Annotated in this window: 49 protein-coding genes, 1 tRNA gene and 3 rRNA genes (2 of these 53 only partly in view); 30 read left to right on the top strand and 23 right to left on the bottom strand. The window is 50.7% G+C overall.

Annotation, left to right across the window (positions count from 1 at the left end):
- The 7 genes from dxs to truA all read left to right on the top strand — a co-directional run.
- A protein-coding gene (gene dxs / locus HRI97_RS08390) for a 1-deoxy-D-xylulose-5-phosphate synthase (RefSeq protein WP_253725027.1) crosses the window boundary here: on the top strand, nucleotides 1–1,705 show its 3' portion. 239 nt of this gene lie to the left of the window's left edge; the window shows 1,705 of its 1,944 coding nt (coding positions 240–1,944); its start codon lies off the left edge, out of view; the stop codon is at nucleotides 1,703–1,705.
- A 13-nt stretch (nucleotides 1,706–1,718) separates the two neighbouring features.
- A complete protein-coding gene (gene folP / locus HRI97_RS08385; RefSeq protein ID WP_253725026.1) occupies nucleotides 1,719–2,534 on the top strand; it encodes a dihydropteroate synthase in 816 nt (271 codons plus the stop codon).
- Nucleotides 2,535–2,972: 438 nt separating this feature from the next.
- Nucleotides 2,973–3,788 carry a diadenylate cyclase CdaA gene (cdaA, locus tag HRI97_RS08380; RefSeq protein WP_180486629.1) on the top strand — a complete coding sequence of 272 codons (816 nt, stop codon included), beginning with the start codon at nucleotides 2,973–2,975 and terminating at the stop codon, nucleotides 3,786–3,788.
- Complete coding sequence (locus HRI97_RS08375) at nucleotides 3,766–4,743, top strand: CdaR family protein (protein ID WP_253725025.1); 978 nt, start codon at nucleotides 3,766–3,768, stop codon at nucleotides 4,741–4,743. The genes cdaA and HRI97_RS08375 overlap by 23 nt, the downstream gene beginning before the upstream one ends.
- Entirely contained in the window at nucleotides 4,740–5,114 is a 375-nt protein-coding gene (acpS, locus tag HRI97_RS08370; RefSeq protein ID WP_180486627.1) for a holo-ACP synthase, read from the top strand. The genes HRI97_RS08375 and acpS overlap by 4 nt, the downstream gene beginning before the upstream one ends.
- A gap of 32 nt (nucleotides 5,115–5,146) precedes the next feature.
- Complete coding sequence (locus tag HRI97_RS08365) at nucleotides 5,147–6,031, top strand: DUF2225 domain-containing protein (RefSeq protein ID WP_253725024.1); 885 nt, start codon at nucleotides 5,147–5,149, stop codon at nucleotides 6,029–6,031.
- A gap of 8 nt (nucleotides 6,032–6,039) precedes the next feature.
- Entirely contained in the window at nucleotides 6,040–6,831 is a 792-nt protein-coding gene (truA, locus tag HRI97_RS08360; protein WP_253725023.1) for a tRNA pseudouridine(38-40) synthase TruA, read from the top strand.
- A 148-nt stretch (nucleotides 6,832–6,979) separates the two neighbouring features.
- Here the strand turns inward: truA and priA are convergent, their stop codons facing one another.
- Nucleotides 6,980–8,974: a replication restart helicase PriA gene (gene priA, locus HRI97_RS08355; protein ID WP_253725022.1), complete on the bottom strand. Its 1,995-nt coding sequence runs from the start codon at nucleotides 8,972–8,974 to the stop codon at nucleotides 6,980–6,982.
- Nucleotides 8,971–9,861, bottom strand: a complete 891-nt coding sequence (locus HRI97_RS08350; RefSeq protein ID WP_253725021.1) for a uracil-DNA glycosylase — start codon at nucleotides 9,859–9,861, stop codon at nucleotides 8,971–8,973. The genes priA and HRI97_RS08350 overlap by 4 nt, the downstream gene beginning before the upstream one ends.
- Before the next feature lie 63 nt (nucleotides 9,862–9,924).
- Here HRI97_RS08350 and HRI97_RS08345 point away from each other — a divergent pair, with 63 nt between their 5' ends.
- Nucleotides 9,925–11,595 (top strand): hypothetical protein, encoded by a 1,671-nt coding sequence (locus HRI97_RS08345; protein ID WP_253725020.1) that lies wholly within the window; start codon nucleotides 9,925–9,927, stop codon nucleotides 11,593–11,595.
- A gap of 10 nt (nucleotides 11,596–11,605) precedes the next feature.
- A complete protein-coding gene (locus HRI97_RS08340; protein WP_180486621.1) occupies nucleotides 11,606–12,739 on the top strand; it encodes an MGDG synthase family glycosyltransferase in 1,134 nt (377 codons plus the stop codon).
- Between the two features lie 10 nt (nucleotides 12,740–12,749).
- Here the strand turns inward: HRI97_RS08340 and thiI are convergent, their stop codons facing one another.
- Nucleotides 12,750–13,898 (bottom strand): tRNA uracil 4-sulfurtransferase ThiI, encoded by a 1,149-nt coding sequence (thiI, locus tag HRI97_RS08335; RefSeq protein ID WP_253725019.1) that lies wholly within the window; start codon nucleotides 13,896–13,898, stop codon nucleotides 12,750–12,752.
- An 83-nt stretch (nucleotides 13,899–13,981) separates the two neighbouring features.
- Nucleotides 13,982–14,896: a P83/100 family protein gene (locus HRI97_RS08330; RefSeq protein ID WP_253725018.1), complete on the bottom strand. Its 915-nt coding sequence runs from the start codon at nucleotides 14,894–14,896 to the stop codon at nucleotides 13,982–13,984.
- A 119-nt stretch (nucleotides 14,897–15,015) separates the two neighbouring features.
- Here HRI97_RS08330 and argH point away from each other — a divergent pair, with 119 nt between their 5' ends.
- From argH to HRI97_RS08300, 6 genes are all read left to right on the top strand, one after another.
- A complete protein-coding gene (gene argH, locus HRI97_RS08325) occupies nucleotides 15,016–16,431 on the top strand; it encodes an argininosuccinate lyase (protein WP_253725017.1) in 1,416 nt (471 codons plus the stop codon).
- A 187-nt stretch (nucleotides 16,432–16,618) separates the two neighbouring features.
- Nucleotides 16,619–17,443, top strand: coding sequence for an amino acid ABC transporter substrate-binding protein (locus tag HRI97_RS08320; RefSeq protein ID WP_180486619.1), 825 nt, complete (start codon nucleotides 16,619–16,621; stop codon nucleotides 17,441–17,443).
- Entirely contained in the window at nucleotides 17,444–18,112 is a 669-nt protein-coding gene (locus HRI97_RS08315) for an amino acid ABC transporter permease (RefSeq protein WP_253725016.1), read from the top strand. It abuts the gene before it with no gap.
- 138 nt (nucleotides 18,113–18,250) lie between these two features.
- Nucleotides 18,251–19,453, top strand: a complete 1,203-nt coding sequence (locus tag HRI97_RS08310; protein WP_253725015.1) for a substrate-binding domain-containing protein — start codon at nucleotides 18,251–18,253, stop codon at nucleotides 19,451–19,453.
- Nucleotides 19,454–19,595: 142 nt separating this feature from the next.
- Complete coding sequence (locus HRI97_RS08305) at nucleotides 19,596–21,089, top strand: sugar ABC transporter ATP-binding protein (protein ID WP_253725014.1); 1,494 nt, start codon at nucleotides 19,596–19,598, stop codon at nucleotides 21,087–21,089.
- 12 nt (nucleotides 21,090–21,101) lie between these two features.
- Entirely contained in the window at nucleotides 21,102–22,790 is a 1,689-nt protein-coding gene (locus tag HRI97_RS08300) for an ABC transporter permease subunit (RefSeq protein ID WP_253725013.1), read from the top strand.
- Nucleotides 22,791–22,873: 83 nt separating this feature from the next.
- Here HRI97_RS08300 and HRI97_RS08295 read toward each other — a convergent pair whose 3' ends face one another.
- Nucleotides 22,874–24,142 (bottom strand): diaminopimelate decarboxylase family protein, encoded by a 1,269-nt coding sequence (locus HRI97_RS08295; protein WP_253725012.1) that lies wholly within the window; start codon nucleotides 24,140–24,142, stop codon nucleotides 22,874–22,876.
- An 885-nt stretch (nucleotides 24,143–25,027) separates the two neighbouring features.
- Here HRI97_RS08295 and HRI97_RS08290 point away from each other — a divergent pair.
- From HRI97_RS08290 to rrf, 4 genes are all read left to right on the top strand, one after another.
- Nucleotides 25,028–26,564 (top strand): 16S ribosomal RNA (locus HRI97_RS08290).
- A 124-nt stretch (nucleotides 26,565–26,688) separates the two neighbouring features.
- Nucleotides 26,689–26,762 (top strand) — tRNA-Ala (locus HRI97_RS08285).
- Between the two features lie 110 nt (nucleotides 26,763–26,872).
- A 23S ribosomal RNA gene (locus tag HRI97_RS08280) occupies nucleotides 26,873–29,817 on the top strand.
- 144 nt (nucleotides 29,818–29,961) lie between these two features.
- Nucleotides 29,962–30,073, top strand: a 5S ribosomal RNA gene (gene rrf, locus HRI97_RS08275).
- The 16S, 23S and 5S rRNA genes sit together here with 1 tRNA gene alongside, the layout of an rRNA operon.
- 264 nt (nucleotides 30,074–30,337) lie before the next feature.
- On the opposite strand, the gene HRI97_RS12705 is transcribed toward rrf, so the two are convergent.
- The 7 genes from HRI97_RS12705 to HRI97_RS08240 all read right to left on the bottom strand — a co-directional run bounded on the left by HRI97_RS12705 (nucleotide 30,338) and on the right by HRI97_RS08240 (nucleotide 35,629).
- A complete protein-coding gene (locus HRI97_RS12705; RefSeq protein ID WP_423839324.1) occupies nucleotides 30,338–30,505 on the bottom strand; it encodes a type II toxin-antitoxin system Phd/YefM family antitoxin in 168 nt (55 codons plus the stop codon).
- Nucleotides 30,506–30,620: 115 nt separating this feature from the next.
- Nucleotides 30,621–31,133 (bottom strand): ClbS/DfsB family four-helix bundle protein, encoded by a 513-nt coding sequence (locus HRI97_RS08265; RefSeq protein WP_253725011.1) that lies wholly within the window; start codon nucleotides 31,131–31,133, stop codon nucleotides 30,621–30,623.
- 3 nt (nucleotides 31,134–31,136) lie between these two features.
- Nucleotides 31,137–31,442, bottom strand: a complete 306-nt coding sequence (locus tag HRI97_RS08260) for a hypothetical protein (protein WP_253725010.1) — start codon at nucleotides 31,440–31,442, stop codon at nucleotides 31,137–31,139.
- 18 nt (nucleotides 31,443–31,460) lie between these two features.
- Nucleotides 31,461–33,728 carry an AAA family ATPase gene (locus HRI97_RS08255; protein ID WP_253725009.1) on the bottom strand — a complete coding sequence of 756 codons (2,268 nt, stop codon included), beginning with the start codon at nucleotides 33,726–33,728 and terminating at the stop codon, nucleotides 31,461–31,463.
- Between the two features lie 199 nt (nucleotides 33,729–33,927).
- Nucleotides 33,928–34,110, bottom strand: a complete 183-nt coding sequence (locus HRI97_RS08250) for a helix-turn-helix transcriptional regulator (RefSeq protein ID WP_253725008.1) — start codon at nucleotides 34,108–34,110, stop codon at nucleotides 33,928–33,930.
- A gap of 53 nt (nucleotides 34,111–34,163) precedes the next feature.
- Nucleotides 34,164–34,802, bottom strand: a complete 639-nt coding sequence (locus HRI97_RS08245) for a GNAT family N-acetyltransferase (protein WP_253725007.1) — start codon at nucleotides 34,800–34,802, stop codon at nucleotides 34,164–34,166.
- A gap of 38 nt (nucleotides 34,803–34,840) precedes the next feature.
- A complete protein-coding gene (locus HRI97_RS08240; protein ID WP_253725006.1) occupies nucleotides 34,841–35,629 on the bottom strand; it encodes an SDR family NAD(P)-dependent oxidoreductase in 789 nt (262 codons plus the stop codon).
- 489 nt (nucleotides 35,630–36,118) lie between these two features.
- On the opposite strand from HRI97_RS08240, the gene HRI97_RS08235 reads away from it, so the two are divergent.
- The 3 genes from HRI97_RS08235 to HRI97_RS08225 all read left to right on the top strand — a co-directional run bounded on the left by HRI97_RS08235 (nucleotide 36,119) and on the right by HRI97_RS08225 (nucleotide 39,816).
- Complete coding sequence (locus HRI97_RS08235; protein ID WP_253725005.1) at nucleotides 36,119–37,537, top strand: glycoside hydrolase family 3 N-terminal domain-containing protein; 1,419 nt, start codon at nucleotides 36,119–36,121, stop codon at nucleotides 37,535–37,537.
- Nucleotides 37,538–37,594: 57 nt separating this feature from the next.
- Nucleotides 37,595–38,434: an RsmB/NOP family class I SAM-dependent RNA methyltransferase gene (locus HRI97_RS08230; protein WP_253725004.1), complete on the top strand. Its 840-nt coding sequence runs from the start codon at nucleotides 37,595–37,597 to the stop codon at nucleotides 38,432–38,434.
- Nucleotides 38,435–38,529: 95 nt separating this feature from the next.
- Nucleotides 38,530–39,816, top strand: coding sequence for an HD domain-containing phosphohydrolase (locus HRI97_RS08225; RefSeq protein ID WP_253725003.1), 1,287 nt, complete (start codon nucleotides 38,530–38,532; stop codon nucleotides 39,814–39,816).
- Between the two features lie 98 nt (nucleotides 39,817–39,914).
- Here HRI97_RS08225 and HRI97_RS08220 read toward each other — a convergent pair whose 3' ends face one another.
- From HRI97_RS08220 to infC, 6 genes are read right to left on the bottom strand one after another with little or no spacing between them, the layout of a single operon-like run.
- Nucleotides 39,915–40,412 (bottom strand): DUF188 domain-containing protein, encoded by a 498-nt coding sequence (locus HRI97_RS08220; RefSeq protein ID WP_253725002.1) that lies wholly within the window; start codon nucleotides 40,410–40,412, stop codon nucleotides 39,915–39,917.
- Nucleotides 40,409–40,711 carry a cell division protein ZapA gene (gene zapA / locus HRI97_RS08215; RefSeq protein WP_180486579.1) on the bottom strand — a complete coding sequence of 101 codons (303 nt, stop codon included), beginning with the start codon at nucleotides 40,709–40,711 and terminating at the stop codon, nucleotides 40,409–40,411. Before zapA ends, HRI97_RS08220 begins: the two co-directional genes overlap by 4 nt.
- On the bottom strand, nucleotides 40,712–41,071 hold the full coding sequence (locus HRI97_RS08210; RefSeq protein WP_253725001.1) for a cell division protein ZapB: 360 nt from the start codon (nucleotides 41,069–41,071) through the stop codon (nucleotides 40,712–40,714).
- A gap of 1 nt (nucleotide 41,072) precedes the next feature.
- The gene (rplT, locus tag HRI97_RS08205) at nucleotides 41,073–41,432 is read right to left on the bottom strand and encodes a 50S ribosomal protein L20 (RefSeq protein ID WP_253725000.1); all 360 of its coding nucleotides are present in this window, start codon (nucleotides 41,430–41,432) and stop codon (nucleotides 41,073–41,075) included.
- Between the two features lie 17 nt (nucleotides 41,433–41,449).
- Entirely contained in the window at nucleotides 41,450–41,650 is a 201-nt protein-coding gene (rpmI, locus tag HRI97_RS08200; protein WP_180486576.1) for a 50S ribosomal protein L35, read from the bottom strand.
- Complete coding sequence (gene infC, locus HRI97_RS08195; protein ID WP_180486575.1) at nucleotides 41,643–42,197, bottom strand: translation initiation factor IF-3; 555 nt, start codon at nucleotides 42,195–42,197, stop codon at nucleotides 41,643–41,645. Before infC ends, rpmI begins: the two co-directional genes overlap by 8 nt.
- A 175-nt stretch (nucleotides 42,198–42,372) precedes the next feature.
- On the opposite strand from infC, the gene fabF reads away from it, so the two are divergent.
- The 7 genes from fabF (at nucleotide 42,373) to HRI97_RS08160 (ending at nucleotide 49,434) form a co-directional block, all read left to right on the top strand.
- Nucleotides 42,373–43,641, top strand: coding sequence for a beta-ketoacyl-ACP synthase II (gene fabF / locus HRI97_RS08190; protein ID WP_253724999.1), 1,269 nt, complete (start codon nucleotides 42,373–42,375; stop codon nucleotides 43,639–43,641).
- A 52-nt stretch (nucleotides 43,642–43,693) separates the two neighbouring features.
- Nucleotides 43,694–44,911, top strand: a complete 1,218-nt coding sequence (fabV, locus tag HRI97_RS08185) for an enoyl-ACP reductase FabV (protein ID WP_253724998.1) — start codon at nucleotides 43,694–43,696, stop codon at nucleotides 44,909–44,911.
- A 100-nt stretch (nucleotides 44,912–45,011) separates the two neighbouring features.
- Nucleotides 45,012–45,935 (top strand): aspartate carbamoyltransferase, encoded by a 924-nt coding sequence (pyrB, locus tag HRI97_RS08180; protein ID WP_253724997.1) that lies wholly within the window; start codon nucleotides 45,012–45,014, stop codon nucleotides 45,933–45,935.
- Between the two features lie 78 nt (nucleotides 45,936–46,013).
- Entirely contained in the window at nucleotides 46,014–46,469 is a 456-nt protein-coding gene (locus HRI97_RS08175) for an aspartate carbamoyltransferase regulatory subunit (RefSeq protein WP_253724996.1), read from the top strand.
- Nucleotides 46,466–47,977: a dihydroorotase gene (locus HRI97_RS08170; RefSeq protein ID WP_253724995.1), complete on the top strand. Its 1,512-nt coding sequence runs from the start codon at nucleotides 46,466–46,468 to the stop codon at nucleotides 47,975–47,977. The genes HRI97_RS08175 and HRI97_RS08170 overlap by 4 nt, the downstream gene beginning before the upstream one ends.
- A 38-nt stretch (nucleotides 47,978–48,015) precedes the next feature.
- Nucleotides 48,016–48,471 (top strand): NfeD family protein, encoded by a 456-nt coding sequence (locus HRI97_RS08165; protein WP_253724994.1) that lies wholly within the window; start codon nucleotides 48,016–48,018, stop codon nucleotides 48,469–48,471.
- Between the two features lie 42 nt (nucleotides 48,472–48,513).
- Nucleotides 48,514–49,434: an SPFH domain-containing protein gene (locus HRI97_RS08160; protein WP_253724993.1), complete on the top strand. Its 921-nt coding sequence runs from the start codon at nucleotides 48,514–48,516 to the stop codon at nucleotides 49,432–49,434.
- Nucleotides 49,435–49,551: 117 nt separating this feature from the next.
- On the opposite strand, the gene HRI97_RS08155 is transcribed toward HRI97_RS08160, so the two are convergent.
- The 5 genes from HRI97_RS08155 to HRI97_RS08135 all read right to left on the bottom strand — a co-directional run bounded on the left by HRI97_RS08155 (nucleotide 49,552) and on the right by HRI97_RS08135 (nucleotide 56,063).
- Nucleotides 49,552–50,670, bottom strand: coding sequence for a CobW family GTP-binding protein (locus HRI97_RS08155; protein WP_253724992.1), 1,119 nt, complete (start codon nucleotides 50,668–50,670; stop codon nucleotides 49,552–49,554).
- 342 nt (nucleotides 50,671–51,012) lie between these two features.
- Nucleotides 51,013–52,788, bottom strand: coding sequence for a hypothetical protein (locus HRI97_RS08150; RefSeq protein WP_253724991.1), 1,776 nt, complete (start codon nucleotides 52,786–52,788; stop codon nucleotides 51,013–51,015).
- 46 nt (nucleotides 52,789–52,834) lie between these two features.
- Complete coding sequence (locus HRI97_RS08145; RefSeq protein ID WP_180486562.1) at nucleotides 52,835–53,188, bottom strand: cupin domain-containing protein; 354 nt, start codon at nucleotides 53,186–53,188, stop codon at nucleotides 52,835–52,837.
- Nucleotides 53,189–53,493: 305 nt separating this feature from the next.
- The gene (lsrK, locus tag HRI97_RS08140; protein WP_253724990.1) at nucleotides 53,494–55,068 is read right to left on the bottom strand and encodes an autoinducer-2 kinase; all 1,575 of its coding nucleotides are present in this window, start codon (nucleotides 55,066–55,068) and stop codon (nucleotides 53,494–53,496) included.
- Between the two features lie 68 nt (nucleotides 55,069–55,136).
- Nucleotides 55,137–56,063, bottom strand: coding sequence for a sugar-binding transcriptional regulator (locus HRI97_RS08135; RefSeq protein ID WP_253724989.1), 927 nt, complete (start codon nucleotides 56,061–56,063; stop codon nucleotides 55,137–55,139).
- Nucleotides 56,064–56,355: 292 nt separating this feature from the next.
- Between HRI97_RS08135 and HRI97_RS08130 the strand changes: the two genes are divergently transcribed.
- Nucleotides 56,356–57,671, top strand: partial view of a sugar ABC transporter ATP-binding protein gene (locus tag HRI97_RS08130; protein ID WP_253724988.1) — the 5' portion only. The gene runs 181 nt beyond the window's last position; only the first 1,316 of its 1,497 coding nucleotides appear in the window; it begins with the start codon at nucleotides 56,356–56,358; its stop codon lies beyond the right edge, outside the window.

Below are 57,671 nucleotides of genomic sequence, written 5' to 3'. Positions count from 1 at the left end.
TCAATGCTACGCGCACAAATTGCTGACCGGGCGCTATGCTTCGTTTCCGACGCTCCGCCTTTCGGGCGGCATTTCGGGTTTTACGCGGAGAGACGAAAGCGAGCACGATTTTTTCAGCGTCGGTCACGCGTCGACGTCGATTTCTTCGGCGCTCGGTCTCCTCGTTTCCCGCGATATTCAAAACAAAGGCGGAAAGGTCGTCGCCGTTATCGGCGACGGAGCGCTTACGGGGGGTATGGCTTTCGAAGCGCTGTCCCACGCGGGTCAGCTTGCAAAAAATCTCATCGTCGTGCTCAACGACAATCAGATGTCGATCGATCACAATACGGGATCCATTTCGCGCTATCTTTCGCGGATGACGATGTCCGCTCAGTATCAAACCCTCCGTTATAAAATCGACCGCTTTATCGACCGCGTTCCGTATTTTAACAAAAAACTTGAAAAACTCGCGTTCCGCTTTAAGCGTGCCCTCAAGGGTATGTTTTTGACGAACAATTTGTTTGTCGATTTGGGATTCGAATACGTAGGCCCCTTGAACGGTCACGACGAACAAACGCTTGAAAAGGTGTTCCGCCGCGTGGAAAAACTTCCGCGTCCGGTCGTCGTCCACGTCGTAACGAAAAAGGGCAAGGGCTACAGTCCCGCCGAAGACAATCCCGAACGTTTCCACGGCATCGGTCCCTTTCTCATATCCGACGGCGCGGTCGAAAAATTCGATGCATTGAGTTTTACCGAATCGTTCAGCGATATCCTCATTTCGCTTGCCGAAAAGGATGAAAAGATCGTCGCCGTGACGGCCGCCATGGCGAAGGGTACGGGCTTGAACGCTTTTGCACGTCGTTATCCGAATCGCTTTTTCGACGTCGGCATCGCCGAAGAACACGCCGTCACTTTTGCGGGCGCTCTCGCGCGGGGCGGTCTCGTGCCGGTCGTGTGCATCTATTCAACCTTTATGCAGCGGGCGATCGATCAGATGATTCACGATATCGCGCTGCAGGACGTTCATGTCGTTTTTATGCTCGACCGAGCGGGCGTCGTTCCGGGTGACGGTGAGACGCATCAGGGCTTGTTCGATATTGCGCTTTTGCGTCCGATTCCGCAGCTTCGCATTCTGTGCCCCGCGACTGCCGAAGATTTAAAGCGCTGCCTTTCTTTTGCCGTCGAATCCGATGGTGCGACGGTAATCCGTTATCCGAAGCTCACGTGCCCGTCGGAGCAGGCATCTTTTTCATCTCCGATCGAAGCGGGCAGGGGTGTCATCGTTTCGGCATCGGATATCGCGCCTTTGCAGGAAGCGTACTTCGAAGAAAAAAAAGCGGGAACTTTTATCCGCATACTCTTTGTGTGTACGGGCGGGATGTACGCGGAAACGCTCGTCGCTTGTCGATCGCTTTTGATGAAGGGCATCTATGCCGATATCTACGCGCTCCGTTTTATTAAGCCGATAGACGAAGAATATTTTGCGCACACCGCCTCTTCATACGACGGAGCGGTCATCGTTGAAGACGGGGTTTTGACCGGCGGCATCGCTTCGTATCTCGAAGCGGTTTTGGTAAAGCGAGACATTCGAAACGTTGCGGTAAAAGCGTTTGCAGATCGATTTTATCCGCAGGGAACGCGATCCGAAATCTGCCGGGATGCGCACATGTCGAGCGAAGACATCGCGGCGGCGGCGCTACGTCTTGCCGAAAGTCGAAACGCCTAAAGGGGTGCGGCCGGTGAAAACGCTTTTACTCAAAGACGGAATTATTAAAACGGAAATGTCCGCCTTTGTCATGGGCATCGTAAATGTAACGCCCGATTCGTTTTGGGAAGGGAGCAGGGGCGGCGAAGATCTTGCGTTAAAACTCATCGATGAAGGAGCCGACATCATCGACATAGGCGGGGAATCGACGAGGCCGGGAGCGGCATACGTGTCGGCGGAAGAAGAGATACGGCGCATCATTCCGGTGATCAAAAAGATTCGAGCCGCATCGTCCGCAGCGATTTCGGTCGATACGCGGAAAAAGGAAGTGATCGAAGCTGCAGTTTCGGAAGGCGCGGATATCTTAAACGACGTTTCCGCTCTCGAAGACGATGAGGACATCGCATCCTTTGCCGCCGAAAAAGGGATCCCCGTCATACTGATGCATAAACGCGGAATTCCTGCTATAATGCAAGATAATACGTCGTACCGAGACGTGTTTCGGGAAGTAGACGCATATCTCGCCTCTCGCGTTTCGTATGCCCTTTCACGAGGCATCGAGCCGAATAAAATCATTGTCGATCCGGGTATCGGTTTCGGCAAAGATTTCGAAGCGAACCGCATTCTTATTAAAAATTGCGGAAAGCTCTGCGGGGGTACGTATCCCGTGCTCATGGCGCTGTCGCGGAAAACCTGCATCGGCGAGATGACGGGACGTCGTGCCGAAGATCGGCTCTGCGGTACGGTTGCGGCGGATATGATCGCCGTTATGCGAGGTGCGTCCCTCGTCCGCGTGCACGATGTGGCGGCGGCCGTCGATTCGCTTCGCGTCATGAAAGCATTAGGTTGAATGATGAGTTTTGAGAGTATGTGTGAATAAAGCTATGCTTTCGGCGAGACCTGCTGCGGTACAATCGTTCGGAATTGTGAACAAGTGCGGCTCTCACAGCGGGCGCTGCGTGTAAAAGTACAACCGTTCCGTAGATACAGCGAGTTTGCGACGCAAACTCGGTAGTGAGGCGAAGCCGAACGTCGCTTCCGCAAGCTGAACGCACAAAGTCGCACGCGGGTCTCCCGCTGTTGCGCCGCATCGTGTACACTTCCGGCCGTTTTGTCACGCAGCCGGAAGGTTGCCGCCGCAAACTGTTATTTGTGTTCAAAACTCGCCATTCAGTTGGTGCACGAAACGGATGGAAAAGGGACTGTCTCAAAAGTCGATTACTTTTTCGACAGTCCATTGAACCGATTGACCGTTTGCGGTCTGCAAAAGTTTTTATGGAGGATTACATTGAAAGCGTTGGACAGTTTGCGTGCAGCCTACGATTATATCCGGCTCATCCTCGACATCGGTATCCTCACCTTTATCCTGTATAAAGCGTACGAGCTCATCGTCAAAACGAACGGTATGCAGATCATCCGTGCCGCCGTCATCGTCGGCTTGGCCTATGCCGCTTCCATTTTTCTGCATCTGGAAACGCTGCAGTGGATATTGACCGTTATGGGGCCGGGTCTTCTCATCGCCTTTGCGATCGTGTTTCAGCCCGAAATGCGAAAGCTCTTTTTAAAGCTCGGACAGAGCAGGTGGTTCGCTTTCGGCAGCCGTTCAAAGCATACCTACGTCGATTCGGTTTTGATCGCGGCGGAGATATTGTCAAAGCAAAAGCGCGGTATGCTCGTCGTATTCGAGCGGCACACGAAGATGGACGATATCCTCAACACCGGTACAAAGCTCAACGCCGATCTTTCGTCGAGCCTGCTCGTGACGATCTTCGGCATGGACACCCCTCTGCACGACGGCGCGTGTTTTGTGCTCGGCGGAAAGCTCCTCGCTGCAGGCTGCTTTTTGCCGTTGAGCGAACAGTACGATATTAAAAAAACTTTCGGTACGCGGCACCGCGCCGCTCTCGGGCTTTCCGAAGTTTCCGACGCCGTCGTGCTCGTCGTGTCGGAAGAGACGGGAGCGATAAGCCTCGCATACGATTCGAAGCTGCACTACGATTTGACGATGACGGAGCTCACGAAGATTCTCGAAAACCTTCTCGAAATTACGCCCGATGCATATCAGGTAGAGGATACGATAGATGAAAATAAAGCGGCTGTTTGAAAAGATTATGGAAAATTGGCCGGCAAAAGTGATCTGCTTCGGCATCGCACTCGTGCTGTATCTCGTGCACATCACATCGCTCCTCGACCGGAAAACGTACACCGTTCCGTTAAAGATCGTTGCAGACGGCGGTATGTATCCGATGAGCGATTATCCCGAATACGTGCGCATAACGGTACGCTCGACGGCGGAAAACATCGCCGAAACGCTGCAGAGCGATTTTACGGCAACGATCGATTTGACAAAATATGAAAAGGAAGGGAGCTTTTCGATTCCCGTATCGGTGCACTTGTCGCCGAAACTTTTGCTCATGGATCCCTTTGAAATAAAATTGAATCCCGAATCGGTGTCGATGCGCCTCGAAGAAAAGACGCTGAAGTACGTGTCGGTTACGCCGGCTCTTTCCGGCGAAGTGCGGCACGGCTATACCGTTACGAAAACGACGGTGGAACCGGCGACGGTCGAAATCACAGGTCCTCGCAGATCGGTAGACGAAACAAAGCAAGTGTATACGTCCGCGATCGACGTGACCTCTCTTTCCGAGTCGAAAACGGTCGAAGCGTCGCTGCAAAACATCAATTCGCTTCTCGCGATAAACCCTGCAAAATCCTATACCGTACGGATCGAAGTCGCGGAAGAACCGCTCGTAAAAAAGTTTACCGACGTACCGGTACGTCTTTTGTTTTTGCCGGAGTGGTTCGAAGCGGAAGGAGAGGCTCCGAAGATAAGTTTCGATGTAGCGGGGACGGTACCGATGCTCGAAGATTATGATTTGAGTGAAGGCGCCGTATACGCCGACTGCAGCGCGATCGACAAAGCGGGCACCTACGATTTGCCCGTACACATTACGCTTCCGTCGTATTTTCAAATAGAAAATCAAAGCGCGGAAGCGGTAAGCGTTTCGGTACGCGCACGGCGCGAAGACAACGCCGATCTCGGAGCGGAGAACCGATGATCTACGGCATCGGAACCGACATTGCCGACGTACGCCGCTTTGCGAAGTGGGTCGAAAACCCCGATTTAATCGAGCGCTTTTTTAATAAACGAGAGATAAAAACTTCCGGTTCACGCCAAACGTTGCAGGAACACTATGCATCGCGATTTGCCGTTAAAGAAGCCTTTTCAAAAGCGCTCGGAACCGGCGTTGCGGGCTTTCAGCTCGGAGACATCTATGTCGGACACAATGAAGACGGTAAGCCCGAACTGTACCTCGAAGGGCGCGCAGCCGGTCTCGTCGAAAGGCGGTGCGGAAAGGGTGCGCGCATATTCGTATCGCTCAGTCATGAAAAAGAATATACCGTTGCATTTGTCGTCATTGAAGTGTAGAATTATCGTATGATGCGTGCAAAGGTTGGGATATGACAATACAAGGTGTAAAAAAGGAATCCGATAAAAAGAAAACCGCGCTTTCGTATTGGTCGAAAGATAAATGCCTGTGCCCCGTGTGCAATAAAGAGTTCGACCGCGAAATTATGCTTTCGGGGCAGGGCAGAATGATAGCCGGAAAACTCACCGATGAACTGCACCGCATCTTCGAGCCGTCGAAGCGATACGGCCGCATCTATCCCCTCATCTACGATATCGGCGCGTGCCCGAACTGTTTTACGGCGATGCTGTGGTCGGATTTTAAAGACATCAAAAACAAAGACGCAGCGGAAAAAATGTATTCCGATTCGGAAAAACGGAGAAAAGCGGTAAACACCGTATTCCCGTATTTCGACCTGCACCGCCGACGCACACTTTTCGACGGCTGTGCGGTATATTATCTTGCGCTGCTCACCTACGAGGATGCGAACGTCGAAATGCTCCCGACGATGAAGCGCGCGATCCTTGCGCTGCGTCTCGCGTGGCTTACCGGAGAATTGAACGAGCGGTGCCCGGGTCACAATTACGATTATATTACGAAAGTGTTTTATCAAAAAGCGACGTTTTTTTATGAACAGGCGGTTGTAAATGAAATGAACCGCGTTGAAAAAAGTTCCATGCTCGTAAACTGCGGCCCCGATATGGATAAAAATTACGGCTGGGACGGAGTCATCTATCTGTGCGGATTGCTCGAATACAAATACGGACAGACGGACGACCAGCAGCTCCGCCTCAAAAAATTGAGCCGGGCGAAAACGGCGATCGCGCGCATTTTCGGTCTCGGAAAATCGTCGAAGGCGAAGCCCGGCCCCCTGCTCGAAAAATCGCGCGACCTCTACGATAAACTTTCGGCCGAAGTACGCGACGACAATATTTAGGGAAGCTCGTGCGTAATATTTTATTGACCCTTTCCTATGACGGTACCGACTTTTGCGGATGGCAGCGGCAGGACGGAAGCGATGAGGGAAAGAGCGTTCGCACGGTGCAGGCCGTCCTCGAAGAAGCGCTTGCAAAACTGCACGGCTCGCATATCACGCTTTACGGCTCGGGGCGCACCGACAGCGGAGTGCACGCGCTTTCTCAAGCGGCGAATTTTTTTTCTCCGATCGATTCGATCCCGATCGAAAAGTATCCTTTAATAATCAACAATATGCTGCCGCTCGACGTGCGCGTTATGAGCGCCGCTTCGGTCGATGAAAAGTTCAACGCGCGCTACAGCGCGACGAGCAGGGTGTACCGTTATTGCATGTTCGCATCGGGCACCCCTCCGGCGCACCTTGCGCGTTACGTGTGGCCGCTTTTCAGAATGCCCGATGTACAAAAGCTCAATACGCTCGCCGCATGCCTTTCGGGTGAACTCGACTGCGCGTCTTTCGCCGCTTCGGGGGATGCAAGCCTTTCGACAAATCGCTATATAGAGCGCGCGCGATTTTTTTCCGAACAGGTCTTTCCGTACGGCACTCTCGTCGTATTCGAAATAGAAGCGAACGCGTTTTTGTGGAAGATGGTGCGCACGATCTGCGGCACGCTTTTGCAGCTCGAAAAAAAAGGGGCACCCGACGATGCGTTAAAAAAAATCATCGAAGAGAAGGATCGGAGAAAAGCCGGCATAACCGCTCCGCCTCAGGGATTGTTTTTACACGAAGTCAAATTCGACGGAAAGAGGCGGCACGCTTAGAGAGACGGGGAAAAGGTACCGGAAATGTATACGCGAAAAAGAAGCGTATAATTAAAGGCGAAACGAGAAGCAGCGGAACTGCCGCTGTTCCTACGCTCGCCGTAAGCACAGTTTTACCGGCTGATATTTTCCAAACTCGACATTTTACCTATAACAGCGAAACGGGATCGACGTCGCATTCGATGTACACCGACTGCGCATGGCTGTAGCCGAAGAGGAGTGTTCTTGCGGCTTTTTGCAGCGGGCGGATATCGCTTCCTCGAAGCAGCAAGTGATAGCGGTAGTTTTGCGATATTTTTAAAATCGGGCATTCTGCGGGACCGAGTATTTCGACGGCGTTTGCGCTCCGCATTTTTTTTATTTCGTCCGAAAGGAGTTTCGCACCCGCCGCTGCGGTTTCTTCGGCGGCATTTTTATCGGCGGATCGGAAGACGAGGCGGATGAGGCGGCTGAACGGAGGAAAACCGAGGAGCTTTCGCTCGCCGAGTTCATACGCGTAAAATTTCTCCGTATCGTGAGTGCACGCGAGCGCGACGGGCTCTTTCGACGGATTGTAGGTTTGCACGAGGACTTTTCCGTCCGGGAAAAAACGCCCCGCGCGGCCCGCAACCTGCGTGATAAGCGAAAAGGTGCGCTCGGAAGCGCGGAAGTCCGGCATGTGGAGCCCCGTATCCGCGAGCACGATGCCGACGAGACGCAGGTTCGGAAAGTTGAGTCCCTTGGCGACCATCTGCGTGCCGAGCATGATGTCGTAATCTCCGCGTCCGAACGCCGCAAGTTTTTCTTCGAGTTCGCCGCGCTTTGTCAAAGCGTCCGTATCGATTCTGACGATCTTCGCATTCGGAAATTTCGCTTTCGTTTCCGCTTCGATGTATTCGGTGCCGAATCCGGAATAGCCGATATTGAGCGAACCGCAGACGGGGCACGATTCGGGCGGTTCGACCGACCATCCGCAGTAATGACAGCGAAGCCGCCGCTCGCTTTTGTGATAGGTCATCGGCACGGAACAGTTTTTACACGTCATCTCGTAACCGCAGTCGCCGCATCGGAAAAAGTGGGTAAAACCTCTCCGATTTAAAAAGAGTATCGTCTGCTTTTTGAGATTGAGCGTCGTCCTGATTTCGTTCGCGAGTGAACGAGAAAGGCAGCCGTCGGTCTTTTCCTTCGTCAAATCGATGCGCACGATTTCAGGCATCGTTCCCCCTGCAAGGCGCTTTGTGAGCGTGTGGCGGACGAGGCTTCCTTCGTTCATGAGGTACCACGATTCGACCGACGGCGTCGCGCTTCCCATGACGAGCGGAATTGCACTGCGCGATGCGCGGTACATCGCAACTTGGCGCGCGTGATAGCGGGGCGTCGTTCCGCTTTTATAAGAAGCGTCGTGCTCTTCGTCGATGATGATGAGTCCCAAATCCGGTACCGGAGCGAACACCGCGCTCCGCGCTCCGATGACGACGCGCGCTTCTTTTCGGAGGATGCGTTTCCACTCGGAAAACTTTCGGCTTTGCGTGAGACCGGAATGGAGGACTGCGGCGGTGTTTCCGAAACGGGCGCGCACTGCGCGTATCACTTGCGGCGTAAGCCCGATTTCGGGGACGAGGTAGATGACGCCTTTGTTTTGAGCGAGTACGGCTTCTGCGACGCGCAAAAATACTTCCGTTTTGCCGCTTCCCGTCGGCCCGTATACATAGTGGAATCGTGTGTTTTTTGTCTTTGCGGACAGGATATCCGATACCGCTTGTCTCTGTTCGTCCGAAAGATCGTGCACTTCGCTTGAGGGAATGTCGTCGGCAAACGAAAATCCTCCCGAACCCGTTTCGCGTCTTCCCGACGGAATCATCGCCGAAACGATTTCGCCGAGCGGGCAGAGATAGTAATCGGCCATCCATTTTGCGAGAGAAAAAAGTTCGCTCGTCAAAAGCGGCTCTTCGTCTACGATGCGCCGTACGGCACGGATTTTTTCTTTCGGCACGTCATCGGGCGCCGTATCGCCGATGTCCGTGATAAAGCCCGTAAGCTTTCTGTTTCCGAAGGGCACTTCGACCCGCATTCCGATTTCGGCTTTTTCTTTTTTGTCGGGTGTATACGAATACGTAAACGATCGGTTTACCGGCACGTTTAAAACGATGTCGAGATATATCATTTTTTAATAAAATCTTTTGCGTAGTCCGGAACGAGGCGCAAAAGCTCCGCGCGGAAAAGTTTTAAATCCTCCCACGCCGGCCGCTTGAGCGACACATCCCGAAGCAGGGCGCTCGGGTGATAAGTGACGAGGAGCGGTATGCCGTTGTAATCGCGGAAAGCGCCGCGAAGACGAGAGAGCGCTTCAGTCGTTTTTAATAAATTTTGAGCGGCCGTTCTGCCCGCTGCGAGGATGAGCTTCGGTTTCAGTATGTGAATCTGCGCTTCGAGAAAGGAAATGCATGCATCCGCTTCTTCGGGAAGCGGCGTCCTGTTGTTCGGCGGACGGCATTTTACGATATTTGCGATGTAGCAGTTCGTATCGCGGGAGAGGGAAATCGCTTCGAGCATTTTGTCGAGGAGCTTTCCCGCAGGCCCGACAAAGGGAAGCCCCTGAGCGTCTTCTTCCGCTCCCGGTCCTTCGCCGACGACGAGAACGGCAGGATGGGGAACGCCCATGCCCGGTACGGTGTGCGTTCTCTTTTTTGAAAGCGCACAGCGCGAACACGAGGCGACTTTTTGTGCGACTTCTTCGAGCGTGATGCCGCTCCGCCCCGATTCGGCGCTCGCATGATCGGCTTGCCCCGCGTCTGTAAACTCGCCGGCGCGTCCGAAGGATGCGGAAGTCTGCGTCGACGGAGCGGCTGCCGATTTGTTTGCAAAATCGCCTGCGCGTCCGAAGGATGCGGAAACGTACGCTGCCCGATCGGAGGCTTCTGCGCTTGCCGCAGATTCGGCGTCGTCGGAAAAAGCGGGTGTTTCCGCAAAAGCGCGCGGTAGGTAAGCGCACAGCGACGACGATGCCGTTTTGAGGAGATCCCATACTGCTTGTTTTTCCGCGGCGAGCATAAGGCAAGCATAACACATTGCTTGTGTTTTACGCAAGAATAGAGTATAGTAAAAAACGAGTGTATGAAAAAATTATTCGCGTTGTTTTTTTTAGCGGCGCTGCTTTTTTCGGCTGCCTCGGCGCAGGCAGGTGTTGATCCGACGGATGACTTTTACGAAGCCGCACTGCGCTGGTATATTGCCGGTGTCATTTCCGAACTGCCGCAGCTCAAGCCCTATCCTCACGATACCGTCCGCCGTCTTCTTTTTACGGTTATGGAAAAAGGAAATCGCGAACAGGAGGCTGAAGCGCGTGAATATTACGAGTTGCTGTTCGCAAAAGTGTGGCACATATCGGCGGAAATGGAAAGTGCGGGTATCGTAAGACAGAACGGAACGACGAAAGAAAACGGAGCCGACGGTTCTCTTTCACTTTCCCTCGAGGGGGGAGCCGATGTTCTTTTCGAAAAAGGTATCGGTGCCGGCGTACGCGCATGCCTTTCATCGGGGCTTTCCAGCGATGAAAATAACACGGTGCGCGAACTGTGGAGTATACCTTCATACGACAATAGTATCGATCCGGTGAGTCAGGGACGGACCCGAATCGATTTCAGCGCCGATGCCGTCGTTTCATACGCGAACGAAAAAATCGGCGTGAGCGCGGGCTATAACCGCACCGGCTATACGAATTATATCGACGGCGGTAATGTTTTAAGTCCGTATGCATATCATGCGCCCGAATTTTCATTTTCCTATGACGGGGAACGCTTCGATTTCGTACAATATTTTGCCGCGCTTCGCGCATCGGATATGCTCGGAAAAAACGGCCCCTACGGCAAATTCATTTCGTTTCATGCGCTGCGTTTTTCGCCGAATCGGAAAATACACCTGTCGTATTATGATTCGGTCGTATACGGAAAGCGATTCGATCCGTCGTATTTGATTCCCGTTCCCTCAGCGCTCATCGCATCGGCAAACGGATACGGCGACAACGTGATCGCGGGTTTTCTGTTCGAATATAATTTTTTCCCGGACGTTTCATGGCTTACCGATGTGAGTATAGACCGCCTCGATGTAGCGCAGCTTGCGCGCTTTCATCTCAATTCCGATAACCGCCTTGCATTGAAAACGGGGCTTTCCTATGCGCCGAAGGCTTCTCCGTGCAAACTGCTCACTTTCAGTTATACGATCATCTCTCCGTATATGTATACTTCCGAAGACACGAACGGCGAATCGTACAATTATCATTCGTATACGAATTGGGGACGGAGCATCGGGCAGAACCTTCCGCCGAATTCCGACAGGCTTTCTTTGAAAATCAAACTCGAACCGATAAAACGTTTTTCGGTATCGACGTTCGCTTCCATTACCCGTCATGCGAACGTGTATCAGTCGTATTCCGGCGATGAACTGCGGGAGATGCTTTCCAAAGGTGGACGCGCGACGGACGGCGGCATCAATTCACAGCGCTACAGTTCGACGCCGTTTTTATCTCAGGAACATATTATGTATGCCGCGCGCGGAGGGGCGGAAGTTTCATATCGTTTTCCTCGTGTCAAAGCGGGACTCTTCGAGCTGAACGGCATCTTCGCATACACGTATATCGGAAACGCGGGCATGGACACTCCGATGTATCCCGGCGCGACTGAAAGCACCACAGATGAGCAATTCCGCGTTATGCGTACCGCTTGGAAAAATCAGCTGCACGAAGAATACGATATATTTTTGTCGCTCGGCATAAAGTGGACATACTGACGGAGATACGATGAAACGGAAATTTCTTTTTTTATACCTCAACACCGGTGCGGGTCACATTTCCGCAGCGAAGGTGCTCGCCGCGGCTTTAAAAGAAAAAGATCCCGACGTCGAAATCGAAATGCTCAACGGTTTCGATAAGTATAATTTCTTCGGACACTTGATGTTCGAAAAGGGATATAATTACGCGACGAATTACGTTCACGGCGCTTTTCCGCTCATCTACGATATGGCGCAGCACCGCTGGGGTCAGACGATGTTCGTGCTGCCGCTGCGCTTTCACACGACGCGCTATCTCCGCCGCGTCATCCGCGAAAAGCAGCCGACCGATATCGTATCGTTTCACTTTGCCCTCACGCCCTTTGTTAAATCGGCGCTCCGGCAAATTTCCGAAAAGATCAATTTTACGGTCATGGTTACCGATCCGTTTACGCTGCCGAACGCGTGGTTTTACGAAAACGATCAAAAATTTTTTGTCTTTTCGGAACAGGCAAAGCGGCAGGCCGTCGAAGTCTGCGGTGTGCCCGAACAAAACGTCACCGTTGTTCCGTTTTTGATGAACGAAAAGTATCTTATGCCGCTGCCGTCGAAAGACGAAATTGCAGCGATGAAAGCGAAGCACGGTTTTACTGACGACAAAAAAATCGTACTGCTCGTCGGGGGCGGAGAAGGGCTTCCCGGCGCGGTCGAAATCATTAAAGAGTGCGTGCTGCACCGTGCGCAGTTTTCGGTCGCAATCGTATGCGGGCGCGACAGAGCGTTTAAAGATGCGCTCGAACTTTTGAGACGTACGTACCCAAAGCTCGATCTGCACGTGTTCGGCTTTATCGATTACCTCGACGAACTGATTAAAATATGCGACTGCGCCGTCATCAAAGCGGGGCCTGCGACGCTTATGGAAGTGATTTCGTGCCGGAAGCCCGTCATCATCATCAAATACATTCACAACCAGGAGCTCGGTAATATGCGCTTTGCAGTCGATCATAAAGTCGGCTGGTATATCACAAAGCCGCGCGACGTGTACCGAAAAATCAACGAATTGCTTGTCGATAAAAATTTCGACGAAGAGATGAAAAAGAATTTCGACAGCGTGCACCTCGACACCGATGCCGGAAAAGTCGCTTCTCTTTTGCTCGAAAAATAGCAATGCGCGTTCAAACCGAAAAGCGTTTTATCTCCCGTTTTTCGAATGCTTCTTGTATCAATGCATCGGCGTCGAGGGATGCATAGATCGCTTCGGCTTCTTCGGTTGATGCGCGGAGCACCGGATGCTTGGGCGAAAAGAGCACGCAGCAGTCTTCATAGGGCAGGATCGACGTTTCGTATGTGCCGATTTCCCTTGCCGTGTCGATGATCTCTTCTTTGTCGAGTCCGACGAGGGGACGCAAAAGCGGGCGGGACGCGAAGTGTTCGGTAACGTTCAAATTGGCGATCGTCTGGCTTGCAACCTGTCCGAGACTTTCGCCGGTGACGATGCAGTCCGCGTGCGTCCGCTCTGCGATGAGGTTTGCCGTTTTCATCATGCACACGCGGAGCATGAGCGTCGTCCACGCTTGGGGTGCTTTTTCTTTGATGCGCATCTGTACGTCGGTAAAGGGAACGATATTCAAATACGTATCGAGTCCGTAATTTGCAAGGGATGCGGCGAGACTTTCAACTTTTTTTTGCGCTTCTTCCGACGTGTACGGATACGAGTGAAAATACGCGCAGTCGATTTTCATGCCGCGCCGCATCATGCGGTAGCCCGCTACGGGCGAATCGATGCCGCCTGAAAGGAGGAGGAGACCTTTGCCGCTCGATCCGACGGGAAGGCCGCGCCGTCCTTTTTCCGCATCGGAAAAGACAAAGCAGCGGTCGCGTACTTCGACATAGATGCGTACGTCGGGGGAGTGTACGTCGACTGCGAGCACGCTTTCGCGAGATGCGCGGTCGGCCGCTTTGCAGCAGATTTCATAGGAAGTGAGCGGAAAGTCTTTGTCCTGCCGCCTCGCTTCGATTTTAAACGATTTTGCGCCTTTTTCCTTTGCGCGCACGGCTTCTTCGTAGACTGCACGGCTTATCGCATCGATGTCTTTTTCGACGACCGTCGCTTTCGCCCAACCCGTAATGCCGATGAGGTGCTCGAGCGCGAATCGGGATGCTTCTTCGTCGTCGCAGTCGATATAGAGCCTTCCCGCATTTCCGCTCACTTTCGCGCTTGCGTTTTTGAGCAGCCGCCGCGCGTTTGCCGCAAGGCGGTTTTTAAATTCGTCGATATTCGAACCTTTGAGAGAAAGCTCTCCGACCTTTGCAAGATACGTCATACGCGCCAGTATAAATAATCGTACCGGCTCGTGCAAGGGCGAGCGATGTCGTGTGTAGTATTCGTTTACGATACACGATGATATTAATTTCTTGCCATATCGACGACAACCCGCACGAGCAGCACGATGAGTAAAAGGGCGGCAAGGCACAGCGCTCCGAAGAGGATTTTATAATTCGCCGGAACGGTTTTAAATTGCAGCACTTCTTTTTGGAGCGTATTCCGCGTCGCATCTACGGCGTTTTTATCCGCATCGTTTTGCGCCGCGCTTTTGCCTGCGCTCTCTTTTTTATTTTGCGCCGCCTCTTTTTCGGTCTCGCTGTTTTTTTGCGCGGTGCTGTTTTTCGAATCGATTTTTACGCTTTGCTTTTCGCCGTCTTTTGCCGCCGCCTGTGTATCCTTCATTTTTTCAAAAGGGATGACGATGCGCGCGTGCCCCGCCCAGTTTTTGTACGAATCGGCAAGGCCTATGACCGCCGTTTCATCTGAAAAAGATTCGAGTATGCGTGCGTTGAAGTGCTTTGTAAAATAATTTCGATCGTCGTAATGATTCGTGTTCCACCAGCACACTTTTTGCGCTACGGCATCCGCTTCGTTTAGGGGTAAGCCGTACGCCGCTTCGATATAGCCCGACACGATAAAGGTAAGCGCTTTTATTGTGCCGACTTTTGCGTTCGGCGCGATATAGATGATGTCGGCTCCCGGAAGCGAGTCGGACGAAGGTACGCGGTGCGCACGGTATTTTTTTGAAGGGGCGCCCGATGCGTAAAGTTCGTCGCTCTTATGCTGCGCGTCCTGCCGTTTGATACTCCCGCCGAGCCTGCGGCCCATATCGCGTATCTGTTTTGCGGTGTTGAATTCGTTTTTCGGCACGGGGGATGTATCTTCAATATAATCCGGACGCGTTGCCGTATCGAGGAGCGCCGTATCGATTTGTACGGCAAAAAGAGAGCCTGCGGAAATCAGCACCGAAACGATGACGGATAATTTTTTTAGCATAACGCACTCCCGTAGAAAGTCGACGAACAAGTCGACTTTGCCTGTGAATTTGCGATTCGTACTCATACAGTATACAAATCATTGTAAAAAAAAACAATGTATTGTATACTTTTAAAGCTATGGATATACACGGTACGATCACCGGAGACAATCACGCCGCTCTGTGGCACGGCCGTTTTTCCGAAGGGCCGGACGCAGCGGCAGTCGCGTTTGAAACTTCAATTCACGTCGATGAGCGCATGGCTCGCGATGATATTTTCGGAAGTAAAGCGCACGCGGAAATGCTTGCGCGGACGGGCATCATTTCGCGAAAAGAAGCCGATGCGATTATCGGAGCGCTCGACTCGATCGATGCCGATATGGCGTCGGGTAAGCTTTCCGTGGACGCTTCCGCCGAAGACATTCATTCGTTTATAGAAGCCGCGCTCACCGACAGGATTGGAGAAGCGGGCAAAAAAGTGCATACGGGCAGAAGCCGAAACGACCAGATCGCGCTCGACGAAAGGCTCTATCTCAGGCGGACGATTCCCGAACTGCAAAACGGCATCGCACATCTCATCGAAACGCTTGCCCTCCTCGCCGAGCGCCACACGCAATCGATTATGCCGGGCTTTACGCATATGCAGCACGCTCAGCCGGTGACGCTCGCTCATCATCTGTGCGCGTGGGCGTGGAGCTTTACGCGCGATTGGGAACGGCTTTCCGATGCGCTTAAACGTATTTCGCGCTCACCGATAGGAGCCGGAGCCCTCGCCGGAACGACCCTTCCGCTCGACAGAAAACTCGAAGCGGAACTGCTCGGTTTTGACGGCGTGACGCCCAATTCGCTCGACACCGTTTCCGACCGCGACTACTGCATCGAATTCGCATCGTGCTTTGCGCTTTTGCACATGCACCTTTCGCGAGCGGCCGAAGAGGTCGTGCTGTGGTCTACGTCGGAATTTTCGTTTATCGAGTTGAGCGAAACGTGGTCGACCGGCAGTTCGATCATGCCGCAGAAAAAAAATCCCGACTTCGCCGAACTCATCCGCGGGCGGACGGGCAGGGTATACGGCGATCTCGTAGCTCTTTTGACGATGATGAAAGCGCTGCCGCTTGCGTATAACCGCGATATGCAGGAAGATAAAGAAAGCCTTTTCGATGCGTTCGATACGGTGAGCGCCTGCGTGTCGGTTTTTACGGATATGATCGCCTCCGCATCGTGGAATACTCAGCGCATGGAAAGCTCCTGCGAAGACGGTTATCTCAATGCGACCGATGTCGCCGACTACCTCGTGCGCAAAGGCATTCCGTTCCGCACGGCGCACGGTATTGCGGCAAAAGCGGTGCGCATCGCAATCGAAAAAAAATGCAGGCTCGAAGAACTTCCGATCGAAGATTTTAAAGCCTGTTCGGATCGCATCGAAGACGATATTTATTCGCTCATCGATTCGAAATCCTGCGTCACCTCGCGAAAAACCGAGGGAGGGCCTGCCGCCGAGCGGGTCGCGGAGCAGATACGGGCACTGAAGGATTTCACAAAAGAACGACTTTGACGCATATCGTTGAGTCGGCGGGGCAGCGTACGGAGAGCGGATATAAAATCGCGTGCCTTTTTTACGCAGCGTTGATTGAGAGGTATATTATTAATTGTTAATTTATTTGCGGAAGTTGCAGTAAAAGGCGATACATGAAATATCGTCGCGGTGCAAGCTCCTGCAAAAGGTTTATGGGAGATGATACATGAAAAAAACGGTAAAAGTATTTTCGGCTTTATTTTTTACGCTCGTTATCGCTTTCGGAAGCGTAAGCTGCAAAAAACGGGATGCGGCTTCCGCTCGTGATACGTCGCTTGACGATCTCGTCTCGCGCGGCGTATTTGTGCTCGGACTCGACGATTCGTTTCCGCCGCTCGGCTTTCGCAATGCGGACGGAGAAATCGTCGGCTACGATATCGATTTGGCAAAAGAAGTTGCGAAGCGGCTCGGCGTCGAATTTAAAGCGCAGCCTATCGATTGGGATGCGAAAGAGATGGAGCTGAACACGGGTAAAATCGACTGCATTTGGAACGGCTTTACGATGACGAAAGAGCGTGAAGAAGCGCTTACGTTTACAAAGCCGTATTTGAAAAACGCGCAAGTGCTCGTCGTGCGAAACGACAGCGGCATTTCATCGCTGAAGGATATGGCGGGGAAAACGATCGCGCTGCAAAGCGGCTCAAGCGCGCAGGAAGCCGTCGACGGAAACAAGGAATTTTCGCGCACACTCAAAGAACAGGTACTCTTAAAAGACAATGTTACCGCGCTTAACGATCTTGAGATCCGCGGCGTCGACGGAGTCGTCATGGACAGCGTCGTCGCAAATTACAGCATAACAGCGACGGGAAAGCCTTTTACCGTCATCGATGAAGCGCTCTCTTACGAAAATTACGGTATCGCGTTCCGCAAGGGAAACGCTGCGCTGCGCGATAAAGTGCAGAGTATTTTGGAAGATATGCAGAGAGACGGAACGGTTACCGCCGTTTCGGAAAAGTGGTTCGGGCGCGATATTTCGGTGATCGGAAAATAAATGGAGAAGATGCTGCAGGCGATGCTGCGCGGAAGCGTAACGTCGCTCGAAGTGTTTTTTTTGACGCTGCTCTTTGCGCTTCCGCTCGCGCTTCCGTTTTGTGCGGGGCGTATGGCGAAAAATAAAATACTTTCAAACATACTAAAAGCGTTTTTGCTCGTCATACGCGGCACTCCTCTCATGTTGCAGCTGCTCGTCGTGTACTTCGGTCCGAGTCTTTTGTGTCTTTGGTTCAACAACAATTTCGGTACCGATTTTCGAGTTGCGTGGCCGCGCTTTTTCGCAGCGATAGTCGCGCTCATCGTCAACTATGCGGCGTACTTTGCTGAGATATACCGCGGCGGCATCGAGTCGATTCCCCAAGGGCAATACGAAGCGGCGAAAGTGCTCGGCTATACGAAACGGCAAACTTTTTTCTATATCATCTTGCCGCAAGTCGTCAAACGAATTATGCCCGCTATGGGCAACGAAACGATAACCCTTGTCAAGGATACCGCTCTCGTGCAAGTTATCGGTGTGTCCGAACTTTTGCGCGTCGCACAGGAAACGCAGAGCCGCCTCTTTTCGTTTATGCCGCTCTTCGTCGCGGGCGTCTTTTACCTTGCGATGAATTGGGGCGTTGAGATCGCATTTGCCGGAATCGAAGCGAAACTCGCTTATTATCGTTAGCAGGGGCTGTCAAAAAAAGTCGATGCGGCGTTTGCCGCACATTTTTTGTATTTGACAATTTTTTGTTTGACTATTACTATGGAAGTGAAATCCTGCGCGAAGAGATATATTTCTTTTGCAGGACTTCAGGAGTACACTATGAAAAAAACAATTGCAGCAAGCGCCGTTTTGGCGGCGGTTATCTGCGCCGCGTTTATAGGATGCGGCAAACAGGCGGCGAAGGTTCAAAACAAAGACAAGCCGCTCGTGTTTTTCAATCGGCAGCCGTCGGATCCGACGACCGGAAACATCGATATGGATTCGATGAATTGGAATGCCCAAACGTACTACGTCGGCTTCGACGCAGCCGGCGGCGGAGCGGTACAGGGAAAACTCATTACCGATTACCTTGCAAGTGCGGACGCGACAAAACTCGACCGAAACGGCGACGGAGTGATCGGCTATGTGCTCTGCATCGGAGACGTCGGTCACAACGATTCGAAAGCGCGCACGGAAGGTATCCGCAAAGCGCTCGGAACGTGGAACGGTTCGACCGATCCAGGGGCGGCACAAGAAGGTTCCGCAACGGTCGGCGGCAAAACGATGCGCGTCGTCGAACTTGAAGGAAAGGCGATGACGGGAACGGACGGTTCGACGTGGAATGCGAATGCGGCGACGGAAGCCATGGGCGGCTGGGCGACGAAGTTCGGATCGCAGATCGACTTGGTCGTTTCGAATAACGACGGTATGGCTATGGGATGCCTTCAGGCGTCGAACTATCCTGCAGGCGTTCCGATTTTCGGTTACGATGCGAACGCGGACGCGATCGAAGCGATCGGTGCCGGTAAGCTTACGGGAACCGTTTCGCAAAACGTCGATGCTCAGGCGACGGCGACGCTGCAAGTGCTGCGCAATCTGCTTGACGGTCTTACCGGCAGCGACGTTTATACGAAGGGTATTTCGGAAGCCGATCAGTACGGCAATAAAATTTCCGCGGACATCGATTATGTCTCCGATACGCGCGCGCTGCTCGCACAGAACTCCGGCGTTACTTCTTCCAATTGGGAACAGTACAAAGCGGGCAACCGCGATGCGGGGATCAAACAGACGACCGCCGCGAAGAAAAAAGTGCTGCTCACCATTTACAATTCCGCCGACAATTTCCTCTCTTCGTCTTATCTGCCGGCGCTCAATTATTATGCGCCGCTCATCGGAATCGATTTGACGGTCGTTCAGGGCGACGGGCAAAACGAATCGAGCTGTCTCGATAAATTTACCAATCTCGGAAACTACGATGCGTTTGCGATCAACATGGTCAAAACGAATTCCGGCCGCGATTATACCGATAAGTTGAAATATTGATAATTGAAAACCTCTGAAAATCGCGGTTTTCGGAGGTTTTTCTTTGATTGTTTTCGATTTGATCGGAAAGGGCTGTATTCTTAAAAAAGGATGCGGCCTTTTTTGAAACCGCGCCAATTAATAAAATACGGTAAGGTAATGTATGGATGATATTGTCCTCGAGATAAAAAACCTTTCAAAGTCTTTTGCAAAAAACAAAGTTTTGGACGGCATACATCTTCAGGTAAAAAAAAGCTCCGTGCTCGGTTTGATGGGTGAAAACGGCGCGGGCAAATCTACGATGATGAAGTGCCTGTTCGGGATCTATGCGAAAGACGAGGGTCAGTTTATGCTCGACGGAAAGCCCGTCGATTTTAAGAGTCCGAAAGAGGCGCTTGAAAACGGCGTTGCGATGGTGCATCAGGAGCTGAACCAATGCCTCGACCGTTCCGTCATGGACAACCTTTATCTCGGAAGATATCCGAAACGCTTCGGCGTAATCGATGAAGCGAAGATGCTGAAAGACAGCGTCAAGCTGTTCAACTCTTTGGATATGAACGTCGATCCGCGCACGATCATGAGATCGATGTCCGTGTCGCAGCGGCAGATGGTCGAAATCGCGAAAGCGGTTTCCTACAACGCGAAGATAATCGTGCTCGACGAACCGACTTCTTCGCTGTCCGAAAACGAAGTCGCCAAGCTTTTTTCGATCGTAAAAAATCTTAAAGAAAAAGGCGTATCGTTTATCTATATTTCCCATAAAATGGATGAAGTGTTTCTCGTGTGCGACGACGTCGCAGTTCTCCGCGACGGTAAAATGATTTTGATAAAAGATACGAAAACGACGGGAATGAACGAACTCATTTCGGCTATGGTCGGACGTTCTCTTGAAAAACGCTATCCCGACGTCGACAATGTTCCGGGGGATTACATTTTTGAAGTGAAAGGGCTGACGACGAAATACGAGCCCGTGCTCGAAGATATTTCATTCCGCGTCCGCAAGGGAGAGATCTTCGGCATCTACGGACTCGTCGGGGCGGGGCGGTCGGAATTGCTCGAAGCGCTCTTCGGTGTGCGGACGATCGCATCCGGCGAAATGATCTACGACGGAAAACGCCTTTACTTTGCGGACAGCCGCGACGCTATGGATCACGGTTTTGCGCTTGTCACTGAGGAACGGAAATTCAACGGCATGTTCGGAAAGGCTTCGATAGAATTCAATACGACGATCACGAACCTTGCAAGTTATAAATCGAACGGCATTTTGTCGAGCCGCAAATTATTTGAAGCGGCGACCCGCGAAGTAGAGCAGATGAAAACGAAATGCGTTTCCGTCGACGAAATCATCACTTCTCTTTCCGGCGGCAACCAGCAAAAAGTCATCATCGGCAAATGGATCGAGCGCGCTCCCGAAGTCTTCCTCATGGACGAGCCGACACGCGGTATCGATGTCGGAGCGAAGTATGAGATCTATCAGCTCATCATCAGAATGGCGAAAGAAGGGAAAACGATCATCGTCGTTTCGAGCGAAATGCCGGAAATCCTCGGTATTACGAATCGTATAGCCGTCATGTCGAATCATCGGCTCGCGGGTATTGTCGATACGAACGATACCGATCAGGAAGCGCTTTTGCGCCTTTCGGCGAAATATCTGTAATGCGGAGGACGTATGGAAAACGAATATGGCAATTATCTTGACGACGACAAAAAACTGAAAGAATACGGCGATAAACTCGCTGAGCTGCGTCGCAACGGTGTAAATAAAATTTCCGAGCTCAAGCAGGACATCGCATCTCTTAAGCGCAATAAGCTTATCGATTCGGCAGCTCGCAATGCGCGGATCGTCGAAGACCTGCGGCAGATCGCCGAAGCCCGCGTCGTCGCCGCGAAAAATAAAAACGAAATTTCGATTTTGCAAAAGGAAGCGGTTGCGTATGCAAATGAAATTGCCGGAATCCATATACGAAGCGTGCACGATGCGCAAAATAAAAAGATCGCTTCTCTTGCGGAAAAATATAAAAACGATATCGCTGCGATCAATACGGATTTTGCCCGACGGCGCGAAGCGATCGTCAAATCGTACCGCGGAAAAACCGCGCTTGCGGACAGAACGGCACAAAAAGAAGCGCTTTCGATAAACGGCTACGAGCATAAGGCGGCTCTCTTCGACGCGCACAGCAAATACGTATCCGACGTCGACCGCGCGAAAGCGGCAAAAAATCAGGCGTATGTCGACCGTGTGCAAAAAAATCGCAGTCTCAGAAACGGCGCGTCGCGCTTTTCGGAAAACCTGTCGCTCGGCTGGCAAAATTACGTGTACCGGTTTAAGCCGTCGAAATTCTTTTTGAATAACGGTTTGTACTTGGCGATCCTCGTGTTCTTTGTCGTGTGCATTATAGTCGCACCCGTTTCAGGAAACGGACAGCTTTTGACGCTGCCGAATATCTTTACGATACTCGAACAGGCTTCGGTTCGCATGTTCTATGCGCTCGGCGTCGCAGGCCTCATCCTCATAGCCGGTACCGATTTGAGCATCGGGCGCATGGTCGCGCTCGGCTCGGTCATCACCGGTCTTATTTTGCATCCGGGAAAAAATATCGTAACGTTTTTTCATCTCGGCCCGTGGGATTTTACGCCGCTTCCCGTTCCGGCGCGGCTTGCCCTTGCCCTCGTCATATCGATCGTGCTTTGCGTTTTATTCAGCTGCTTTGCGGGCGTGTTTACCGCAAAGCTCCGAATCCATCCGTTTATTTCGACGCTTGCGACGCAGCTCATCATCTACGGTCTTCTCTTTTTCGGCACGAGCGGTACCCCTGTCGGTTCGATCGATGCGGGCATTAAAGATATGCTCGGCGGCAGATGGGAACTCGGATTCGTTAACGGAGAGTTCGTCACTTTTCCGAAATTAATAATTCCTGCAGTCATTGCGATCGCCGTCGCATGGTTTATATGGAACAAGACGACCTTCGGTAAAAATATGTATGCGGTCGGCGGCAATTCGGAAGCGGCGAGCGTTAGCGGCATCAGCGTATTTTGGGTGACGATGAGCATATTCGCTATGGCCGGCGTGTTCTACGGTTTCGGTTCGTTTTTCGAAGCGTTCAAAGCGAACGCGAGTGCCGGTACGGGTCAGGGCTACGAACTCGATGCGATAGCAGCCTGCGTCGTCGGAGGCATTTCATTCAACGGCGGTATCGGAAAAATCGGAGGAGCTGTCATCGGCGTTATCATATTTACCGGTTTGACTTACTGCCTGACGTTCCTCGGCATCGACACGAACCTGCAGTTTGTATTTAAAGGATTGATTTTGATCGCGGCGGTCGCCCTCGATTCGATCAAATACTTAAAACGCAAATAAACCATACAATCGTCTACAGGAACCGACATCTCCGATGTTTCGCGTCGGGGATGTCGATTGATCGGAAAATACGATCTTTTTTGTTATTTGAAATTTTTTACGCCGTCCAAATCGAGCGTCGCAAAATAGTCGGCAATCGTTTCGCGCCGTCTGATTTCTTTGAATGAACCGTCGCTCCTCATGAGCACTTCGCCCGCTCTGAGCTTTCCGTTGTAATTGAATCCCATCGCTCTTCCGTGCGCGCCCGCATCGTGAATTATTAAGATATCGCCGATATCGATTTTCGGCAGGCTCCGCCGGACTGCGAATTTGTCGCAGTTTTCACACAGAGATCCGACGACGTCGTATACCCGGTCTTTTACCGCGTTTTCTTTTCCGCTGACGGTCACTTCGTGATAGGCGCCGTACATGCCGGGCCGCATTAAGTCGGCCATGCACGCGTCGACTCCGATATAGTCGCGGTAGATGTGTTTTTCGTGGATCGCCGTCGCGATAAGCCAGCCGTAGGGGCCGGTGACGGGTCTGCCGCATTCCCAATAGATACCCATGGGATCGAGATCGTTTTTAATAATTTTTTCGTCGTAGATCTTTTTGATGCCTCGCGCTACATAACCGAGATCGACCGCTTTTTGTTCCGGCTTATACGGGATACCGACGCCGCCGCCCAAATCGACGAATTCGATTTTTATGCCGAGCCTTTGCTTTATTTCGACGCAGAGATCGAAGAGAATGTCCGCCGTGTCGATAAAAAAATCGGGATTGAGTTCGTTCGAGGCGACCATCGTATGGAGTCCGAATCGTTCGACGCCTTCTTTTTTGCAGCGCGCATAGGCTTCGAAAAGCTGTTCGCGCGTCAGGCCGTATTTCGCTTCTTCGGGTTTTCCGATAATCGCGTTGCCGCCTTGCTTGAGCGGGCCGGGATTGTAGCGGAAACAGAGCAGCTTCGGTAATTTGCCGCCGAGCGCATTTTTTAAAAAATCGATGTGCGTGATGTCGTCCAAATTGATGAGGTTTCCGTGCTCGTACGCGTATTGAAATTCGGCTGCGGGCGTTTCGTTCGACGTAAATATGACCCGCTCTCCCTCGATGCCCGCCAAATCGGAGAGCACGAGTTCGGGTAAGCTCGAACAGTCGGCGCCGCATCCTTCTTCCGCGAGGATTTTAAGCATGTAGGGATTCGGCATCGCTTTTACGGCGAAGTGTTCGCGGAACTTCGGAAAGACGGAAAAGGCCTCGGTAAAGCGGCGCATGTTTTCGCGGATCGCCCTTTCATCGTAAAGGTAAAAGGGCGTCGGAAATCTTTTTATTAATTTTAAAAGCTCATCGTGTTTGAGCGGAAAATCGGAACTCATATATAACCCCGTATCGCAATGTATCTGATGCGCTTGTGTATCGCAGTTTGTCATGTCGACTATAGCATGAGCCTTAAATGAAATCAACGGTGTGAAAATATGAGTTATCGATAAGAGTTCTAAAAAAAATACTTTTCAATATGCTTTGTAATCGAAAAACCGAGATTGCCCTAACGGCGCGTATCTTAGGAAAAATAAAATTCGATTATTAAAAAAATGACTTTGTAAGAAAATGTCCAACTGTATTAGGGGGGGCGGAATAAAATTAATAATTATTAAGCTGTACTCACGTGCGCGGTATTCCGTTTTTCGTGCGCGATGCTTTCGAGTCGGATACGATGAGCGTGCCGACGGGAGCGGCTGTACTGCGGTGGTAAAAAAAAAGCTTGAAAAAAGTGTAAAAAAACGGAGGGACAAACGGAGGCAGGGCTTACGCATGAGAATCTATATTCCTCAAAAAATAACCATTACCGTAAAAAATCGGCTGCACTCCCGGCAGCAGCCCTGCCGTTCGCCGCGGCAGACCGTGATTGGAATCGGACTGCGCGAACTTTTTTACCAAAAAGTTCGCTTGCCATCGGTCTGAGCGGCTCGGCGGCATTGCCGCTGCCTCGCGTTCCGCCTTTTTTATTTTATATTATGTCTCTTTTCTGTGTATACATTTTTCATGCGTAATCCCTGAAACGGAGGGATAGGTACTTGACAGGGAGTGGGAAAAAGTAGTAAATTACAAGCTACCCGCTCAAACCGCGGGTGCGCTGTTTGACAGGCAAAGGGAAGGAAAGAAAGCAAGACGCATGCGGAGATATAAAAGTCTCCCGAATTAAGCGAGAGCAAGCGGGGACAAACGAACGGAATTAGCCCCGGAGCAATCCGGGAAACATAATGATGGAGAGTTTGATCCTGGCTCAGAACGAACGCTGGCGGCGCGTCTTAACCATGCAAGTCGAGCGGCAGGCAGCAATGCCGAGAGCGGCGGACTGGTGAGTAACACGTGGATAACGTACCCCGATGCCCGGGACAGCCTGTAGAAATAGAGGGTGATACCGGATAGATCACTGTTTACGGAAGGTAGACAGCGGGAAAGGAGCTTCGGCTCCGCGCCGGGAACGGTCTGCGGCCCATCAGCTGGACGGCGGGGTAACGGCCCGCCGTGGCGAGGACGGGTATCCGGCCTGAGAGGGCGGACGGACACATTGGGACTGAGATACGGCCCAGACTCCTACGGGAGGCAGCAGGTAAGAATATTCCGCAATGGGGGGAACCCTGACGGAGCGACGCCGCGTGAACGAAGAAGGCCGGAAGGTTGTAAAGTTCTTTTCTGTCCGAGGAATAAGTTTTGGAGGAAATGCCAAGATGGTGACGGTAGGGCAGGAATAAGCACCGGCTAATTACGTGCCAGCAGCCGCGGTAACACGTAAGGTGCGAGCGTTGTTCGGAATTATTGGGCGTAAAGGGCATGCAGGCGGGTCGCCAAGCTTGGTAAGAAATACCGGGGCTCAACTCCGGAGCTATATTGAGAACTGGCGAGCTAGAGTTGCCGAAGGGTATCCGGAATTCCGCGTGAAGGGGTGAAATCTGTAGATATGCGGAAGAACACCGATGGCGAAGGCAGGATACCGGCGGACGACTGACGCTGAGGTGCGAAGGTGCGGGGAGCAAACAGGATTAGATACCCTGGTAGTCCGCACAGTCAACGATGTACACTGGGCGTGTGCGCAAGAGCGTGCGTGCCGAAGCAAACGCGATAAGTGTACCGCCTGGGGAGTATGCCCGCAAGGGTGAAACTCAAAGGAATTGACGGGGGCCCGCACAAGCGGTGGAGCATGTGGTTTAATTCGATGGTACGCGAGGAACCTTACCTGGGTTTGACATCAAGAGGGATCATATAGAGATATGTGAGCGTAGCAATACGGCTCTTGACAGGTGCTGCATGGCTGTCGTCAGCTCGTGCCGTGAGGTGTTGGGTTAAGTCCCGCAACGAGCGCAACCCCTACTGCCGGTTACTAACAGGTAGAGCTGAGGACTCAGGCGGAACTGCCTGCGACAAGCAGGAGGAAGGCGGGGACGACGTCAAGTCATCATGGCCCTTATGTCCAGGGCTACACACGTGCTACAATGGCCGCCACAGAGCGGGGCGAAGCCGAGAGGCGGAGCAGAACGCAGAAAAGCGGTCGTAGTCCGGATTGAAGTCTGAAACTCGACTTCATGAAGCTGGAATCGCTAGTAACCGCACATCAGCACGGCGCGGTGAATACGTTCCCGGGCCTTGTACACACCGCCCGTCACACCATCCGAGCAGGGGGTACCCGAAGCCGGCAGTCCAACCGCAAGGGGGACGCTGTCGAAGGTACGCTTTGTGAGGGGGGTGAAGTCGTAACAAGGTAGTCGTACCGGAAGGTGCGGCTGGATCACCTCCTTTTCCAAGGGAAGAGGAGCGCGCAGTGTACGCGCGCAACCCGCATGTGTCGGAGGATGCTGTTTGAAAACAACAGTTTTCGAACAGTGTCCGCTTTCTTTCTTTCCCTGTGCCGAAAACGGTGCGAGGGGATATAGCTCAGCTGGCTAGAGCACCGGCTTTGCAAGCCGGGTGTCAGGGGTTCAAATCCCCTTATCTCCATAAATCTTTTATTAATAATTAATAAAGATATGCTCTTTGAAAATATAGGGAAGGGAAGAAGGTTTGAGCGCTGGAGCGGTTGGAAGCTTTAGGCGCGGGAAAGAGAATATGGTCAAGCAAGAAGAGGTTTGCGGCGGATGCCTGGGAGCTGTCCGGCGAAGAAGGCCGCGGTAAGCTGCGAAAAGCTGCGGGGAGGAGCACACATCCTGAGATCCGCAGATAGCCGAATGGGGTAACCCGTATGTCGTAAGGCATACACCGCGCGCGGGAAGAAGATACTGCAGCGGAGCGATACTGCGTGAAGTGAACCATCTAAGTAACGCGGGAAGAGAAATCAAAAGAGATTGCGCAAGTAGCGGCGAGCGAACGCGCAGGAGCCTAAACCCTTTTGTGGGGTGTTGCAGGGCCGCACGGGGATGACCCGTGGAGTTGGTGAGAAAACCGATATGTAGCGGAAGCGTCTGGAAAGGCGCGCGAAACAGCGTGAAAGCCGCGTATGCGAAAGATATCGGACTCCATGGTGCGGTACCTAAGTAGGGCGGGGCACGAGAAACCCTGTTTGAATCCGGGTCGACCACGATCCAAGGCTAAATACGAGACAGCTACCGACAGCGAAGAGTACCGTGAGGGAACGGCGAAAAGAACCCCGGTGAGGGGAGTGAAAGAGAACCTGAAACCGCAAACCGACAAGATGTCACGGCGCGCGAGCGTTGTGGCGTGTCTTTTGTAGAATAAACCTGCGAGTTGCGCTGCGCGGCGAGGCTAAGGGTTGGAAGATCCGGAGCCGGAGCGAAAGCGAGTGTGAAAAGTGCGAAAAGTCGCGTGACGCAGACCCGAAGCCAAGGTGATCTAATTATGGGCAGGCTGAAGGCAGGGTGAAACCTGTTGGAGGGCCGAACAGTAATCTGTTAAAAAAGGTAGTGATGACCTGTGATTAGGAGTGAAAGGCTAAACAAACCTGGAAATAGCTGGCTCTCCCCGAAATGCCTTTAGGGACAGCCTCATGCAAAGCGGAAGGAGGTAAAGCACCGGATGGGATAGGGGGCGTCACAGTCTACCGACACCAATCGAACTCAGAATGCCATCCGCCAACGCATGGGAGTGAGACTGTGTGCTCCAAGGTTCATAGTCGAGAGGGAAACAGCCCGGACCGACGGCAAAGGTCCCAAAATAACGCTCAGTGTGAAATGAGGTGCGTCTGCACAGACAGCCAGGAGGTTGGCTCAGAAGCAGCCATTCCTTAAAAGAGTGCGTAACAGCTCACTGGTCGAGCAGGCGTGCGCAGACAATGTAACGGGGCTAAGCGTTATACCGAAGCCGCGGGCCCGCATTGTAAGAGATGCGGGCGGTAGGGGAGCATTGCGCTAACCGAAGAAGGCGTACCTGTGAGGGGCGCTGGAGGAAGCGGAAGAGAGAATGCAGGCACAAGTAACGAAAAGACGGGTGAGATTCCCGTCCGCCGAAAGCCTGAGGATTCCCGGGTAAAGGCAATCTGCCCGGGGTAAGTCGGCCCCTAAGGCGAGGACGAAAGTCGTAGTCGATGGGAAATCGGTTCAAAATCCGATACCCGGCTCAGTTTTGAAGGCAGGACGCATGAGGTGAAATCCGGCAGAAGAACGGTAGTTTCTGTCCAAGCGGTAAGGTGTTGAGAGGGCGGTTAAAAGAGCCCTTGAGCTGAGCCGTTACGGGGAGCGGAGCGCAGGCGAAGCGAAGCGGATGTAATCAAGGTGCCGGGAAATACTGTCTAAAGCTAGGCTGAGTCGGACCGTACCGGAAACGGACACACGCAGGCAGGATGAGTAATCTAAGGCGCACGAGCGACCCCGCGTTAAGGAACTCGGCAAAAAGCACACGTAACTTCGGAAGAAGTGTGGCTCACGCTGATAAGGATGTGAGCGGCAGAAAGCAGGCCCAGGCGACTGTTTACCAAAAACACAGCCATCTGCGAACCGGCAACGGGACGTATAGGTGGTGACACCTGCCCGGTACCGGAAGGTTAAGGGGAGGGGTTAGCAGCAATGCGAAGCTCCGAACCGAAGCCCCGGCAAACGGCGGCCGTAACTATAACGGTCCTAAGGTAGCGAAATTCCTTGTCGGGTAAGTTCCGACCCGCACGAATGGTGTAACGATTCTGGGCGCTGTCTCAACGCGGGACTCGGTGAAACTTATATTCCGGTAAAGAAGCCGGATACCCGTAATTAGACGGAAAGACCCCGTGAACCTTCACCGCAGCTTATCACTGGGATTCTATCCGCCATGTGTAGGATAGCCGGGAGGCTGTGAAGCGTGCGCGTCAGCGTGCGTGGAGCCGTTGGTGAAATACCGGCCCTGGCGGATGGGATTTCTAACTCCGGTCCGTGAAGCCGGAAGGGGGACAGTGATTGGCGGGCGGTTTGACTGGGGCGGTCGCCTCCTAAAGGGTAACGGAGGCGCGCGAAGGTCTCCTCGCGGTGGTTGGAAATCATCGTACGAGTGTAAAGGCACAAGGAGGCTTGACTGCGAGTGAGACATCACGAGCAGGTGCGAAAGCAGGTCTTAGTGATCTGGCGGCGGCAAGTGGAAGCGCCGTCACTTAACGGACAAAAGGTACTCCGGGGATAACAGGCTGATTTTCCCCAAGAGTTCACATCGACGGGAAAGTTTGGCACCTCGATGTCGGCTCATCGCATCCTGGGGCTGGAGCAGGTCCCAAGGGTTTGGCTGTTCGCCAATTAAAGCGGTACGTGAGCTGGGTTCAGAACGTCGCGAGACAGTTCGGTCCCTATCTGTTACGGGCGTTGGAAGTTTGAGAGGAGCTGCTTTTAGTACGAGAGGACCGAAGCGGACGAACCTCTGGTATACCGGTTATCCTGCCAAGGGTAAGTGCCGGGTGGCTACGTTCGGAAGGGATAACCGCTGAAAGCATCTAAGCGGGAAGCCCGCCTCAAGATGAGACATCCCTGAGGGTATAACCCTCCTAAAGACCCCGGAGACACTATCCGGTTGATAGGCTGCAGGTGCAGGCACGGCGACGTGCACAGCCGAGCAGTACTAATAGGTCGTGAGGCTTGACCATATTATCGTTCCCGTGCTTATGCGCGAAACACTATACAGACGAGCACATAAAAGCTCGTGTGAAACGACGGCAGGCGATTGAAAACGTAAAATGTTTTGAGATGCCTGCTCCTTCTTCCTGTTTCTTTTTTTCAGGCAATTATTGCCCGGTGGCCATGGCGGGGAGGAAATACCCGTTCCCATTCCGAACACGGAAGTCAAGCTCCCTTGCGCCGATGATACTGCTTATCAAGCGGGAAAGTAGGCAGCTGCCGGGCTCTTTTTTATAAAACAAGCGCTCGAAATTAATAATCATGTTACTCGGCATATGCGGGACAAAATTTTCAGTATTTTCAAATTATTAATTTCTATAACTTGTATTTGAAGCGTCATTTGCAGTTTTCCTATATCGTTTTTATCCAAAGCGATATGTACTCGCCGTAACGCGGCGGATCAATATTTTATAATTTCGCATCATCGCATCGGTAAGGCGACCTGCTTTTACATCAAGTTCCCCTGCATCAAGATTATCATACAGACGATTAAAAAAAAGTGCTTTTTTCAAAAGTTTCCATACTCATAATCACCATATCGCCGTAACCGTTTTTTGTTATAAAAACAGGTTCATCGCTTTCATGGCACAAGGCGGAAATATGTGCAGTGTTCTTTAAATCACGTATCGGAACTATTTGCGGCATAAGATCCTCCATGCCGTAATTGTACCGCACTAAGTTCGTAGTGTCTACGAAAAATTATAATATACCGGTCAATAAGCGGTACGGACAAAAATAAACTATCACTAGTGAACAGTTCGAGCCTGTGCGTTTACCCTTCCCTATATTTTTTCAGCGCCTTTTTTAAGCACTTGATTGCCCAATCGTAATGGCTCGACATTGCCGAAACGCAGTAACTGCCGAGCGTCGTCGTGCCCGTCCAATCGAAAGCGCCTTTGGAAAAAAGTTCTTCGTCGGAAAACGTTTCGATAAGCGCCATAACCTCTTTGTGCGTTTTTTTCAGCATGCTCTCGGCGGCGGCATACGGCGTTTCCCGGTGCTTTTTCCAAAATCCGACGTTCATTGCAGGATAGGTTTTCCAATTATAGGGCTCAGGCAAAAAGGCGGCGGGTTTTCCTTTTGTATTTGACCGTATCCAATTCAGCAAAAGACAGTGCCATTCGTACAAGTGAACCAAAACGTCGCGTACGTTTTTATCGCGTTCGTTCGGAAAGATATCGGCGGCTTTTTCTTTGTCGGTCATTCCGTCGATTAAAGTCCGCAGTTTTGCAAATTGTTCGTTTGAAGCTTGAATTAAATCGGCCTTTGTCGCAGGTCTGGGCATTGGTTATTCCTCTTGTTTTTTTGTGCCTGCACGGAGGCTTTTCCTTACATAATCGAATTTGTGCATGAATGTAGGATTATTTCGTAGTTGTCTTAGAATATAGCGCTCCTGACATCTTGGATGATATACATTCCAAAAACTTTTACATACAAGGTTTTGAGTTTCGCGGTATTCTTCTTTTCTTCCTAAATGAATAATATAAGCGTTTTTATTCATTGGTATTTTCTTATGATGAGTTAATAAGTGGGAGGATGCCAAACGTGGCTCCGGAAGTATCTTTACTTGTTCAATAACCGTTTCGTAAGACATAATGGGGCTCCGTGTTGATTATAACTTATTGGTTTCCATCATCCTATCGTAATGCTCTTTCCCAATAGTATTAAAGATTGATTCAAACACTTCAAACAACTTCGATGGATTAGCATTATGAATCTTCTGAAAATAAAAATTATCAAAGGGTGAGACCTTGTGACTTTCATCATTGATCATTGAAATAAAAGCAACTTTCAAATAATGATCGATAGTATCTTTATTATCATCTACTAAAACAGTTGCCCAAGCATCCGTACCAAGCCCTATAAAGTTGGCATAGCTTTCTAAAATACGTCTAAATAAATTTGCGAGCAAAATATTTTGTTCCTTGTTAGCATCAGATAATTTCCCTTTTGCTTCTTTTATTGTTTGCCACATCAATGCATAGTCATCGCATTCTTTATATTCACGTTGTTTTATATATGTTTCATTGATCTCACTTTTTTCGACTAAATAATGCTGTTGGGATTTACATATCGGTCGTTTTTGCATTGCAACTTCTTTATAAAAGTAATAATTATGAGTTAATATGAAAACTTGTTCAAAATTGCCATTTAAGAACACTTGCTTTTCTGTTTTTCCTTTGTATTCTATCAACCTATTTATTAATGTTGAAACGATAAACAGTACTTGGCTATCCATACTTGAAACAGGGTCGTCAATAACAATTATTTTCTTTTTTTCAGAACTCCCCTGAATATCCGTGGTACCTAAACAAAGTTGGTAGAAATATAAGAACGAAATAAAATTGCTTTCTCCTTCACTCAAACTATTAAATATATTCTCCTCAAGAACTTCTGAATTTCTTGATAAATAATACCGGGAGATATTATTTTCTTTATTTTGTTCATTGATTTCAAAGCCCATAAAACCGGAGTTTTTTAAAATTTGATTTATATTATAAACAGCTTCTGTAGTATTAACAGTTTTTCCTCTTAGAGCAGTATTTTCTTGTTGTAATTGTTGCATTTCCGTTAGCAGTTTCTCAATTTCAGCTTTATTTTTAGTGATAATTCCATTAGTCTCTTCAACATCCTTTTGAGATTTCAAAATATCGTCTTTGCAGTCAAGAGCAATATAATCCCATATTTGTTTTTCTAAAGACTTTTTTTGAGTATCAAGAGAGCTGACAAGATTATTATTATTTTCTATTTCCTTATTAATTTTTAATAGTATATCTTTAAATGATTCTGTTATATCACCAAGTGTTTTCCTTTCATTCGGTGCATTGATTTTATCACTTATTATTTTTAAGTTAGTATCATAAATAGTTTTTAAGCTCATTTGTAGATTTGAAACAATGTTTTTCACATTGTATTTTTCATATACGGCTTGAATATTTTGCAAAACCCTTTTGAATGTATTCTCATAAATAATTTTTTCACTTTTTATTTTATCTATCTTTTGTTTTGATGATTCATCAAAAATATCATTTAATTGTGAAATAAAATCGTCGTCTATCGTTTCTTTTTGACAAAATGGACATACGACTTTTGTCTTCTCGAGAAATACTTTGCCCTGTGCAACCCAAGATTTTAAACCAAATTCATTTATCAATTTTGCTAACTGTACATCTTCTTTGCCTACAATAACTTCTTGTAATAATACTGATAGTTCATTATGTTTTTGCAATAGCTCATCAAACAACTGTATATCAAGTGAAATATCAATGTTGCTTAAATTATCCTCATAAAGTTTTTTATATAAATCATTTAGAGTCCTAAACTCTGGTTTTACAATACTATTGTTCTGAATAATAGTTTCAAGTTTTTCTAAATTATTTTTCGCACTTCCCTTGTGATCGAGCTGTATTCTTGAAAAGGAACTAAAAATCTTTCTTTTGTCAAAGCATTTATCAGTCAATTCTTTTCTATGTTGTATTTTTTGCTTGTCAAGAATGTCATTTCTTTCTACAAGTTCATTTTTTGTTTTAAGTTTATTAGTAATAGCTTCTTCGTTTACTTTTATCTGCTTATCAATTTCAGCATTCTTTTGATTTAATGAAAAAACACCTTTTAGAGTTTGGCTCTGCCTAAAATTTCTCTCGACAAAATCTTGGTTAAACACAAGGATTTCTTCCTGCATAGGGTTATAGTTGTCTTTTAGACATGATGAGTATTTATTTTCCGGATCATCAATTACAAGCGATTGCAAATATTTTGCTATTGTAGATTTTCCGGAACCGTTGTTTCCAAAAAAATAATTGAGCCGTTTTAAGCCCTCAATTTTAACACCAACCTGATTATAAGTCGCGACGTTTTTCATCGTAATTTCAGTAATCATCTATCTCCCCTTCCATAATTTTCCCCTCATCCTTCCTCGTTCCGTATGCTCCATATACAACAGTATTTATCTACTTATTCAAATTGTCAATGCACCGCTGCAAAAATCGTTTGTTAGAATCGGAAGACAAGTATTAGCTGCTTTTTTTGCGCACCAAGTATCTTGTCAAGCGTAGCACTTAACCGCATCTGCCGTATCCTTATCGTTTTCTGCCGCCCGTACCCTGCATCGTATAAAGCGGAATACCGGCACAGCTTAAAATATCTATATCGCGGTAAACAGTACGCAGCGACACTGCAAATTTTTTTGCGAGTTCATGAGCTGTCGTTCGTTTTTTGTTAAGGAAAATAAAGAGAATTTCAAAAAGCCGTTCCGAGCGCATATCGATAAAAGTATGGCATAAAAAGCAGACGGATTCCTATGAATAAATAATTTTTAATCGAAAATCTGTCCGGAAAGCTTTCGTTTTTCTTTGTACGGAAAGCCCGCTTCATATACTGCAAATTCATTCGGATACTCGTCGCAGGCTGAGTATCCTTTCGGTGCGGCATATTCTCCGGTAATATCGGACAGATAACCCGGAATCAATTCTTTGCAAAGGAAAAAGGACGCATCCGCTCCCTCCGGTAATCCATGATATCTGATGCCGTATGCACTAGCATAAGAAAAACCGCTCTTACCGTAAAAATCGATATTGCCTTCAAAGCACACGGCTCCGCAGCCGAGTTCTTTCGCCTTTTCAAGGGAATAGTCAAGCAGAATCTTTCCGTACCCTTTTCGCTGTAACGCCGGCGTAATACAGATCGGCCCCATCGTCATAATCGGAACGTCACTCCCGTTGTCGGCTTTAATCATTGCTCTGACGAAGATATTTTGCCCGATGAGTTTGCCGTCCTTTTCCATCACAAAATCAAGCTCGTGAACGAATGCGGGATCATTCCGCAGCTGTTGTAGAATATAGTGCTCTTGACATCCCGGACGATATACATTCCAAAAACTTTCGCGTACAAGGTTTTCAACTTCTCGGTATTCTTCTTTCTTTTCCAAACGAATGATACAGTCGTTTTTATTCATTGATGTTTCCTTATCGTTTTCCGCCGCCCGTACCCATCCTATTTCCTATACGGGCGCTTCCAATGTTTGTACGTAAAGCGCGCGATCGCATAGCGGCCGAGCAATCGGCTCGCTGCGGCGAAAAGTTTCCACTTCCATGTCATGAGCGCGGTTTTTTTCCCTCGCTCCGCGCACTTTAAACAGTGTGCGACCGTTCTGCCGGCTGGGACGCCGTGCAGCACTTCTTTACGCGCGCCGTTCGATGCGACTTCTGCGAATTCGGTACTCACGGATCCGGGGCAAAGCGCACATACCCGTATGCCGCGATCCCTCACTTCGGCTGCGAGTGCGAGCGTAAAGTTCAGCACGTAGGCTTTCGTTGCGGCGTAGACGGCAAAATTTCCGAGCGGCGAAAAAGAAGCGAGACTTGCCGTGTTGATGATGAGCGATCCCTTTGTCATATACGGAAGAGATACGCCGCAAAAGCCGGTGAGCGCCGTACAGTTCAAGTCTATCATATCGAGTTCGCGCATGACGTCGGTTTCCGAAAAAGGGCCGTAAGTGCCGAAGCCCGCGTTATTGATGAGTATGCCGACGGTAAAATCGCCGCCTTCTTTTTCAAGCAGCTTTGCAAAACGTTCGACCCCTTCGCGCCCGCTTATGTCCATGCAGAGGGCGCGGGGGACGACGCTTTTTTCCGCTTCGATTTTTTTGCAGAGCGCATCGAGCCTCTCCTTTCTCCGCGCGATGAGCCAGACTTCGTCGCACCTCTTTTGCCGTGCGATCTCAAGCGCGAATTCTTCACCCATGCCGGAACTCGCTCCGGTGACGATGCCGATTTTTTTCATGCGTTCAGTATAAACGATAAGCGTTTTCAGGGCAATTACGATTTCGAATACGCGCCGAAATTTAATAAGGGGGGAAAGCCTTCCCCTCGCGCGCACTTCGTTGCGCGCTGCCCCTTCCGGCGGGGACACCCCGCAACGCCCCGTTTGTGCCGATTTCTGCGCGGGGAACTTCGCCCTTCCTGCAATGCACGGCACGGATGCCGTGTCACATCTTAGCACAGCAGCCGCGTATTTTTGCGTAAAGCAAAAATACGGTAGTGAGGGGTACACGGATGTACCCCGAACGGCCACTGCTCGGATTTGTTTGATGAAGTCGGGAGTTGAAAAACGGTCGCTATTTCTACAACGCACGGCAGGGATGCCGTGTCGTTACCTTCGCAAAAAGGCTGCGTATTTTTGCGTAAAGCAAAAATACGGTAGTGAGCGATACAAGGATGTATCGCGAACGAACTCTTGCGGTATCCCCCAAAAAGGCGTATACTCCGTTGTATGCGGAGTGTACGGAACGGTGTCGCGTTTTTTTTGATTGCAGCTTTTGTTTTTACTTCGTGTTCCGTGTCCGAAAGACGGCAGATGCGGCGCGAGCGGACTATGAGAGAGGGTGCGCGCGTTGTGCATGAAGATGCCGTCCGCACGCTTGCTGCAAAACGGGATGCGATTTTTTCGTATGTCGCATCTCTTACGATCGAAGAGAAAGCCGCCCAGCTCTTTATGGAAAACCTCGTCGGCGACGATGTCTTCACTCCTGTCGAATGGACCGATCCCTCGCGCACTAAAGCGCTTATGCCGGGCGGCTATATTTTCTTTTCATACAATATCGCCGATATCCCGGAAAAAATTATTAATTTTACCGATTCGATTTTTTCGTACTGTTCTGCACACGGCTGCATTCCGCCGTACCTCGCCCTCGATCAGGAAGGCGGAGACGTATGCCGGCTAAAAGCGGTTTCGGGAAAGCTTCCCGCAAACGGTGTCGTCGCCGAAACGTTTTCGGTTTCGGACGCATATCGCCTCTATTCGCTGCAGGCATTGCAGATGCGGCTGCTCGGTTTTACCGTCAATATCGCGCCCGTCGTCGAAACGCGTACCGAATCGAACGAAGCCTTTATCGGAGATCGAAGTTTCGGCGATGCGTCGAGCGTCGTTGTATACGGAACGGCATCTCTCAATGCGCTGCAAAATAACGGTGTCGCCGCGGTGATAAAACATTTTCCCGGCAACACGAATATCGATCCGCACACGGGTTTGCCCGAAATCGATATCTCCGAAGAAGAATTTGATAAAACGGTTCGCTATCCGTTTTCCCGCCTTGTCTCTCGCGGCAGCGCAGGCGTACTCATGTCGCACGCGCGCGTTTCCCTTGCCGATCCCCGCACGCCCGCGTGTCTTTCGCGCATTTGGATAGAGGATACACTTCGCGGCGAGCTCGGATTTAAAGGCCTCGTGTTTTCGGACGATATCTTTATGGCGGCGCTTTCGGAAAACGGTTATCCTCCGGAGCGCGCGGCGCTTTCGGCGATCGAAGCGGGCGTAGACGTGATTATGATTTCCGAAAAAAAGTTTGCACGCGAACATGCGCTGCTCGTCGCGCGTGCGATGGAAGACGAAGCCTTTGCAAGGCGGATCGAAGAGTCCGCACGCCGCGTTATCGATTTTAAAATCGAGCGGGGTATTCTCTCGCTTGAAAAAAGAGACGGCGTTTGGCACGTCGCTCAAACTTCTACAGCGCCGTACGCAGGCTCTTTTTCTCAAAGTACGGGTGCGTTGCGGTACGGCGAAGAGGGGCAGGCGAGGGCGGAAGCCTTTCGAATCGCAAAAAAAGAAAACGATGTTCTCGTCGCCGAAGTGTATTCCGATAAGCGTACGCGCGCATCGGAAACCGATACGGACAGAAACTCAATGCGTTAGCGGTAAACGAATGGGAATCGGAAACGCCTGCGGAAAGCGGTGAATGAGCGGAGCGATATGCGAAAAGATAGAGGAGTGCAAAAGCTTTCAGGAAGAGCGGGATTCGAATCGTACTATTCGGTTCTGTACGGAGAGCGATGGCCGAAGCTCAAAGAAGCGCTTTCAGGCGATGTCCGCTATGCGGCGTGGAACGCGGGCGGAAAGGAGCCGTATTTTCTCGATGCCGCAAGCGTTTTGGCGGCTTCTTCGCTTCCGCTTTCAGGCGCCCATACGGTTCTCGACCTCTGCGCGGCTCCCGGCGGCAAAACGCTCGTCCTCGCATCCCTTATGGAAGATGATGCTCGGCTCGTTGCGAACGAGCGCTCCCGTGAGCGATGCCGGAGGCTCAAGCGCGTCCTTGAAAATTGTCTTCCTGAAACCGTTTTTGCGCGCGTAAAGACGAACTTGAGCGACGGTGCGAAGATGTGCCTCGACGAAAACGCGCGCTTTGACCGCATCCTGCTCGACGCTCCGTGTTCGTCCGAACGTCACGTTTTTACCGATGCGAAATATCTTGCCGAGTGGACGCCTTCGCGGATAAAAACTTCGACGATCGCTCAGTGGGCGCTGTTGTCGTCGGCTTACCGCATGCTGAATCCTGAAGGCTGTATTCTCTATTCGACCTGCGCACTTGCTCCCGCCGAAAACGACGGTGTCGTCGGGCGGCTTTTGAAAAAATTCGATACGGCGAAAATCGTGCTCGATGTCATTTCTTTCGAAAGACAAAGGTTTCTGCCGTTTTGCGATACGCTTTTTCCGGAAGCCGAAAAGACAAAATACGGTTTTCATGTTCTGCCCGACGTACAAAACGGAGCGGGGCCGATATATTTTTCTCTGATTCAAAAGGCGGCGATATAATTTACGTTGTATTTTATTTTAAACGCGGATATAATAAAGAAGAGGGGGATTGAGTAACGGATTTGTATTCGATAGCGTATTAGGAAAAAGTGTACATGAAGCGGATAAAAAAAAGTATGCTGCAAAAAGAGCAAAAGCTGCAAAAAATTCTTGAGCTCGAAAAAAAACTTGAAGAAATCCAAGACATCGACGTGCTCCTCGAACGCATTCTCACCGAAACGCGCGCTATCGTCCGCGCGGATGCGGGTTCCATCTACGAAATCGAAGACAACAAGCTGCGCATAAAATACGCGCAAAACGATACGCAGCTGAAAAAGCTCAAACCCGGAGAAAAACTTCCGTATCTGTCCTTTTCCGTTCCGATCAATGAAAAGTCGATTTCGGGTTATGTTGCGCTGTCGGGAGAGCCGGTTAATATTCAGAACGCGTATCGAATTCCTTCGGACAAACCTTTTGTTTTTAATAAAAAAACCGATATCGCGACCGGCTATCATACAAAATCGATCTATACGCTGCCGCTTAAGATGCAGTCGGGAAAACTGCTCGGCGTCATGCAGCTCATAAATGCGCAAAACGAATCGGGAAAGATTATCGGCTTTGATAGAGACGCCGTGCTCTATATCACACACTTTGCGTCGAACGTTCGCCAAGCGCTGCAAAATACGTATCAGACGAATTTGATGGTACAGCGCATGCTGAAGATGGCGGAGCTCCGCGATCCGAAAGAAACCTATCCGCACGTTATGCGGGTCGCCGAAAATTCGCTCGAAATATACGACCGCTGGGCCTTCGATCACCATGTTCCCGAACACGAAAAACATCGCTTTCGCGACTGTTTAAAAATCGCCGCAAAATTTCACGACATCGGCAAAGTCGGCATTCCCGATGCGGTGCTTCACAGCCCGAAGCGCTACGGCCCCGACGATGAAAACCGCGCCATATTAAAAGGGCACACGTGCATCGGTGCGCAGATTTTCGGAGACGGTACTTCCATGCTCGATTCGATGTGTCGAGACGTTGCGCTCCATCATCACGAAGCGTGGAACAAATCGCCTGCCGGCTATCCCGGCGATATCGATTATCGTGCGTATAAAATAGGCGAGCCCATTCCTCCGGCAAAAGCCCTCGGCGGAGATGAGATTCCCCTCGCAGCGCGCATCATAAGCGTCGCGGACGTATTCGACGCGCTCAGCCACCGCCGATCGTATAAAGACGCGTGGTCTCCCGATGAAGCGTTTGCAGAGATCGAAAAGGGGGCGGGCACGCAGTTCGACCCTGAAATCGTCGAAGCGTTTTTGCAGGTAAAAAGCCGCATCGCGGCAATCCTCCTCGCATACCCCGACGAAGAATCCCGCCCCGAAGAGAAGGGTACATCGGTTTAATGACGCCGATTCTCCGGAAAACCGTAAACCGGACACAATGCCCGCTGCAAAAAACGCGCGAGCATCGTTTGCAAATACTTTGCGAAAAGCCGTATTGTTTACAGCAGCGAGAGAGAGCGCTCGCGGATCAATTTGATTATCTCTTTGTCGAAGCATGCTGCGAATAAGGCGAATTCTTTTTTGCCGTAGATGTTTTTTTTATTGCCCGTAAGCCCCGCCTCTGCAAGCTGCATATTGAAATTCCTGTCGGCAAGTTTTTTTTTCGCGCTCTCTTTCGTATAGGAAATTCCTCGGTCATTTAAAACGCACAAGCCCCGTTCGGCAAGCTTTGCTGCAAGCGGAATGTCGCGCGTGACGATCATATCGCCTTTTTCCGCACTGCCTGCGATATAGTCGTCGGCCGCGCCGGGCGTGTTTTCGCAAATGACGCTTTCGAAAGATGATTTTTTATCGATTAATAATTTTTCATCGACGGGGACGGCGCGGTTTGCGACGAAAGTGACGGCAAGCGAAAGATCCGCCGCTTTTTTAATGATGTAGTCGCGTACCGTTCGCGGACACGAATCGGCATCCACCCACACGTGCACGGGCTTCACTCGAGCGCCTTATCGATCCTGTCTATCATGCGGAGCGTGAGGCGTTCGGCTTCTTCATCGTCGGTCGAGTCGCCGCCGTTTAAGAGTTTTGCGTTTTTCGATTTTTCTTTGTACAATTCGTCGACGAGCGTGATGCCGCTCATGATCGCTATTTCGACGGGCTTGGTCAAGCCGCCCGTTTTTTTCACTTCTTCGGTAATGCGTTTATAATAGCCGAGCAGTTTTTCAAGGTAGGCGGACTCTTCGTTCGCTTTGATCGCAAAAGAAGAACCGAGCAAATCGATTTGAAGGGAACCCATTTAGAAAATGTCGAACTGGCCGCCCTCTTCCGATTTTTTCGGTTCGGCGGCGGGGCGGGCGGGCGCGCTTTCGTGCGCTTTCGGGGTCTGCTGCACTTTTGCAGAAGAAGCTGCGCTTCCGGCTCTCAGTACGGAATTTTCGATGGAGTTGAGCCGGTCGAGCGCTTTTAATATGCCGTTTTCGATCTTGCTCTGATCCTGTTCGATAGAGGAAAGCCGCTCCGATTTGTCGGCAAGCGCATTTGTGAGCTCGGCACACTTGGTGCGCAGAGCATCGTTTTCCGACTGCAGCTGTGAGATTTTTTCCACAGCGCTTTCCACTTTTCGTTCAAGAAGAAGAATCTGATCGAGCGATATCATATTATGCCTTCAGTGCGTTCTTTGCGATATCCACGACGGCTTTGAACGCCGCGGGATCTTCGATTGCCATATTCGCGAGTGCTTTTCGGTTGATCGCGACACCTGCCTTGGTACAGCCGTCGATAAAGCGCGAGTACGAAAGTCCTTCGTCGCGAACGGCCGCGTTGATGCGTGCGATCCACAACGAGCGGAAATTGCCCTTTCTGTCGCGTCTGTCGACATAGGCGTGGCGCAGCGCTTTTACGACCGCGTCTTTTGCGGCTTTGAAATTCGATTTTCTGTCGCCTCTGAAACCCTTTGCAAGCTTTAGAATTTTGATGCGGCGGTTTTTGCGTTTTGATCCGTCTATTGCTCTTGACATGTTTTAACTCCTAAAAATCAGCCGTACGGCAGCATCTGCTTTCTTACTTTTTTTGCAGAGTCTTCGGCCATAATTCCTGCAGCACGGAGCTGGCGTTTCCGTTTTGAAGAACGCTTGGTGAGAATATGGCGGAGGTTCATTTTCTTGTACTTGACTTTTCCGCCGCCCGTAAGCGAATAGCGCTTGGCTGCGGATTTTTTCGTCTTCATCTTAGGCATTCGATTTTACCTCACTTGTTGTTTTGGCTTTTCCCGAAATGATCATCGACATAAACTTGCCGTCCATAGCGGCCGGTTTTTCGACGACGTACGCGGAAGTAAGCCTTTTCAAAACTTCCTGCAGGACTCCGTATCCGAGCTCGGTGTGTGCCAATTCGCGTCCGCGGAAGCGGATCGTGATTTTGACTTTATTGCCTTCGTCGAGGAATTCCTGCACATGCTTGGCTTTCGTGTCAAGGTCGCCCGGGCCGATTTTCGGCTGCATACGGATTTCCTTGAGCTTCAATACCTTTTGGTTTTTCTTGGAGTCTCGGAGCTTTTTTTCCATTTCAAACCGGTATTTGCCGAAGTCGAGTATTTTGCAGACCGGCGGATTCGCGTTTGGCGAAACTTCAACAAGGTCGAGGTCCTCATCCCTAGCCATTCTGAGCGCATCAATCGTAGGTACGATTCCTTTTTGATTACCCTCATCATCTATTAACCTGATTTCCCGTACGCGGATTTGTTCGTTAATCCGTAAACCCTTATTGTTGTTAGTATAGGCCAACTATCCTCCCTGTGTCTGAAAACACGTCTACCATGTAATGTAAGTGTTATTATATAATAATGTATACCGAAATGTCTAGTGCTCGATCTCATAAAGAAAATTGCGCTGTCCTAAGATAATGCGTTTATGCAATCCGCTTATTGAATAAAAACGTCATACCTTGTACACTGAACCAATGGATGTTCAATCACGACGGCGTGTAGTCATTACGGGTTTGGGTGCCGTAACTCCGCTCGGAAACGATGTCGCATCGACATGGGCGGGCATTAAAGCCGGCAAAAGCGGCATCGGAAAAATTACCCTTTTCGATGCTTCCGATTATCCCGTAAAGATTGCGGCCGAAGTAAAAGATTTTTCACTCGACGCGTACGGTTTGGATCACAAAGTCGTGCGGAAAATGGCGCGGTTTACGCGCTTTCTCACAGCGGCTTCCCTGCAGGCCGTTCGCGACGCGGGCTATGACGAATCGTCTTTCGGGCAGGACGCGTCGGGTATCGTAAACGGCGTCGGTATCGGCGGCTACGACGCGATCGAAGACGGTTTTAAAAAATACTGCGATCCCCGTTTCGGCGTGAGCCGGCTGCCGCCGCTCACCGCTCCGATGATGCTGCAAAACGAAGCGGCTGCGAATGTCAGTATGCTCCTCGGTGTGCACGGCCCGGTATGGACGATTTCGACGGCCTGCGCTTCAGGTACCGATGCAATCGGTCTTGCCTCCGATTTGATTCGAAGCGGCAGGGTCGATGTGTGCATCGGAAGCGGCACGGAAGCGTGCATTACGGGATTCAGCATCGGCTGCTTTCAAGTGCTGCAGGCGCTTGCGTCTTCGTTCAACGATTGTCCGGAAAAAGCGAGCCGCCCCTTCGACAAAGCGAGAGACGGCTTTGTCATGGCCGAAGGGAGCGCCGCCCTCGTGCTCGAAGAACTCGAACACGCCAAAAAGCGCGGCGCGCGCATCTACGCGGAAATCGCGGGCTACGGATCGTCGAGCGACGCTTATCACATAACCGCGCCTGCTCCCGACGGTTCGGGGGGAGCGCTTTGCATCGAGCGCGCTTTTGCCGACGCGGGTATGCAGCCTTCTTCGGTTCAGTATTACAACGCGCACGGTACGTCGACGCAGGCGAACGACGAAACGGAAACGAAAATGATAAAGCGCGCTTTCGGCGATCACGCGTATACATTGGCGGTATCTTCGACGAAGAGTATGACCGGCCACATGATCGGAGCTGCGGGTCTTATCGAAGCGCTCTTTTGCGTCAAAGCGATCGGAGACGGTTTTGCACCTCCGACGATGAACCTCGACGAACCCGATGTCGAGCACGGCTGCGATTTGGATTACGTTCCGAACAAAGGCAGAAAAATGCGCATCGATGCGGCGGCAAGCGTATCGCTCGGTTTCGGCGGACATAACGGGTGCGTCATCGTTAAGCGGTACGAATAAAGAGAGGCGGAAGTTGATTCGAAGTCCGCAAAAGTTTTTATGAGAGGTAGTTATGATTATTAAACCGATGGTTCGAAGCAGCATTTGTATCAACGCGCATCCTGTAGGTTGTGCAAAAGAAACGGAAAACGAAATCGCGTATATCAAGGTGCAAAAAGAAAAGCGCGGCATCAAGGGTGCAAAAGAGGGCGGAGCGGGGCCGAAAACCGTGCTCGTCCTCGGCTGCTCGACGGGATACGGACTTGCGAGCCGCATCGTCGCCGCATTCGAATACGGAGCCGACACGATCGGCGTTTCGTTCGAAAAAGCGGGAACCGAAACGAAGGGCGGCACACCCGGCTGGTACAATAATTTGGCTTTCGACCGCGCGGCAAAAAAAGCGGGACTTCAATCCGTCACGCTGAATGCGGACGCCTTTGCCGACGAAACGAGAACGCTCGTCATCGACGAAGTGAAAAAACTCGGAGCCAAATTCGATTTAATAATTTACAGTCTTGCAAGTCCCGTGCGCACCGATCCCGATACGAAAGTGCTGTACAAATCGGTAATCAAGCCGCGCGGAAAACCCTACAGCGGAAAGTGTATCGACATTATGACCGAAACGCTCAAAGAATCGAGCGCGGAGCCGGCGACGGAAGAGGAGATCGCAAGCACGATCAAAGTGATGGGCGGAGACGACTGGAGGCGCTGGATCAAACAGCTGTCCGATGCGGGAGTCCTTGCGCAAGGCTGCCGTACGATCGCGTATTCGTACATCGGACCCGAACTCAGCCATGCGATTTACCGCGACGGCACGATCGGCACGGCAAAGCTCGATTTGGAAAAAGCGGCGCTCGACTTGGACAAAGAGCTGAAATCGTCGGTAGGAGGAGGCGCGTACATTTCCGTCAACAAGGGACTCGTCACGCGTTCGAGCGCGGTTATCCCGATCATATCGCTGTACCTGTCGATTTTATTTAAAGTGATGAAAGAAAAGGGAACGCATGAAGGATGCATCGAACAGATGGAGCGTCTCTTTGCCGAACGGCTTTATACGGCCGACGGTACGGTTCCGACCGACAGCGAGCACCGTATCAGAATCGACGATCTCGAACTTGCGGACGACGTGCAGAAAAAATGCCTCGAAAGCATGAAGTCGGTGACGCAGGAAAATCTCCGCGAGCTCTGCGACCTCGAAGGCTACAAGCACGACTTTCTCGCCGCAAACGGGTTCGATATCGCGGGCGTCGATTACGATAAGGACGTCGCTCGCATGGATACGATCGATTGAACGGCGCTTGATGCCGATAAAAATTATTAATTAATAATTTTGCTCCGTCTTTCGTGCCGAGTGCAAAAGCGGAGCTGAGCCTAAGCAGCGGAGGATTCGCATGTTGGAAGGACGCCATCTTATAGAGCCGGATGATCTTTCCGTCGAAGAGATCGATGAAATCTGCTCTCTTTCCGAACAGATGATCGTCGATCCTGCTGCGTTTCAAGATGTGTGCCGCGGGAAAATTCTCGCGGCGCTTTTTTTTGAACCGAGCACGCGTACGCGTCTTTCCTTCGAAGCGGCGATGCTCCGTCTCGGAGGCGCGGTCGAGGGATTTTCGGACGCACAGTCGAATTCCTCTGTAAAAGGGGAATCTCTTTCCGATACGATCCGTGTCGTTTCATCTTATGTGGACGTCATCGCGATGCGCAGTCCGAAAGAGGGGGCGGCGCTCCTCGCATCCCGTTTTTCGTCGTGTCCTCTTATAAATGCGGGCGACGGAGGACACTTCCATCCGACGCAGACGCTCACCGATTTGGTGACGATACGAGAGCTGCGCGGCGGTTTTGAAAATCTTACCGTAGGCTTTTGCGGGGATTTGAAATTCGGGCGCACTGTGCACAGTCTCGTGCAGGCTATGTGCCGCTATAAAAATAATAAATTCGTTTTTATCAGTCCGAGCGAACTTGCGATCCCCGAATACATTCGGGAAAGCGTACTCGATGCCTCGGGCGCCGAATATGAAAGCGTACATCGCCTCGAAGACGTCATCGATACGATCGATATCCTCTATATGACGCGCGTGCAAAAAGAGCGCTTTTTCAACGAACAGGATTATATCCGCTTAAAGGACAGCTATATTCTTGACAAAGAAAAGATGAAACTTGCGAGGCCGGATATGATCGTGCTTCATCCGCTGCCGCGCGTAAACGAGATAGCGCCGGAAGTAGACGACGATCCGCGGGCGGCGTATTTCAGGCAGGTGAAATACGGCATGTATGCGCGCATGGCGCTCATTGCAAAATTGACGGGCTGTCTGTAGGACGGTTTTAAAAATTCGGTCGGTTTTTTAAGCGGCCTTACATTGCAGTCTTTTTGGTTCCCGATACAAGCGGAGGCGGTGATGAACGTAACGGCGATTAAAAACGGTTTGGTAATCGATCACATCAGAGCGGGGACGGGCTGGCGCATTTTCCGCCGGCTCGGCCTCGACGCTTCTTCTTTTACGTCGGCTCTCATCATGAACGTGCCGTCGCAAAAGAGCGGCAAAAAAGATTTGATCAAAATCGACAATATCATCGATATCGATTTTTCGGTACTCGGCTTTATCGATCCCGATATCTGCGTCAATATTATTAAAGACGAAAAAGTCGTTCGGAAAATCAATATGACCCTGCCGCCGCGCGTACAAAACGTATTCCGCTGTAAAAATCCGCGCTGTATCACGGCGAGCGAAAACTTCGTTCCGTCGACCTTTTTGCTTGTCGACCGAACGAAAAGATTGTACCGCTGTGAATACTGCGACGCGCTGTATACGGCGGGTGAAGACGGAAATCCCGTGGAGGCGAAGTCATGACGCGCGCTTTTCTTTTTTACAATGCACATCTCCTCGACGAAGCGATCGACTCGCCCGGAGCGCTGCTTGTCGTGGACGATAAAATCCGCGCGGTCTATACCGGCTATTTTACGAATAAAAAAACGACGGAAGCTCTCGCGCTTTCCGTGCTCGCAGAAGACGGCTATGAGCATCCCTCCGTCGAATACGTCGACGCGCAGGGGCTCACGCTCATGCCCGCTTTTATCGATATGCACGTGCACTTGCGCTATCCCGGGCAGACGCAAAAAGAAGATTTGACAAGCGGATTGCGCGCGGCTTGTGCCGGAGGCTTCGGTACCGTCGTTGCGATGCCGAATACGGCTCCCGTCGTTTCGTCGCAGATGAGCGCGCTCGAAATCGACAGGGAAGCGGCTTCTCTCGCTCTTGCCGGCGTGATACAGTCGGTAAGCATCACAAAGGATTTCGGAGGCTCGGATACCCGACACATCGAAGACCTCGACGCATCTCGCGTGCCGCTTATCACCGAAGACGGAAACGATGTCGCATCCGCTTCCGTCATGCTCGACGCTATGACGAAAGCCGCCCGGCGAGGTATTATCGTAAGCTGTCACAGTGAAGACGCATCGCTTGCGGCCGCGGCAAAAACTTACCGCCGTGAAGCGCTCAAACTGATGGAAGCCTATGACCTTGCCGCGTGGGGAGCGGACGACGACGATGACGTTCCCGACGAAGTGCTCGACAAAATCGCGAGCCTTTTGACAAAAGCGAACGATCTGCTCGCGCTTGCGGAAAACAGCGCGACGATCCGCAATATCATGATTGCGCGTGAAGCGGGGTGCCGTGTGCATATCGCACACGTGAGTACGGCCGCCGCCCTCGATGCGGTGCGCAGTGCAAAAGAATCGCTTTCGGACGATGAAGCGGATTACCTCGCCGACGAAGCGGACGCCGCCTACGAAGCTTCCCTCGACGGTACGCGCTATGTACCCGAAGCGCGGGAAGAAAAACGTTTTTGCGTTACCTGCGAAGTAACTCCGCATCACTTGGCTCTCTGCGGCACCGACGAACCTTTTATACGCGCGCTCGTAAATCCGCCGCTCAGGAGCGAAGACGACCGCGTCGTGCTTCTCGAAGGACTTCGCGACGGTACGGTCGATGTCATCGCGACCGATCACGCGCCGCATACGCTCGAAGACAAAGTCTCAGGCAGTCCCGGCTTTACGGGGCTTGAAACGGCCTTTGCGGTGTGCAATACCGTTCTCGTTGCAGGCGGTCAGCTCGGAGCGAAGAGATTGTCGGCTCTCATGTCGGCAAATCCCGCGCGTATTCTCGGTCTCAATAAAGGCGTGCTCGCTCCCGGTTTCGACGCCGACATCGTGTTCGTCGATCCCGAAGAAAAGTGGACTGTGGACGCGAGCGCCTTTTTCAGCAAAGGAAAAGCGACTCCGTTCGACGGCCGTGAACTCGTCGGCAAAGTAAAAGAGCTCTTTGTCGGAGGCAGGCGGGTGTTCCGATACTCCGACTGAAAATATACAAAAAACGGTTTTTATGCTATACTGCATCCATGCCGATGCTCATTTTAAATAATTTGCCGTGGTTTTGGCTCATCGTTGTCGTTCTCTGCATCGTCATCGAATCGCTTACGATGGCACTCACGACGATTTGGTTTGCGTGCGGAGCGTTTATGATGATCTTTTTGTCACTCGCGCCGATTCCGTTTCGATGGCAGCTTTTTATCTTCGTCGCGATTTCACTTGCGCTGCTCATCTTTACGCGGCCGCTTGCGGCGAAAAAACTCGCAAAAAAAATGCCGACGAACGCGGACAGCCTTATCGGCAAAAAGGTGCTGGTCGTGCAGCGCATGACGGAGTTCGATAAGGGTGCGGTAAAAGCGGGCGGCATCGTGTGGACTGCGCGCTCTGAAAAGGGCGAGACGATCGAAAAAGGGGCGGAGTGCAAAATCGTGCGGCTTGAAGGCAATACCGCCGTCGTCGTTCCCGTCCGGACGGGCTCGGTATAATATTGTTTTAATAATTATTATTAATTTTTTCATGGAGGAAATATGAATCTGTATGTCATCATCGCATTGGTTGTCATCGTCATGGTGCTCGTCATCACGAATATTCAAATCGTTCCGCAAGCGCGCGCGTTTGTGATCGAGCGGCTCGGTACGTATATTGCGACGTGGCAGACGGGTTTGCATGTAAAGACGCCGTTTATCGACCGCATCGCAAATAAAGTGTCGCTCAAAGAACGCGTGCTCGATTTTCCGCCGCAGCCGGTTATCACGAAGGATAACGTTACGATGAAAATCGATACCGTCGTCTATATGCAGATCACCGATGCGAAGCTGTACACCTACGGCGTCGAAAACCCGATGCTCGCCATAGAGAATTTAAGTGCAACGACGCTGCGCAACATCATCGGAGAGCTCGATTTGGATGCGACGCTTACGAGCCGCGACGTCATCAACACGAAGATGCGTTCGATACTCGACGAGGCAACCGATCCGTGGGGCATCAAAGTGAACCGTGTCGAAGTGAAAAACATCATGCCGCCGGAAGCGATCCGCGAAGCGATGGAAAAGCAGATGCGTGCCGAACGCGAACGGCGTGAAAAGATATTGATCGCAGAAGGGCAAAAGCAGTCGGAAATCCTCGTCGCAGAAGGACAAAAGCAGGCGCGCATCCTCGAAGCCGAAGCGCAAAAGCAGGCGACGATCCTGCATGCGGAAGCCGAAAAAGAAGCGCAGATACGAAAAGCCGAAGGCGAAGCTCAGGCGATCCGCGAAGTGCAGCAGGCGACGGCAGCCGGATTGCAGATGATCAAAGACGTGCACATCGACGAAGCGGTCGTGAAGCTTCGCAGCCTTGAAACGCTTGAAAAAGCCGCGAACGGACAGGCGACGAAAATCATTGTGCCGGCGGATTTTCAAAACCTTGCGGGCGTCGTATCGGCGATCGGCGAAATCGGAAAAAAGTAATCGGCGGTTCCGCTGCCGCTCGTGGAATCGCAAATGGGCGGCAGACTTGCAAAAGGCACCGCCCTAAAATCGGTTGCTCATCGGCGATCTGTGCCGATGAGCGAAAACTTGCTTTTTTTAATCGGCAAGAACTTCGTCGAGCTCTTTCGAGATTTTTTCTTTATCCAAATCCTGCCCGATAATGCAAAGCTTTATCATTCGGTCGCCGACTTTCGCATCCCAATCTTTTTTCATCTGCGGATTTTCTGCGAGAACTCTTTCCTGTTCGGCTTTCGGACACGAGGCGAGCCATGCGCCCGAATACCCCGCTTGGATTTGGCGGCCGCTCGTTTCGAACACCCACGCCATATCGGGTTCGTCTTTAAACCACATGACGCCTTTACAGCGGATAATGTTTTTCGGCCAGCGGTTCGCGTATGAGTCGAGCTTTACGCGGTCGAAAGGTTTTCGCCTCGTGTAGATGAACGTGCTGATGCCGTATTCGTCTTCGTCGCTGCCGCTGTCGCCTTCTTCTTTGTGATGGTGTTCGCCTTCTTCTTCCTCTTCTTCGATCGCGCGGCACCAGCCGGCGCTTCCGTATACTTTTTCAAAATCGAACGATCCCGTGCCCATGATGTCTTCGACCGGTACTTTGCCGTTTTGCGTTTCGATGATCTTTACGTTCGGATGGATCGTATTGATGACGGCGCGGACTTTTTTCAATTCGGCTTCGCTCACCAAATCGATTTTATTAATTAATAATGTCGAGCAGAATTCGATCTGCTGGACGAGCAGCGATTCTATATCGTCTTCTTCCTTTTCTTTGAGCAGCGCATCTCCGCCTGAAAATTCGTCGACGAGGCGCTTCGCGTCCACGACGCCGACGACATTGTCGAGTTTGCCGTTTGAAATCGTTTCGAGTTCCTGCGCGATCGGCATGGGTTCGCACACGCCGCTCGCTTCGATCATGATGTAATCGTATTTGCCCGTTTTAATAAGATTTTCGATGTTTTGCGCGAGCTGCGTTTTGAGCGTACAGCAGATACAGCCGTTTGTAAGCGGAACGATGCTGCTCGTGTCGGTGATCTTCGCGCCGTCGGCGATGAGTTTCGCGTCGACGTTTACTTCTCCTATATCGTTTACGATGACGGCGACTTTATAGCCTTTTTGATTCGTCAGAACGTTATTTAAAAGCGTCGTTTTTCCCGCTCCGAGGTATCCGCACAGGAGCGTAATCGGTGTCAATTTTTTTTCCATGATGATATCCTTATCGCTATAATATAATGAAAAAACGAAAAAATGACAAATGCGGCCTTGTGCAGTGTCGTTCATCTATCCGGCCTTGTGCCGTCTGTGTAGCGTTCCGCACGCGCATGATGCGCGGCCGCCTGGCTTAAAAAAAACATTCCTTAAAATGCGGGATTGCAGGAAGTGTCAACTTCCGAAAATGCCGCATTAGTGCGCGAGCCTCGCAACGAGCGCGTAAGCGCGAAGTTTCAAGCGGCGCACACGTATATAGGCGAGTTTTCAAAAAAACTCGAAGTTAAAAGCGCCGCGCTATTTGAGCGGCGCTTTTAAACATTCCTTAAAATGCGGGATTTATTTTTTAATTGTAAACGTGCCTTCGTTTACAAAACGCGATTGTCCGTTCATTCCGAGCGTTACCGCGTTTTCGCTTGCTCCGAGAGGCGTTCCGTTAATAAAAAGCGAACCGACCGTTGTCGTCGAGCCTTTTTCATTGCTTACGAGCGTATAGAAATTTTTGTCCGTATTTACGACCGAAACTTTCCCGCCTATATCGACGATGCCGCCTTGAACGACGAACTGTTCGTTGCGTACATCTTCGGCTTCGGGGGCGACTCCGCTTTTGCCGCCTTTTCCCATATCCGGTCCGGGCGGAACCGCGCCGATAAACGGAGCGATCTTTCCGTCGTTGCGGCCGCTGACCGTTACGTCGCCTTTTACATAAGTGCCGAATCCGTCAAAGGCCGCGCTTTGGAAAAAGGCGTTTTTCCCTTTGGACGTCACTTCGACCGAACCCATTCGAGAAATCGTTTTTTCCGCACCCGTCCATCTGTCGTGTCCGGTTGCGACGATTGCCGCCGCTCCTCCGTTCGGACATTCGACTTTTACTTTTCCGTCTACGGTCGCATCGAAAACGCCCTGCACGGTGTATATCGCAGAAAGCGGACCGTCCTTATCTTTTTCCGCAGCATTGTAGACGTACACATCTCCGAGCCGGGCTTTCGGTCCGGTCTCTGTAACTTTGCCGCCGAGTATGCCGCGCTCCGTATTGAAATTTGCCAACGCGACGGTTGCATCCGCCGTTGTACCTTTGTTATTGCATTTTACGATCATGTGATCGACGTCGATCGTACCGCTCGGTGCGACATAGTAAAAGCCCGCCGTTGCATTGTTCCTGTATCCCGGGCTTCCGTCGACGGTACCGTCGGGATTGTAGATGCCTTCGATTCCGTCCGCGACGATTTCGATGGTACCCAGTTTGATATACGGTTCGTCGATCCAATCCATACCGTCCGAATATTCTCCGCGGTCGAATTCGTTGATCGCGAAGATCGCGTTGCCGTGAATTTTATTCAGTCCGCGGATGTACAGTCTGCCGCTCCCCGTCAGCGTCGAACCTGCGCCTCTGAGATTTCGTACCGTGCGGATTTTAGCAACGCCCGCACCTGCGCCGCATACTACTTGAAGATTGCCGTCTATGCGGATGGACCCCGCATAGGGACTCGGATTTCCGTCGGCTCCGATAGACCTCCCGTCTGCGAGCCAGAGAACCGCCGAGTCGTTTGCCTTTGCACTGTTCGAACCGAGTATGAGCGTGCCGCCCTTATCGATGTCGATCGCGTGTTTGAAAGAATCGTTCAGAACGCTTACCGCCGCCGTGCTGTCCACTTTTTGCGACACTTCGGGATTGTTTGTACCCGTGCCGCCGACGATAAAGTGGAACGTATCGAAATCATACAATGTTTTGCCGCTCCAGATCTGCAGTTTTGCTCCCGATTTGACTTTAATAAATTTTCCTGCCGGAACGAAAAGCGTTTTTTCTCCGTAAGATACGACTTTACCCGGGACGCATACTTTGATATTCGCACCGCGTTCGATGACGACGCCGTCAAACGGCAAACCCGTATCGGCCGCTTTCCATTCGCGGACATCTTCGTTTAAAAAACCGATTTTACTGTTTGCCGACCAGCCTCCGTTGAAACCGAGGAGCGCGTTCATATCTTCCTGCGTACGGATGATGCGGACGCGGTCGGTTACTTCGGCGACGCGGATCGACGTACACGATGCAAGTACCGTAACGAATGCCGCTGCAAACAGCAGACGGATTCCTTTTTTCTTCAATAAATTCATAATACCTCCATAAAAACTTTTGCAGAAAACTGCAGTTTATAAATCCTCAGTCGAGTACGGGATTATCGACTTCTATTTTATCATTTTCCCGATAAGGTGCAAGGGATGAAACCATGCGCATGACGCTTTTCGAACGGTTGATCACATAGTGAACTTCCTTCGGTTCGATGTGGATAAACTGCCCCTTTGTCAAATGATGTACGACGTTGTCGACAACGATATCGACTTCACCTTCAAGTATATAGAAATTTTCTTCCATTACGTCATGATAGTGCGCTTGAAAATCCTGTCCCGCTTGAAACTGTACGATTGCGAAATTCATGCGGGGGCCTTTCATCAGATATTTCGGACCGCTGTCCTTAAATCGATACTCTTTGTCTTTTTCATCCACAATAAACATTGTATTCCTCCATAAAAACTTTTGCAGAAAGTTTTAACTTTCGAAAAAGTTTTTAGTCGTGCGCGAACGCGCACACGTTCAATAATCGAGTTTGCAAAATACGATGTATCGTATTCATTCGGTTTTGTCGAAACGATACCTATACACGCCTTCTGCAAACATCCACGCAAACTCGAAGTCAAAAGCGACGGCGATAATTCAGACGCCGCTTTTGATCATCCTCCATAAAAACTTTAAAAACTTTTCGATGCGCAAGCATCGCAGCCGATATTAAATAGTAATTAATAATAACCGCCTCCGAAAACTCAATGTTTGCCGACACCCGGAGCCGACCACATATAGTTTGTAACGCCCGCATCGCTTAAGCCGAGTTCGGCATCGTATATCTTCCGCCACGTTTTATACATTTCCATATACGTTTTATGATTTTCCATGTCGGGTTCGAGCGTCGCTTCGATTTTTACCATGGCATCCGCCGCTTCTTTGATGTTCGCATATATGCCGACTCCCGTTGCCGCAAGCATTGCAGCGCCGAGCGCGGTCGCTTCTTTTACTGCGGGAATGCGGAGCGGAAGACCGAGCGCATCGCAGACGATCTGCGACCACAGTCTGCTTTTCGAAGCGCCTCCCGCGAAGGTGACGACGGAGGGCATGCTTCCCGTCGCGGATTTGACGAGCTGCATGTGGCCGTAAGTGACGAGGGCCGTGCTTTCGAGAATGGAGCGGTAAAACGTATATTTGTTGAATTTGTCGGCATCCAAATCGAAGTTCGTAAATGTCGGTGCGGCATGACGCCACGCGGAAAAATTCATAACATCGGTAAAAGTGCAGAACATGCCGTGCGAACCTGCGGGAATCTTTGCCGAGCGTTCATCCATAAGTGCGTATACGTCTTTTCCGAGAGAAGCGGCTTCTTTTTTTTCTTCGGCACAAAATCCGTCGCGGTACCATCGCATAAAGAGGCCGGGTTTAAATGCGAGCGCTTCGTATTGCCACAGCGAGGGCTGAGCGTGACAGTTGACGCGGATGTCACAGCGGTCGTCAATTTTTCCGCTTGCGGTATTGTATTCGTATTGCCAAAATGTTCCGCCGAAAACCGCCGCATCGTTCGCTTCCGTCGCTCCGACGCCGATCGTGCCGAGCTGCGCGTCGCCTCCGCCGACGATGAGCGGTGTGCCTTCTTTGAGACCCGTTTCTTTTTCGCCTTCGCGGCTGACGCGGGCGGCAAGCGTGCCGCATTCTTTCGATTCGGGAAATATATCGCTTTTTAAGCCGCAGCGTTCCGCTATCGTTTTGTCCCACGTTCTCGTCGCAAGTGAAAAGAGTCCGCTCGTGGAACCGTTGCTCGGTTCTACGGCAAGCGTTCCGCTCATCTTGTATATGAGCCAATCGTTGAACATACCGACGGCGGCGGTTTTTTCGTATACCTCCGGGAGATTGTTTTTAACCCAAAGGATGCGCGGAAGGGCGCTCAGCGAATACGTTTGTCCCGATTCGAGATAGAGTTCGTGTTCGAGCGTCGGCGACATCTTTTTCAATTGGACGACTTCGGCCGTACTGCGAGCATCGACGTTTGCGCAAGCCCACAGTTCTTTTCCGTTTTTATCGTAGAGGATGATTCCCTCGCGCATACACGTCGTGGAAACGGCTGCGATATCGCCGCTGTCGATTTTCGCTTTTTTTATCGCTTCCGATATACAGCGCTTTGCCGCATTCCAATTTTTTTCCCAATCGAAATTCATGCTGCCCGGATATTTCGGATCTTCGAGATGCTTCCACTCTTCCTGCACGCATTCGATCTGGTTTCCGTGTACGTCGAAAATGACGGCGCGGACGCTTCCGGTACCGGCGTCTACGGCCATCAAATACTTTTTATCCATAACAGTGCCTCCTCGTGTCGTCGGTTTATATCGGAACCTCTAAAACCGAATTTTTCAGAGATTTTCCTTTATATGTTTTTTACAAGCCAGCGTGCGGTATCCTCGTCGGTTATGAGGATGTCGGGGTAATGCGCCCGAAGCGCCGCTCTGATCGCGACGTGTTTTGCGCTTCCCGCCGCAACGGCGATGACGTTGTGCAGTTTTTTCAGCGATTCCGGCGGGTAGGTTACCAAATGTTCGTCGGCGGCGCTCGTGATAAAATTACCGTTTTCGTTGAAAAAATGCGCGAGTACGTCACCGACAGCGCCGCACATTTTTAAAAAATCGAAATCGCTTTTTTGTATGATTCCCGATTTGATGACGGTCGCGTTGTCGTCTACGCCGCCGATACCGATAACCGAACAGCTTGCGGTCGTATGCATGCGTGCTATTTCGATGACGGCACTTTCTTTTTTGATCGCTTCTACCATTTCCGGCGTCGATGCCGCAAGAGGGGCGGGGATGAGGTAGAGGGAAGCGTTGACTGCCGACGACTGCGTATTCAGCAAATAGATGCTGACCCCTCCGGTGAGCGATACGTAGGTCGGCTTTTTTTTCGAAATCTGCGAAAAATAATTCATAAAGCGGCCGGTCGTATCTCCGTAACCGATATTGATAATCGGATTGTCCGAAAAATGTTCGTTTATATACATGGCCGCCGCTCTTGCGATCGCGTCGTTGAGCGAAGCCGACGTATACATTTCATCGGAAGGAATGACGAGGGCGTCGGCGAGAGCGTACGAATCGATAAGCGCCTGTTCCGCTTCGAGTCTGCCGCGAAAGTTCGTGTGGATCGTGATTTGGACGACGTTTTCCTGTTCGGCTTTTTCGAGCAGGCGGATGACGCGCATGCGGGAAACGGAAAGCATATCGGCTATCTCTTTTTGCGTCTTTTTTCTGATATAATAATACCATGCACTTCGCACGATAAGCTCTTTTTCCCAGTCGGCCGTCATTTTCGCCCTTTTTCTCCTGATCCGAACAAAATATCGTTTTATGAACATAATATCACGACATTTAAAAAAACACAACAAAAAAATATGCATATCGGTAATAAATTTCAGCCGATTTTACCGGTATTTTGTCAGCATATCGGCTTAGCGGTATCGAATATATAAATTTTTTCGCTGAATTTTATACTTTTTATTTGACAAATCGAAATTTCCGTTTTATACTGAACGAACAGAAAATGTTTTTGGATAAAACAAAAGTTCTATATTTAAAATGATTTGACAGAGGAAATGAATTATGGACGGACAGACTTTTCCGATGCTTTCGGTACGGAAAATCTATAAATCTTTCGGTTCCAACGCCGTGCTCAAAGGCATCGACTTGGACGTGTATCCCGGCGACGTGCTTGCGCTTATCGGGGGAAACGGTGCGGGAAAAAGCACGCTCGTAAAGACGATTATGGGCATTAAAAAGCCCGATTCGGGTGAAATACTCGTTGACGGAAAACCGCTGCACTTCGGAAATCCGTCGGCTTCTCTCGCTTCGGGTGTTTACCTCATCCCGCAGGAGCCGATGCTTTTTCCGAATATGACGCTCGAAGAAAACGTCGTCATGGGAATCCCCGGCAATAAAAGCGAACTGCACGAACGCCTCACCGAAATCGTTTCTCAGCTCGGCTGGAAGCTCGATTTCAACCGCACTGCGCGCACGCTTTCCATTGCGGAACAGCAGCTCGTCGAAATTCTCCGCGGTCTCATGCGATCCGCGCGCGTTATGTTTTTCGACGAACCGACGTCTTCGCTCACGTTCGACGAAGTGAACTCGCTTTTTAAAATCATCAAAGAGCTGCAGAAAAAAAAGGTCAGCGTCATCTATATCACGCACCGGCTCAACGAAGTGTTCGTCATTGCGAACCGCATCGCGCTTTTGATCGACGGTACGATTACGATGAACGGCGACGTAAAGGATTTTACCTACGATATGCTGCTCAAAGGACTTGCGCCGGACAGTGCGAGCAAAGTGCACGTCGAAGATATTTCGGCCGCTCCTGCAAAGCGCGAACTCGTGCTTTCCTTGAAAAATTTTAGCGGTTACGGTTTTTCCGATATAAATCTCGACGTGTATTCGGGAGAAGTGCTCGGTATGACGGGCGTCGTCGGCGCGGGAAAGACGGAGCTTGCGACGACCGTATACGGACGCGACAAAGTGCTCGGCGGAAAAGCGTATTTGAACGGCGAAGACATCACCGGCTTAAAGACGAAGCGGATTATCGAAAAGGGTATCAACTATCTTCCCGAAGACAGATTTTTAAACGGCATCTTCAAATTGACGACGGTGCGAAACAATATCACGCCGGTGCGGCTTGCATGCTTAAAGCGGATCCTCATCAATACGACGTACGAAAAATCGCTTGCGGAAAAATACATTTCAGGCTTTCACATCAAAGTGACCGGAGATACTCAGGAGATGGGATCCCTTTCCGGCGGCAATCAGCAAAAAGTTATCATCGGCAGGTGCTTTTCGACGAATCCGCGCCTCGTCATACTCGACGAACCGACTCGCGGCGTGGACGCGGGTGCGAGAAGCGACGTGTACGCGATCATCAACGAACT

Origin of the sequence: Treponema socranskii subsp. buccale, from assembly GCF_024181585.1 — a bacterium.
In the GTDB taxonomy this organism is placed as follows: domain Bacteria; phylum Spirochaetota; class Spirochaetia; order Treponematales; family Treponemataceae; genus Treponema_D; species Treponema_D buccale.
Note: the sequence above shows the minus strand (reverse complement) of the source record. Positions and strands in the feature narration are given on the sequence as shown.

Bases quoted from the DNA above. Each gene is read 5' to 3' on its own strand.
- HRI97_RS08375 (WP_253725025.1), top strand. From the start codon at position 3,766: ATGAAAATAAAGCGGCTGTTTGAAAAGATTATGGAAAATTGGCCGGCA.
- acpS (WP_180486627.1), top strand. From the start codon at position 4,740: ATGATCTACGGCATCGGAACCGACATTGCCGACGTACGCCGCTTTGCG.
- HRI97_RS08365 (WP_253725024.1), top strand. From the start codon at position 5,147: ATGACAATACAAGGTGTAAAAAAGGAATCCGATAAAAAGAAAACCGCG.
- priA (WP_253725022.1), bottom strand. From the start codon at position 8,974: ATGATATATCTCGACATCGTTTTAAACGTGCCGGTAAACCGATCGTTT.
- HRI97_RS08350 (WP_253725021.1), bottom strand. From the start codon at position 9,861: ATGCTCGCCGCGGAAAAACAAGCAGTATGGGATCTCCTCAAAACGGCA.
- HRI97_RS08345 (WP_253725020.1), top strand. From the start codon at position 9,925: ATGAAAAAATTATTCGCGTTGTTTTTTTTAGCGGCGCTGCTTTTTTCG.
- HRI97_RS08340 (WP_180486621.1), top strand. From the start codon at position 11,606: ATGAAACGGAAATTTCTTTTTTTATACCTCAACACCGGTGCGGGTCAC.
- thiI (WP_253725019.1), bottom strand. From the start codon at position 13,898: ATGACGTATCTTGCAAAGGTCGGAGAGCTTTCTCTCAAAGGTTCGAAT.
- HRI97_RS08330 (WP_253725018.1), bottom strand. From the start codon at position 14,896: ATGCTAAAAAAATTATCCGTCATCGTTTCGGTGCTGATTTCCGCAGGC.
- argH (WP_253725017.1), top strand. From the start codon at position 15,016: ATGGATATACACGGTACGATCACCGGAGACAATCACGCCGCTCTGTGG.
- HRI97_RS08320 (WP_180486619.1), top strand. From the start codon at position 16,619: ATGAAAAAAACGGTAAAAGTATTTTCGGCTTTATTTTTTACGCTCGTT.
- HRI97_RS08315 (WP_253725016.1), top strand. From the start codon at position 17,444: ATGGAGAAGATGCTGCAGGCGATGCTGCGCGGAAGCGTAACGTCGCTC.
- HRI97_RS08310 (WP_253725015.1), top strand. From the start codon at position 18,251: ATGAAAAAAACAATTGCAGCAAGCGCCGTTTTGGCGGCGGTTATCTGC.
- HRI97_RS08305 (WP_253725014.1), top strand. From the start codon at position 19,596: ATGGATGATATTGTCCTCGAGATAAAAAACCTTTCAAAGTCTTTTGCA.
- HRI97_RS08300 (WP_253725013.1), top strand. From the start codon at position 21,102: ATGGAAAACGAATATGGCAATTATCTTGACGACGACAAAAAACTGAAA.
- HRI97_RS08295 (WP_253725012.1), bottom strand. From the start codon at position 24,142: ATGAGTTCCGATTTTCCGCTCAAACACGATGAGCTTTTAAAATTAATA.
- HRI97_RS12705 (WP_423839324.1), bottom strand. From the start codon at position 30,505: ATGGAGGATCTTATGCCGCAAATAGTTCCGATACGTGATTTAAAGAAC.
- HRI97_RS08265 (WP_253725011.1), bottom strand. From the start codon at position 31,133: ATGCCCAGACCTGCGACAAAGGCCGATTTAATTCAAGCTTCAAACGAA.
- HRI97_RS08260 (WP_253725010.1), bottom strand. From the start codon at position 31,442: ATGTCTTACGAAACGGTTATTGAACAAGTAAAGATACTTCCGGAGCCA.
- HRI97_RS08255 (WP_253725009.1), bottom strand. From the start codon at position 33,728: ATGATTACTGAAATTACGATGAAAAACGTCGCGACTTATAATCAGGTT.
- HRI97_RS08250 (WP_253725008.1), bottom strand. From the start codon at position 34,110: ATGCGCTCGGAACGGCTTTTTGAAATTCTCTTTATTTTCCTTAACAAA.
- HRI97_RS08245 (WP_253725007.1), bottom strand. From the start codon at position 34,802: ATGAATAAAAACGACTGTATCATTCGTTTGGAAAAGAAAGAAGAATAC.
- HRI97_RS08240 (WP_253725006.1), bottom strand. From the start codon at position 35,629: ATGAAAAAAATCGGCATCGTCACCGGAGCGAGTTCCGGCATGGGTGAA.
- HRI97_RS08235 (WP_253725005.1), top strand. From the start codon at position 36,119: ATGCGGAGTGTACGGAACGGTGTCGCGTTTTTTTTGATTGCAGCTTTT.
- HRI97_RS08230 (WP_253725004.1), top strand. From the start codon at position 37,595: ATGCGAAAAGATAGAGGAGTGCAAAAGCTTTCAGGAAGAGCGGGATTC.
- HRI97_RS08225 (WP_253725003.1), top strand. From the start codon at position 38,530: ATGAAGCGGATAAAAAAAAGTATGCTGCAAAAAGAGCAAAAGCTGCAA.
- zapA (WP_180486579.1), bottom strand. From the start codon at position 40,711: ATGGGTTCCCTTCAAATCGATTTGCTCGGTTCTTCTTTTGCGATCAAA.
- HRI97_RS08210 (WP_253725001.1), bottom strand. From the start codon at position 41,071: ATGATATCGCTCGATCAGATTCTTCTTCTTGAACGAAAAGTGGAAAGC.
- rplT (WP_253725000.1), bottom strand. From the start codon at position 41,432: ATGTCAAGAGCAATAGACGGATCAAAACGCAAAAACCGCCGCATCAAA.
- rpmI (WP_180486576.1), bottom strand. From the start codon at position 41,650: ATGCCTAAGATGAAGACGAAAAAATCCGCAGCCAAGCGCTATTCGCTT.
- fabF (WP_253724999.1), top strand. From the start codon at position 42,373: ATGGATGTTCAATCACGACGGCGTGTAGTCATTACGGGTTTGGGTGCC.
- fabV (WP_253724998.1), top strand. From the start codon at position 43,694: ATGATTATTAAACCGATGGTTCGAAGCAGCATTTGTATCAACGCGCAT.
- pyrB (WP_253724997.1), top strand. From the start codon at position 45,012: ATGTTGGAAGGACGCCATCTTATAGAGCCGGATGATCTTTCCGTCGAA.
- HRI97_RS08170 (WP_253724995.1), top strand. From the start codon at position 46,466: ATGACGCGCGCTTTTCTTTTTTACAATGCACATCTCCTCGACGAAGCG.
- HRI97_RS08165 (WP_253724994.1), top strand. From the start codon at position 48,016: ATGCCGATGCTCATTTTAAATAATTTGCCGTGGTTTTGGCTCATCGTT.
- HRI97_RS08160 (WP_253724993.1), top strand. From the start codon at position 48,514: ATGAATCTGTATGTCATCATCGCATTGGTTGTCATCGTCATGGTGCTC.
- HRI97_RS08155 (WP_253724992.1), bottom strand. From the start codon at position 50,670: ATGGAAAAAAAATTGACACCGATTACGCTCCTGTGCGGATACCTCGGA.
- HRI97_RS08150 (WP_253724991.1), bottom strand. From the start codon at position 52,788: ATGAATTTATTGAAGAAAAAAGGAATCCGTCTGCTGTTTGCAGCGGCA.
- HRI97_RS08145 (WP_180486562.1), bottom strand. From the start codon at position 53,188: ATGTTTATTGTGGATGAAAAAGACAAAGAGTATCGATTTAAGGACAGC.
- lsrK (WP_253724990.1), bottom strand. From the start codon at position 55,068: ATGGATAAAAAGTATTTGATGGCCGTAGACGCCGGTACCGGAAGCGTC.
- HRI97_RS08135 (WP_253724989.1), bottom strand. From the start codon at position 56,063: ATGACGGCCGACTGGGAAAAAGAGCTTATCGTGCGAAGTGCATGGTAT.